Source organism: Collinsella aerofaciens (assembly GCF_001404695.1).
Lineage (GTDB): Bacteria > Actinomycetota > Coriobacteriia > Coriobacteriales > Coriobacteriaceae > Collinsella > Collinsella aerofaciens_E.
Genome location: NZ_CZAQ01000002.1, coordinates 1 through 57,671, shown reverse-complemented (window position 1 = coordinate 57,671; position 57,671 = coordinate 1). Strand labels below are relative to the sequence as shown.

Annotated in this window: 55 protein-coding genes and 1 pseudogene (1 of these 56 running past the window's edge); 44 read left to right on the top strand and 12 right to left on the bottom strand. The window is 60.8% G+C overall.

The features are described 5' to 3' along the window. The 8 genes from AQ996_RS01075 to AQ996_RS01040 form a co-directional block, all read right to left on the bottom strand. Positions 1-498, bottom strand: the beginning of a protein-coding gene (locus AQ996_RS01075) for a BMP family ABC transporter substrate-binding protein (RefSeq protein WP_055250282.1). The gene continues 1,419 nt to the left of window position 1, outside the view; 498 of the gene's 1,917 nt are visible here — the first part of the coding sequence; the start codon lies at positions 496-498; its stop codon lies off the left edge, out of view. Between the two features lie 91 nt (positions 499-589). Beyond that, positions 590-1,357, bottom strand: a complete 768-nt coding sequence (locus AQ996_RS01070; RefSeq protein WP_055250280.1) for a mechanosensitive ion channel family protein — start codon at positions 1,355-1,357, stop codon at positions 590-592. A gap of 336 nt (positions 1,358-1,693) precedes the next feature. Then, positions 1,694-2,488: an ABC transporter ATP-binding protein gene (locus AQ996_RS01065; RefSeq protein WP_055250279.1), complete on the bottom strand. Its 795-nt coding sequence runs from the start codon at positions 2,486-2,488 to the stop codon at positions 1,694-1,696. After that, positions 2,481-3,404, bottom strand: coding sequence for an ABC transporter permease (locus AQ996_RS01060; protein WP_055250277.1), 924 nt, complete (start codon positions 3,402-3,404; stop codon positions 2,481-2,483). The genes AQ996_RS01065 and AQ996_RS01060 overlap by 8 nt, the downstream gene beginning before the upstream one ends. Positions 3,405-3,608: 204 nt before the next feature. Further along, positions 3,609-4,589 (bottom strand): ABC transporter substrate-binding protein, encoded by a 981-nt coding sequence (locus AQ996_RS01055; RefSeq protein WP_055250275.1) that lies wholly within the window; start codon positions 4,587-4,589, stop codon positions 3,609-3,611. A gap of 160 nt (positions 4,590-4,749) precedes the next feature. Further along, positions 4,750-5,535 carry a hypothetical protein gene (locus AQ996_RS01050; protein ID WP_055250273.1) on the bottom strand — a complete coding sequence of 262 codons (786 nt, stop codon included), beginning with the start codon at positions 5,533-5,535 and terminating at the stop codon, positions 4,750-4,752. Between the two features lie 258 nt (positions 5,536-5,793). Then, positions 5,794-7,197 carry an asparagine--tRNA ligase gene (asnS, locus tag AQ996_RS01045; RefSeq protein WP_055250271.1) on the bottom strand — a complete coding sequence of 468 codons (1,404 nt, stop codon included), beginning with the start codon at positions 7,195-7,197 and terminating at the stop codon, positions 5,794-5,796. A 181-nt stretch (positions 7,198-7,378) separates the two neighbouring features. After that, a complete protein-coding gene (locus AQ996_RS01040) occupies positions 7,379-7,942 on the bottom strand; it encodes a PTS sugar transporter subunit IIA (RefSeq protein ID WP_040359007.1) in 564 nt (187 codons plus the stop codon). Between the two features lie 243 nt (positions 7,943-8,185). Between AQ996_RS01040 and AQ996_RS01035 the strand changes: the two genes are divergently transcribed. The 5 genes from AQ996_RS01035 (at position 8,186) to AQ996_RS01015 (ending at position 15,334) form a co-directional block, all read left to right on the top strand. Then, positions 8,186-9,085: an alpha/beta hydrolase gene (locus AQ996_RS01035; protein WP_055250270.1), complete on the top strand. Its 900-nt coding sequence runs from the start codon at positions 8,186-8,188 to the stop codon at positions 9,083-9,085. Between the two features lie 473 nt (positions 9,086-9,558). After that, positions 9,559-11,919 (top strand): ferrous iron transport protein B, encoded by a 2,361-nt coding sequence (gene feoB / locus AQ996_RS01030; RefSeq protein ID WP_055250268.1) that lies wholly within the window; start codon positions 9,559-9,561, stop codon positions 11,917-11,919. Between the two features lie 120 nt (positions 11,920-12,039). Further along, positions 12,040-13,236, top strand: coding sequence for an MFS transporter (locus AQ996_RS01025; protein ID WP_055250267.1), 1,197 nt, complete (start codon positions 12,040-12,042; stop codon positions 13,234-13,236). 154 nt (positions 13,237-13,390) lie between these two features. Continuing rightward, positions 13,391-14,767, top strand: coding sequence for an alpha-amylase family glycosyl hydrolase (locus AQ996_RS01020; RefSeq protein ID WP_055250265.1), 1,377 nt, complete (start codon positions 13,391-13,393; stop codon positions 14,765-14,767). 3 nt (positions 14,768-14,770) lie between these two features. Then, entirely contained in the window at positions 14,771-15,334 is a 564-nt protein-coding gene (locus AQ996_RS01015; RefSeq protein WP_055250263.1) for a DNA-deoxyinosine glycosylase, read from the top strand. 1 nt (position 15,335) lies between these two features. Here the strand turns inward: AQ996_RS01015 and AQ996_RS01010 are convergent, their stop codons facing one another. Beyond that, entirely contained in the window at positions 15,336-15,995 is a 660-nt protein-coding gene (locus AQ996_RS01010) for a hypothetical protein (RefSeq protein ID WP_055250261.1), read from the bottom strand. A gap of 92 nt (positions 15,996-16,087) precedes the next feature. Here AQ996_RS01010 and AQ996_RS01005 point away from each other — a divergent pair, with 92 nt between their 5' ends. The 12 genes from AQ996_RS01005 (at position 16,088) to rpsJ (ending at position 33,754) form a co-directional block, all read left to right on the top strand. Further along, entirely contained in the window at positions 16,088-17,224 is a 1,137-nt protein-coding gene (locus AQ996_RS01005; protein WP_055250259.1) for a pyridoxal phosphate-dependent aminotransferase, read from the top strand. 504 nt (positions 17,225-17,728) lie between these two features. Then, the gene (rplJ, locus tag AQ996_RS01000) at positions 17,729-18,250 is read left to right on the top strand and encodes a 50S ribosomal protein L10 (protein WP_055250258.1); all 522 of its coding nucleotides are present in this window, start codon (positions 17,729-17,731) and stop codon (positions 18,248-18,250) included. 102 nt (positions 18,251-18,352) lie between these two features. After that, positions 18,353-18,730 (top strand): 50S ribosomal protein L7/L12, encoded by a 378-nt coding sequence (rplL, locus tag AQ996_RS00995; protein ID WP_006235005.1) that lies wholly within the window; start codon positions 18,353-18,355, stop codon positions 18,728-18,730. A 314-nt stretch (positions 18,731-19,044) separates the two neighbouring features. Further along, the gene (locus AQ996_RS00990) at positions 19,045-19,953 is read left to right on the top strand and encodes a UTP--glucose-1-phosphate uridylyltransferase (protein ID WP_055250255.1); all 909 of its coding nucleotides are present in this window, start codon (positions 19,045-19,047) and stop codon (positions 19,951-19,953) included. Between the two features lie 287 nt (positions 19,954-20,240). Further along, entirely contained in the window at positions 20,241-23,732 is a 3,492-nt protein-coding gene (gene rpoB / locus AQ996_RS00985; protein WP_199408987.1) for a DNA-directed RNA polymerase subunit beta, read from the top strand. Between the two features lie 6 nt (positions 23,733-23,738). After that, positions 23,739-28,214 (top strand): DNA-directed RNA polymerase subunit beta', encoded by a 4,476-nt coding sequence (locus tag AQ996_RS00980; RefSeq protein ID WP_172674583.1) that lies wholly within the window; start codon positions 23,739-23,741, stop codon positions 28,212-28,214. Between the two features lie 310 nt (positions 28,215-28,524). Continuing rightward, entirely contained in the window at positions 28,525-29,043 is a 519-nt protein-coding gene (locus tag AQ996_RS00970) for an RNA polymerase sigma factor (RefSeq protein ID WP_055250249.1), read from the top strand. Next, positions 28,994-30,070, top strand: a complete 1,077-nt coding sequence (locus AQ996_RS00965) for a DUF4179 domain-containing protein (protein WP_055250248.1) — start codon at positions 28,994-28,996, stop codon at positions 30,068-30,070. The genes AQ996_RS00970 and AQ996_RS00965 overlap by 50 nt, the downstream gene beginning before the upstream one ends. Before the next feature lie 270 nt (positions 30,071-30,340). After that, positions 30,341-30,718 carry a 30S ribosomal protein S12 gene (gene rpsL, locus AQ996_RS00960; RefSeq protein ID WP_006235012.1) on the top strand — a complete coding sequence of 126 codons (378 nt, stop codon included), beginning with the start codon at positions 30,341-30,343 and terminating at the stop codon, positions 30,716-30,718. Between the two features lie 74 nt (positions 30,719-30,792). Then, the gene (rpsG, locus tag AQ996_RS00955) at positions 30,793-31,266 is read left to right on the top strand and encodes a 30S ribosomal protein S7 (RefSeq protein ID WP_006235013.1); all 474 of its coding nucleotides are present in this window, start codon (positions 30,793-30,795) and stop codon (positions 31,264-31,266) included. A 19-nt stretch (positions 31,267-31,285) separates the two neighbouring features. Further along, positions 31,286-33,385: an elongation factor G gene (fusA, locus tag AQ996_RS00950; RefSeq protein WP_022094183.1), complete on the top strand. Its 2,100-nt coding sequence runs from the start codon at positions 31,286-31,288 to the stop codon at positions 33,383-33,385. Between the two features lie 60 nt (positions 33,386-33,445). Then, on the top strand, positions 33,446-33,754 hold the full coding sequence (gene rpsJ, locus AQ996_RS00945) for a 30S ribosomal protein S10 (protein ID WP_022094184.1): 309 nt from the start codon (positions 33,446-33,448) through the stop codon (positions 33,752-33,754). A gap of 116 nt (positions 33,755-33,870) precedes the next feature. Here the strand turns inward: rpsJ and AQ996_RS00940 are convergent, their stop codons facing one another. Beyond that, a complete protein-coding gene (locus AQ996_RS00940) occupies positions 33,871-34,647 on the bottom strand; it encodes a biotin--[acetyl-CoA-carboxylase] ligase (protein WP_055250246.1) in 777 nt (258 codons plus the stop codon). Positions 34,648-34,823: 176 nt separating this feature from the next. On the opposite strand from AQ996_RS00940, the gene AQ996_RS00935 reads away from it, so the two are divergent. From AQ996_RS00935 to AQ996_RS00805, 27 genes and pseudogenes are all read left to right on the top strand, one after another. Then, positions 34,824-35,783 (top strand): 3-oxoacyl-ACP synthase III family protein, encoded by a 960-nt coding sequence (locus AQ996_RS00935; protein WP_055250243.1) that lies wholly within the window; start codon positions 34,824-34,826, stop codon positions 35,781-35,783. A gap of 52 nt (positions 35,784-35,835) precedes the next feature. Beyond that, positions 35,836-36,072: an acyl carrier protein gene (locus AQ996_RS00930; protein ID WP_055250241.1), complete on the top strand. Its 237-nt coding sequence runs from the start codon at positions 35,836-35,838 to the stop codon at positions 36,070-36,072. A gap of 2 nt (positions 36,073-36,074) precedes the next feature. Further along, positions 36,075-37,019 carry an enoyl-[acyl-carrier-protein] reductase FabK gene (gene fabK, locus AQ996_RS00925; protein ID WP_055250239.1) on the top strand — a complete coding sequence of 315 codons (945 nt, stop codon included), beginning with the start codon at positions 36,075-36,077 and terminating at the stop codon, positions 37,017-37,019. Further along, a complete protein-coding gene (locus AQ996_RS00920) occupies positions 37,007-37,933 on the top strand; it encodes an ACP S-malonyltransferase (protein ID WP_055250236.1) in 927 nt (308 codons plus the stop codon). The genes fabK and AQ996_RS00920 overlap by 13 nt, the downstream gene beginning before the upstream one ends. 30 nt (positions 37,934-37,963) lie before the next feature. Beyond that, positions 37,964-38,737: a 3-oxoacyl-[acyl-carrier-protein] reductase gene (gene fabG / locus AQ996_RS00915; RefSeq protein WP_055250234.1), complete on the top strand. Its 774-nt coding sequence runs from the start codon at positions 37,964-37,966 to the stop codon at positions 38,735-38,737. Between the two features lie 39 nt (positions 38,738-38,776). Next, on the top strand, positions 38,777-40,024 hold the full coding sequence (fabF, locus tag AQ996_RS00910) for a beta-ketoacyl-ACP synthase II (RefSeq protein ID WP_055250233.1): 1,248 nt from the start codon (positions 38,777-38,779) through the stop codon (positions 40,022-40,024). A gap of 3 nt (positions 40,025-40,027) precedes the next feature. After that, positions 40,028-40,501 (top strand): acetyl-CoA carboxylase biotin carboxyl carrier protein, encoded by a 474-nt coding sequence (gene accB / locus AQ996_RS00905; protein WP_055250232.1) that lies wholly within the window; start codon positions 40,028-40,030, stop codon positions 40,499-40,501. A 9-nt stretch (positions 40,502-40,510) separates the two neighbouring features. Then, a complete protein-coding gene (gene fabZ, locus AQ996_RS00900; protein ID WP_055250231.1) occupies positions 40,511-40,933 on the top strand; it encodes a 3-hydroxyacyl-ACP dehydratase FabZ in 423 nt (140 codons plus the stop codon). Between the two features lie 10 nt (positions 40,934-40,943). Further along, the gene (locus AQ996_RS00895; RefSeq protein WP_055250229.1) at positions 40,944-42,287 is read left to right on the top strand and encodes an acetyl-CoA carboxylase biotin carboxylase subunit; all 1,344 of its coding nucleotides are present in this window, start codon (positions 40,944-40,946) and stop codon (positions 42,285-42,287) included. Beyond that, positions 42,274-43,998 (top strand): acetyl-CoA carboxylase carboxyl transferase subunit, encoded by a 1,725-nt coding sequence (locus tag AQ996_RS00890; protein WP_055250227.1) that lies wholly within the window; start codon positions 42,274-42,276, stop codon positions 43,996-43,998. The genes AQ996_RS00895 and AQ996_RS00890 overlap by 14 nt, the downstream gene beginning before the upstream one ends. Positions 43,999-44,038: 40 nt before the next feature. Further along, complete coding sequence (locus tag AQ996_RS00885) at positions 44,039-45,253, top strand: PTS sugar transporter subunit IIC (protein WP_172674582.1); 1,215 nt, start codon at positions 44,039-44,041, stop codon at positions 45,251-45,253. Positions 45,254-45,403: 150 nt separating this feature from the next. Further along, positions 45,404-46,558: a cation diffusion facilitator family transporter gene (locus tag AQ996_RS00880; protein ID WP_055250223.1), complete on the top strand. Its 1,155-nt coding sequence runs from the start codon at positions 45,404-45,406 to the stop codon at positions 46,556-46,558. Positions 46,559-46,597: 39 nt separating this feature from the next. Further along, positions 46,598-47,224, top strand: coding sequence for a histidine phosphatase family protein (locus AQ996_RS00875; RefSeq protein ID WP_055250220.1), 627 nt, complete (start codon positions 46,598-46,600; stop codon positions 47,222-47,224). Between the two features lie 449 nt (positions 47,225-47,673). Continuing rightward, entirely contained in the window at positions 47,674-48,294 is a 621-nt protein-coding gene (gene rplC / locus AQ996_RS00870; protein WP_035137484.1) for a 50S ribosomal protein L3, read from the top strand. Positions 48,295-48,340: 46 nt separating this feature from the next. Continuing rightward, positions 48,341-48,967 (top strand): 50S ribosomal protein L4, encoded by a 627-nt coding sequence (rplD, locus tag AQ996_RS00865; RefSeq protein ID WP_006235032.1) that lies wholly within the window; start codon positions 48,341-48,343, stop codon positions 48,965-48,967. Further along, positions 48,968-49,255 (top strand): 50S ribosomal protein L23, encoded by a 288-nt coding sequence (gene rplW, locus AQ996_RS00860; protein WP_022094197.1) that lies wholly within the window; start codon positions 48,968-48,970, stop codon positions 49,253-49,255. Between the two features lie 179 nt (positions 49,256-49,434). Further along, positions 49,435-50,265 carry a 50S ribosomal protein L2 gene (rplB, locus tag AQ996_RS00855; RefSeq protein ID WP_055250219.1) on the top strand — a complete coding sequence of 277 codons (831 nt, stop codon included), beginning with the start codon at positions 49,435-49,437 and terminating at the stop codon, positions 50,263-50,265. Between the two features lie 32 nt (positions 50,266-50,297). Continuing rightward, positions 50,298-50,558, top strand: a complete 261-nt coding sequence (gene rpsS, locus AQ996_RS00850) for a 30S ribosomal protein S19 (protein ID WP_006235035.1) — start codon at positions 50,298-50,300, stop codon at positions 50,556-50,558. 14 nt (positions 50,559-50,572) lie between these two features. Beyond that, a complete protein-coding gene (rplV, locus tag AQ996_RS00845; protein ID WP_006235036.1) occupies positions 50,573-50,944 on the top strand; it encodes a 50S ribosomal protein L22 in 372 nt (123 codons plus the stop codon). Positions 50,945-50,950: 6 nt separating this feature from the next. Continuing rightward, entirely contained in the window at positions 50,951-51,661 is a 711-nt protein-coding gene (gene rpsC, locus AQ996_RS00840) for a 30S ribosomal protein S3 (RefSeq protein WP_006235037.1), read from the top strand. Then, positions 51,661-52,077 (top strand): annotated as a pseudogene (gene rplP / locus AQ996_RS00835) (50S ribosomal protein L16); the annotation flags it as partial. The gene rpsC and the pseudogene rplP, both read left to right, overlap by 1 nt. An 86-nt stretch (positions 52,078-52,163) precedes the next feature. After that, a complete protein-coding gene (rpmC, locus tag AQ996_RS00830) occupies positions 52,164-52,379 on the top strand; it encodes a 50S ribosomal protein L29 (protein ID WP_006235039.1) in 216 nt (71 codons plus the stop codon). Between the two features lie 16 nt (positions 52,380-52,395). Continuing rightward, positions 52,396-52,656: a 30S ribosomal protein S17 gene (rpsQ, locus tag AQ996_RS00825; RefSeq protein ID WP_055250215.1), complete on the top strand. Its 261-nt coding sequence runs from the start codon at positions 52,396-52,398 to the stop codon at positions 52,654-52,656. 118 nt (positions 52,657-52,774) lie between these two features. Next, the gene (gene rplN, locus AQ996_RS00820) at positions 52,775-53,143 is read left to right on the top strand and encodes a 50S ribosomal protein L14 (protein ID WP_006235041.1); all 369 of its coding nucleotides are present in this window, start codon (positions 52,775-52,777) and stop codon (positions 53,141-53,143) included. Positions 53,144-53,156: 13 nt separating this feature from the next. Continuing rightward, positions 53,157-53,462 carry a 50S ribosomal protein L24 gene (gene rplX / locus AQ996_RS00815; RefSeq protein ID WP_006235043.1) on the top strand — a complete coding sequence of 102 codons (306 nt, stop codon included), beginning with the start codon at positions 53,157-53,159 and terminating at the stop codon, positions 53,460-53,462. A gap of 498 nt (positions 53,463-53,960) precedes the next feature. Further along, positions 53,961-55,040 (top strand): Gfo/Idh/MocA family protein, encoded by a 1,080-nt coding sequence (locus AQ996_RS00810; protein WP_082435463.1) that lies wholly within the window; start codon positions 53,961-53,963, stop codon positions 55,038-55,040. A 3-nt stretch (positions 55,041-55,043) separates the two neighbouring features. Next, entirely contained in the window at positions 55,044-55,790 is a 747-nt protein-coding gene (locus AQ996_RS00805) for a DeoR/GlpR family DNA-binding transcription regulator (RefSeq protein ID WP_055250213.1), read from the top strand. A 444-nt stretch (positions 55,791-56,234) separates the two neighbouring features. Here the strand turns inward: AQ996_RS00805 and AQ996_RS00800 are convergent, their stop codons facing one another. Further along, a complete protein-coding gene (locus AQ996_RS00800) occupies positions 56,235-57,086 on the bottom strand; it encodes an IS3 family transposase (protein ID WP_055250211.1) in 852 nt (283 codons plus the stop codon). Positions 57,087-57,106: 20 nt separating this feature from the next. After that, positions 57,107-57,671, bottom strand: a 565-nt coding sequence (locus AQ996_RS00795; RefSeq protein WP_216594981.1) for a helix-turn-helix domain-containing protein, incomplete at its 5' end; no start/stop codon positions are given.

Below are 57,671 nucleotides of genomic sequence, written 5' to 3'. Positions count from 1 at the left end.
GATTTCGTATAGGGGGCAGACGCGCCAAAACGCGCAGAATTCACCGTACAGGCGGCTTTCGACGGAATCCCATGTGCCGGGGTAGAGACGGGTGACCCTGGCCGAAACCGTTGGAGCGTCCAGGAATTTGAGGACACTGACGCGTTTGTTGCCTTCCTGGACATAGAACCGATGCATGAACTCGGTGACGATGATGGGATCGCGATAGCCCTCGGTTACCTGGATGTCGTAGAGGTTGGACCACTTGCGGGCGAACTCAGTGTTAAACGGCAGCAGGGGCATAAAGTTGCATGAAAAGGCGGACTGACGGCCTTTGGTGACTGTGCCGACGACCATTTCGAGCGGAATATCCCTTAGGCCGACATTCTCTCGCTGACCTAAGGGGAGCTGGGCAACGAGGCTGTCGAGGTCCGTAAGGTACGGGTGCTCGCTTTGGCTGATGGCGCGACGGCGTCCCTGCTCGCCGCGCTTGCGTGCTTGACGATAGGCCTCTTCCATGATGTTGCTCCCTTAGTCGTTTAAACAACTATATGAACCATGGTACCACGAATGAAAACCACCACAAAGGTGCCTGTCCCTTTTTGGCGGGTTAGGCGATGATGGGGGCGATGGCACGGATGCAGGCGTCGGCTGCCGTGAAAGTAGTGCTGTCGTCGCTGACGATAAAGATGATCTTTCCTTTGATGCCAAAGTCGCCGATTTCGCTAAAGAGCACGTAGGGCTCCTTGTCAAAGCCCGAGATGGGCGAGACGGCCGTTTTGGTTGCGCTCGTGAGCTCGTCTGCCAGCGCGTCAAGGGAAGCCCACTTAGACGTGTCCTTTACGGCAACGGGCACGGCCACGCGTCCAAAGGGCATCAAATGCACGAGCGTGTTCTTGGAGATGTTGGAGTTGGGCACAATGATGGTCTGTCCACAGGCATCCTCAATCGTTGTATGGCGCCAAGTGATGTCTTGGACCACGCCCGACACACCGCCGACCTCGATATTGTCGCCGGGTTTGATGATGCCCATAAAGGTCACCTGCATGCCGCCGATAAGGTTTGATAGCGTGTCCTGAAAGCCGAGCGAGATGGCGATGCCGCCGACGCCAAGAGCGGCGACGAGCGCGTTTGCGTTAATGCCAAAGCAGTTGTCGAGGATAAAGCTGCCGCCGATCATCCAGATGACGGCGCGCGCGATGTTGATGAAGATACTCGATGCCGGAAGCGGGTTATCGTCTCGGTTAAGCAGATGGTTCAGGGTCTTGGATACGACCTTGGCGGCGACGGCGGTGCCTATCGCCAAGATGACGGCCCAGATGATGTTGTGGACCCACCGTTGCTCAAAGAAATGAAGAATCGGCTCAAACAATTCCATGTAGGGAAAACCTCCTTATGATCGTCCAACCATGATACCCACCAAGAAGCCCGTCCGATCACATCGGACGGGCCGATAACTTGAGATGGGGTGGCCGCGGTGGCGTAAGCTGGGGCGCCGGCGAGCACGCCGGCAAGGAGTGCGGCGGTCAAGGCGAGACGGGGAAGAGAGCTTCTCGTGGCAGTTTCCTTAGTCCTTAACCAGTAGTTCCTGCTGACGCTGGATTATCGACATAATATGCGAAAACCGCCGCAAGGGCGTCTGTCCCTTTGCGGCGGTTTTGACGTTTGCGCAGATAAAACCTACCAAAATAAACCTGTCCCTTTTTGGCAGGTTTTAGCTCAGCAGCATGCGGTCGTTGGCGAGCTCGCCGCCCGAGACCTCCTCGAACTTCTGCAGCAGGTCGGCTACGGTGAGCGACTTCTTCTCATCGCCCGCCACGTCGTAGATCACGTGGCCTTCGTGCATCATGATCAGACGGTTGCCCAGACGGATGGCGTCGTTCATGTTGTGCGTGACCATGAGCGTGGTCAGGTGGTTCTCGTCGACGATCTCCTCGGTCAGGTTGAGCACCTTAGAGGCCGTCTTGGGGTCGAGGGCCGCGGTGTGCTCGTCGAGCAGCAGCAGGCGCGGCCTGGTGAGCGTGGCCATCAGCAGGGTGAGTGCCTGGCGCTGGCCGCCCGAGAGCAGGCCGACCTTGGCGTTGAGACGCGTGTCCAGACCAAGGTCCAGGCGCTTGAGCAGCTCAACGTACTCGTCCTTCTCGGCCTTGGTGACGCCCCACGAAAGACCGCGACGCTGGCCACGGCGCTTGGCGAGGGCCAGGTTCTCGGCGATCTGCATGTCGGCTGCGGTGCCGCGCATGGGGTCCTGGAACACGCGGCCCAGGTACTTGGCACGCTGCGACTCGCTCAGGCGCGAGATATCGGTGCCGTCAAGCTCGATAACGCCCGAATCGAGCGGGTACACGCCGGCGATCATGTTGAGCAGCGTGGACTTGCCGGCGCCGTTGCCGCCGATCACGGTTACAAAGTCGCCGTCATTCAGGGTGAGGTCGACGCCGGTGAGCGCGCGCTTCTCGGTGACGGTGCCCTTGTTAAAGGTCTTCTTGACGTGCGAGAGCTTAAGCATCTGCCTCATCCCCCTTCGTGTAGGAGCTGCGGAGCTTATAGCGCTCCCAAACCACGGGCACGCACAGGGCCACGGCGACGATCACGGCGGAGAGCAGTTTCATGTCGTTGGCGTCCATGCCCATTTGCAGCACGATGGCGCGGATAAGGAAGTAGACCACGGAGCCAAAGACGGCAGAGGCTAGGCGGACGCTAAACTGCGTGAGTCCGCCGGGCAGCAGGCGGCCGAGCACCTCGCCGATAACAATGGCGGCAAGACCGATAACGATGGCACCGGTGCCCATGCCAATGTCGGCGTACTTCTGGCTCTGGCAGATGAGCGCGCCCGAAAGGCCGATGAGGGCGTTGGAGAGCACGAGGGCGATCATCTTGGTGGAGTTGGTGTTGACGCCCAGAGCGCGGATCATGTACTCGTTGTTGCCGGTGGCGCGCAGCGCCGAGCCTATCTCGGTGCCAAAGAACCAATACAGGATGGCAACGATAGCCACGGCGAGCAGGATGCCCAAGATGATGGCAACGGTGGACTGCGGCAGACCGGTCATATTGCTGACGGCCGAGAACACGGTGCCCTTGGCAAGAATGGGCGTATTGGACTTGCCCATGATGCGTAGGTTGATGGACCACAGGCTGATCTGGGTGAGGATTCCGGCGAGGATCGCGGGAATCTCAAAGACGGTGGTCAGAATGCCCGTGACGGCGCCCGCGATGGCGCCGGCGCACATGCCAGCCAGCACGGCGAGCAGCGGGTCGACGTTGTTATTGACGATGAGTACAGCGCAGACGCAGCCGCCGAGGGCAAAGCTGCCGTCGCAGGTCATATCGGGGATGTCGAGCAGGCGGAACGTGATAAACACGCCAAGCACCATAATGCCCCAGAGGACGCCCTGCGAAACGGCGCCCTGCAATGCAATGAGCATGCTTCATACCTCCTAGGATAGGGTGGACACGTGATTTTCCATAATAGCGGTACCAGTGCATAAAAGAGCTGCGGACGGATGTTTTGTCTCATCCGAAACAAGCAGGGCGAACGCCGGTCTTTAGCGTTCGCCCCAAGGACTCAGATATTGAATAACGCGGCTGTGGCGCGCGTGCGGGCCCTAGACGCGTTACCGCGCATGGCGCTACTCGTCCAGAGCGGAAAGGTCGATGCCTAGGGCCTCGGCCATCTCGTCGTTCTTGACGACGACCAGGTCCTTGCTCGAGAGGTGCTTGATCGGCATATCCTCGGGCTTGGCCTCGCCCTTCAGGATCTTAACGGCCATCTCGCCCGCGGCGTAGCCCAGGTCCTTATAGTTGATGGAGAGGGTGAACAGGCCGCCGGCCATGCACATACCCTCCTCGCCGGTCACGAAGGGGAGCTTATTCTCCTTGCAGATCTGGCCGACCTGCGAGGCACCCGCGGCGATGGTGTTGTCGGTGGGGGAGTACAGCGCGTCGACCTTGCCCACGGCAGACTCGACGACGGACTGAATCTCGTTGGAGCTCGAGACGGTGAAATCGGTGTACTCGAGGCCCAGCTTGTCGAGCTCCTTCTTGGCGGCCTTGATCTGGACGTCGGAGTTGGACTCGGCGGTGCAGTAGAGCAGGCCGACCTTTTTAACGTCGGGCAGGACCTTCTGCATCATCTCGAGCTGCTCGGCGACCGGGGTGAGGTCGGAAGCGCCCGTGACGTTGGTGCCGGGCTTGTCGTTGTCCTGGACCAGGCCGGAGGCGGCGTAGTCGGTGATGGCGCAGCCCACGATGGGGATATCGGCCGTGGCGCCGGCGGCAGCCTGCGCGGCGGGCGTGGCGATGGCATAAATCAGGTTGACGTTGTCGCCCACAAACTTGTCGGCAATGGACTTACACGTGGACTGGTCGTTCTGGGCGTTCTTCTGGTCGATCTTGACCTTAAGGCCGCTCTCCTTGATGGCCTTGACAAAGCCGTCGTTGGCGGCATCGAGTGCGGAGTGCTCGGTGAGCTGCAGAACGCCGATGGTGTAGTCGGAACCGGCGGCAGCAGAGCCGGAACCAGAGTTGCCGCCGCACCCGGCGAGCGGGGCGAGCGCGAGCAGGCCGGCGGAGACCAGAAGGCTCCTGCGACTGATGGTGATGTCCTTCATATCATTACCCCCAGTATAAAAATGGCTGGAAACACTGCACTGGGACAAAGTGCAAGTGGAACTATAGTAGCGCTGATGTCCATTTTTACAACAGCCTGGCGGGTTTTTTAATACAGAATCGGATGGGCGGTACGGGTAGTCGAATGGGCGGCGGAGGGTCTTATGCGGCGGAGGAGGCGTCGTCCTCGTCCAGGGCGGCGAAGAGCTTCTTGCCGTCGAGCAGGCGCGTGCTGACGTTTCTCATACGGGCGATCTCGACGGTGCGCAGCGTATCGTCGGTGCCTCGGGCGTCGTAGACCGTTCCCAGCAGATACGAGATGCCATCGCGCTGCCTGATGGCAAAGGGACGGAGTGTCATCCGTGCTGCTTCGGTTTCGCCGCGTGTCGTGACGCTCGAAATATCAAAACTCACCGTGGTTCCGTGGTCGATGGCCTGCTCGACGAGCTCGCACGTGTCGATGCGCTTGATGGGCGTGCGTGTTGCCTTGGTAGCCTTGCTGCCTGCGCTTGGAGCGGGTTCGGGTGTATCGAGGTAGCCGCGAACGTCGGCGCTCGCCATGGCAACTAAGTGCTGCGCCATGCTCTTGCGGATAGCGATAGGCGTGGAGCGGTTGCGCATGACCATACCGTGGAGCCGGATGATCTCTTCATCGGTGAGCGGGCGGGTAAGAAGTTTGTAGCCCACGCCGCGTTTGTACTCAATTTCGTATCCGGCATGGCGAAGCGCGGAGATGGCGGTGTAGATGCTGCGCCGCGCCGCCGAGATGGGCATGCGGGCGGGGTCGTCGGGATGGGCGAGGCGCCGGATCAGCTCATCGGAAAGCATGGCCATGTCTTCGCCGGTGTTTTCGCTCAAGAGCTGCAGGATACGAACGGCGCGATAGGCTGCCATCGAGGCGGCGCCTCTCGTCGTGGTGTCGTAGGTTTCAACAGCGGCTTCGGTCATGGTGCCCACGTCCTTTCCGTTTTGGGTGGCGACGGTATGGAGCCTAGGACGCGGGGCTTTCCCAGGGGCGCAGGGCGCTCTGGGCGGTCGGTAGCCGTCGGCAAACGGCGGGTTGAGTTTTCAACAGCCCTGCTCAACTGACCAAAAACTTGCCAAAAGCTTGACGGATGCTGTTGAAAAAAGCGCCTCTCGACCGATGTCGAGAGGCGCTTGTGCGATGAGCGTTGGCGTGTGGCGACGCGAGCTAGCGTCCGACGATTAGAAGTCGGCGTTGCCCACGGTGCGCGGGTGCGGCAGGACGTCGCGGATGTTGCCCACGCCGGTCAGATACATGACCAAGCGCTCGAAGCCCAGACCGTAGCCGGCGTGCTTGCAGGAACCGTAGCGGCGCAGGTCAAGGTAGTACTTGTACTGCTCGGGATTCATGCCCAGGTCCTTGATGCGGGCCTCGAGCAGATCCAGGCGCTCCTCGCGCTGGGAGCCACCGATGATCTCGCCGATGCCCGGCACCAGGCAGTCGGCGGCGGCGACGGTCTTGCCGTCGTTGTTCATGCGCATGTAGAAGGCCTTGATCTCGGCCGGGTAGTCGGTCACAAAAGTCGGTCGCTTAAAGTGTTCCTCGGTCAGGAAACGCTCGTGCTCGGTTTGCAGGTCGATGCCCCAGCTCACGGGATAGTCAAACTTGTGACCGGCGGCGACGGCCTGCTCCAGGATTTCGACGGCCTCGGTATAGGTGACGCGGGCGAAGTCGGAGTTGGCGACATGGTCCAGGCGCTCGAGCAGACCCTTGTCCACAAACTTGTTGAGCATATTGAGCTCGTCGGGGCAGGTTGCCATGACGTCCTTGAGGACATACTTGAGCATGGCCTCGGCGTTATCCATGTAGTCGTTAAGGTCGGCAAAGGCCATCTCGGGCTCGATCATCCAAAACTCGGCGGCGTGGCGCGTGGTGTTGGAGTTCTCGGCACGGAAGGTGGGGCCAAAGGTGTACACGTCGCCAAAGGCCATGGCAAAGTTCTCGGCATTGAGCTGGCCGGACACGGTGAGGCTTGCATGCTTGCCAAAGAAGTCCTGGCTCCAGTCGACCTCGCCGGACTCGGTGAGGGGCGGATTTTTGGGGTCGAGCGTGGTCACGCGGAACATCTCGCCGGCGCCCTCGCAGTCACTCGTGGTGATGATGGGGGTATTGACGTAGACAAAGCCCTGCTCCTGGAAGAAGCGGTGGATGGCGGCAGCCGCGACAGAGCGGATGCGGAACACGGCGCGGAACAGGTTGGTGCGCGGGCGCAGGTGCTGCTGGGTGCGCAGGAACTCGACGGTTGCGCGCTTCTTCTGCAGCGGGTAATCCGGGGCGCTCGTGCCCTCGACCTCGATGGAGGTGGCAGAAAGCTCGAAAGGCTGGGGCGCATCGGGGGTCAGCTTGACGGTGCCGGTGCAAATGAGTGCGGCCGAGACGTTTTGATGGGCGATCTCGTCGTAATTGTCGAGTGCCTCGCGGTTCATGACGACCTGCAGGTCGCGGAAGCAGCTGCCGTCGTTGAGCGTAACAAAGCCAAAGTTCTTCATGTCGCGGACGGACTTGACCCAGCCGGCGACGGTGACGGTCTGGCCGCCGAGCGACTCGGCATCAGCATAGAGCTGCGCGATTTTGGTGCGGTTCACGTATCCTCCCATAACGGTTGAATGATAGTTATCCATACAGTTCGATATTCTAGCAGCTCGGCTCATTTGGGCTATACAGATAAGGCATTGGCGGGATGGTTTTTCAAACGAAAAGTGCCCGCGGCCAAATGGTCGCGGGCACTTGACGAGGTGTCTTTTGGCTGTGTGGCGCGGGGCCTGGCTACTTGGTCTTGGCTACCAGCAGCGGGTCGCCAAGCTTGACGAGCGGGTTGCCGCCAATAAGCGTTCCAGACTCGCCGACATGGTCGATGCTCTTAAGACGATCGAGCTCGGAGACAATGACGGTCACGATGTCCTCGTGACCAGCGGCCTTAATGGCCTCGCGGTCGAAGCTGATGAGCGGCTGGCCTGCCTTGACCACATCGCCCATCTCGACAAAGCGGGCAAAACCCTTGCCGTTCATTTCCACGGTGCCCAGGCCAACATGGATGAACACGCGAAGACCGTCCTCGGTGATCATGCCAATGGAGTGGTTGGTGACAGTGGTGGCGCCGATGCGGCCGTTGGCGGGCGCATAGATGGTGCCGGTAATGGGCTCGATGCCATAGCCCTGGCCAAGCATGCCCGAGGCGATCGTCTCGTCGGGAACCTCGTTCAGGTTGACGAGCACGCCGTTGACGGGGGCATAGATGACGCCTTCGCGGGTAGCGAAGCTTGCTGCGGGCGGAACGGACGCCTCGCCGGTCGAGGTGAAGGTGGACTTAAGCGAATCGAGCAGACCCATAGTTGCCTCCAACTTAAATAGGCGCATATCGCGCGTTTGGTTTGCCGGAAACGTTTCACATGTGTTTCGCGGCTTGGTCAACGCCCCTATTCTACGCTGCTCAACGATACCTCTGAACTGGGATTATGTGATATATCAGTTGAAGGGAAACTTATTGCCGGAGTGTTTCTGCGCCACGGGTTCAAGTGGGGTACGCTTGAAGGCGAAAAACAAGGGCGCATAATTTGCGCGAAGGGAGCACATATGATTGTCGAGAACCATGCGCTGTGGGGCGAGGAGCCGACCGAGGAATATCCGGCGACGTTTACGTATTTGGGTGCCGAGCCGCTGCCCGATAAACCGAATGGCCGCCGCCCCGCGGTGATCATCTGCGGCGGAGGCGGGTTTACGCATATCGCTCCGCACGAGCAGGACCCGGTGGCGTTTGCATTTTTGGATCGCGGCTACCAGGCCTTTGTGCTCAACTATGTCACGAGTTCTACGGGTGACGTGAGCTTTCCGCACCCCCAGGCAGATCTTGCCAAGATGGTCGCCACGGTGCGCGCCAACGCCGACGAGTGGCATGTCGATCCTAAGCGCGTGTGCGTCGTGGGATTCTCGGCGGGCGGTATGATCTGCGCTTCGCTGGCAACGCAATGGAAGACTGGTCCCTTCGCGGGCTTGGCAGGGGCGCGTCCGGACGACATTCGTCCCGATGCCGTGGTGCTGGGCTATCCATTGCTCGACTTTGCCTATGTGCGCGACATGCAGACGCGCGATCCGCGCATTGACTTGCGCGTGCCCAAGACGGGCGGCAAGACGGGGCGCGATTTGCTCAACGACTATCTGTCGATGGTGACGGGTGGCGAGGCAACTGACGAGCATCTGGCCGACATCTGCCCCACCACGCATGTTTCGCGTCAGATGCCACCGACCTTTGTGTGGGGCGTGTCCGACGACAAGACGGCGCCGATCGCGCAGGTCTATCCGTTTGCCCAACGCATGGCGGAGGAGGGCGTCGCTTGCGAGATGCACGTCTTTGACCAGGGCGGTCACGGCCTTTCGCTCGGCAACGCCAACACCGCGGTCGACAACGAGGACAAGCAGGTGGCAGTCCGCCCTTGGATTCGCCTAGCCTTCCGCTTCCTGGAGCGCCATCTGTAAGAGTCTCGGCATCCCAGCCCTTCAATAACTTGCGGTGAAATAGTTCCTATCTGGGGCATCAACCAGTCCATCCAGGAACTATTCCACCGCAACTTTGTTTTTGATGCCCCGCCCGGAAACTGCGTCCCAGTTTTGCCTTTCAAGGTGGGACGCAGTTTCCCATAGGGCCTCGACTGGGAAAGTGCGTCCCGTTTCGAGTGGGGATTCCGGGATGCATTTTCCGTAAGAGGCCTGTTTGGGAAACCATATCCCGTTTCGAGCCAGAATTCTGGGATGTAGTTTCCCCGAGAGGCCTCATCGGGAAACTATGGCCCTGAACTCTCCTGCCTGTCCCCATTGCGCCAATCTGCTGATTGAACGTCGTTGTGTGTTCACGCTATCATGTAAGCTTAAAATTGGTTAGCCATGGCAAACGGTTAGCCATGGTGAACATAAATACAACGCCCTGTGGGCGCCGGGGGAGGAACGCGGACGTGAGGCTCGATACACTCGAGATTGGAAAGGACGCCGTTGTCGCATCGGTGGCATCGGACGATCAGGCACTCCGACAGCATATTTTGGACATGGGTCTAACGCCGGGCACCGAAGTCACCATGATGAAGTACGCCCCCATGGGCGATCCGCTCGAGATCCGCCTGCGTGGCTACGAGTTGACACTGCGCAAGGACGATGCCGCTCGCATCGAGCTCGTGGGTATTCACGACACCGATACGGGTCCGCGCGCTAACGCCGCAATCGGCACGACGGAGCATCCGGCCCTGGGCGAGGGGACGTATTCGCCCCGTGCGGCAAAGACGGCCGTGCCCGAGGGCGCGCCGCTGCACTTTGCCCTCGCCGGCAACCAAAACTGCGGCAAGACCACGTTATTCAACCAGCTGACGGGCTCCAACCAGCACGTCGGTAACTTTCCCGGCGTGACGGTCGACCGCAAAGATGGCACCATCCGCAACCACCCCGAGGCAAGCGTTACCGACCTGCCTGGCATCTATTCGCTGTCGCCGTACACGGGCGAAGAGATCGTGAGCCGTCAATTCATCCTTGACGAAAACCCCGACGCCATCATCGACATCATCGACGCCACCAATATCGAACGCAACCTGTACCTGACGCTACAGCTTATGGAGCTCGACCGCCCCATGGTCATCGCGCTCAACATGATGGACGAGGTGACCGCCAACGGCGGCGCCGTGGACGTCAACCTGCTCGAGAGCCTGTTGGGCGTGCCCGTTGTTCCCATTAGCGCTGCCCGCAACGAGGGTATCGGCGAGTTGGTGGACCACGCCCTGCACGTGGCGCGGTTCCGCGAGCGCCCTGGTCGCCTGGACTTTTGCGCGCCCGACGGTCCGGACGGCGGTGCGCTGCATCGCTGCATCCACGGCATTGCCAACCTGATCGAGGACCATGCCGTGACGGCGCACATCCCGGTGCGCTTTGCGGCGACCAAGCTGGTCGAGGGCGATGAGCTGGTAACCGAGGCGCTTCACCTGGATCGCAATGAGCTCGACGCTATCGAGCACATCATTACCCAGATGGAAGGCGAGGCCGGCACCGACCGCCTATCTGCGCTGGCCGATATGCGTTTTAGCTTTATCGGCGACGTGTGCGGGCGCTGCGTCGTCAAGCCGCACGAGAGCCGCGAGCACGTGCGCTCCGTCAAGATCGACCGCATCCTGACGGGTCGCTACACGGCCATTCCGGCGTTTCTGGTGATCATGGGCCTCGTCTTTTGGCTGACGTTTGGCGTGATCGGCGCGGCGTTGCAGGGACTTATGGAGGACGGTATCGCTGCCATCATCGCCTCGGCCGATGCGGGTCTCAAAGCGTTCGGCACCAACGACGTGGTGCGCTCGCTGGCTGTCGACGGCGTGCTTACGGGCGTGGGCAGCGTGCTGACCTTCCTGCCGATTATCGTCGTGCTCTTCTTGTTCCTCTCCATTCTGGAAGACTCCGGCTACATGGCGCGCGTGGCCTTTGTCATGGATAAAGTGCTGCGCCGCTTTGGCCTGTCGGGCCGCAGTTTTGTGCCCATGCTCGTCGGTTTTGGCTGCACCGTGCCGGCTATCATGTCGACCCGTACGCTCCCATCCGAGCACGACCGCAAGATGACGGTCATGCTCACGCCGTTTATGAGCTGCTCAGCCAAGCTGCCGGTTTACGGCTTGCTGTGCGGGGCGTTTTTCCCGCAGGCGACGGTTCCCGCCATGGTCTCGCTCTATCTGATCGGTATCGTGGTCGGCTGCGTCGCGGCTTTGGTGCTCAACCGCACGGCATTTAAGGGCGACCCGGTGCCGTTTATCATGGAGCTCCCCAATTACCGCCTGCCGAGCGTCAAGACGACGGTGATGCTGGCATGGGATAAGGCCAAGGACTTCATCACCAAGGCCTTTACCATTATCTTTGCCGCGACCGTGGTCATCTGGTTCCTTCAGACGTTCGACATCCGCTTTAACGTGGTCGCCGACCAGTCGCAAAGCCTGCTTGCCGGTCTGGGTAGCATCATCGCGCCGGTGTTGGCCCCGCTCGGCTTTGGCGACTGGCGCGCCTCGACGGCGCTCGTCACGGGGCTCATTGCCAAGGAGAGCGTCATCTCGACGCTCACGGTGCTTTTGGGCGCAACGTCGCCTGCGGCGCTGTCGACCATGTTTTCGCCGTTTACCGCCTACGTGTTCTTGGTCTTTACGTTGCTGTACCCGCCTTGTGTGGCGGCAATCGGCGCCGTCAAGAGCGAGTTGGGCGCGCGCTATGCCGTGGCCGTATTCGCGTTTCAGGTCGCCGTTGCCTGGATCGTGGCGTTTGTCGTGCATTCGGCGGGCATATTGCTGGGGTGGGCTTAGTTATGAATTGACGGCGCAACCTCTGTGTATCGAATTGTTTTCGGCCCCGCTTCTGTACTGACGGATGCGGGGCCGTTGCTATATAATCGCCTCCGCTCAAAACGATTGGAGACGTTATATATGACTCAGACAAGGCAAGACGGCATCACGCTCAGGCAGTGGCTCCCACTCGTCGGTCTCACCTGCTGTGCGTTCGTGTTCAACACGTCGGAGTTTATGCCCATCGGCCTTTTGACTGATATCGCCGCGTCGTTCTCGCTCACCGAGGCCCAGGCGGGCATCATGATCTCGGTCTATGCCTGGGGCGTCATGCTGCTGTCGTTGCCACTCATGGTGTTCGCTTCGCGTTTCGAGTTCAAGCGGATGCTGCTGGGCGTGCTTGCCGTGTTCTCGCTGGGCCAGTTCCTGTCCGCCTTGGCGCCGACCTATCCCATCTTAGTCTGCGCGCGCCTGGTGGTTGCCTGCGCGCACGCCGTGTTCTGGTCGGTCGCCTCGATCATGGCGTCGCGCCTGGTTGACACACGCCACGGGGCGCTCGCTATCAGCATGATCGCCACGGGCTCGTCCATCGCGCAGATCTTTGGCCTGCCTCTCGGTCGCGCCATTGGCTTGGCCGTGGGCTGGCGCATGACGTTTGCCGTGGTCGGGGGCCTCTCAGCCATCGCGGTCGTCTACCAGGCAGCGGTGTTCCCGGCCATGCCGGCGGGTGAGCGCTTTACCGTCAAACAGCTGCCCGAGCTGCTCAAGAACCCGCTCCTCATCGCGCTCTACGCAGTCACGGTCTTCATGGCGACCGGCTATTACGCAAGTTACAGCTATATCGAGCCCTTCCTGGCGCAGGTCGCGCACGTCGATGCGGGCGCCATTACCATGACGCTGACGGCGTTTGGCTGCTCTGGTTTGCTCGGAAGCTGGCTGTTTGGCCGCCTGTTCGATGGGCATCGCTTCCCGTTCTTGGCTATCACGCTCTCCGGCGTGCCGGTGGCCCTGCTGCTCATGGGGCCGGCCGCATCTTCGCTCGTGACAGTGCTTGCCGTCTGCGCACTGTGGGGTTGCTGCGCCACGGCCTTTAACGTGGCGTTTCAGGCCGAGCTCATCAAGTGCACGTCGGCAGATTCGTCGGCCGTCGCCATGTCGATCTTCTCGGGCCTGTTTAACCTCGGTATCGGCACGGGCACCGCAATCGGCGGCGCCGTGGTTTCGGGTCCCGGTATCGCTTGGATCGGCTTTGTGGGCGGGGCGATTGCCGTCGTGGGCGTTATCCTCGCCATCACGGTGATGTTCCCAGCCATCCGCCGCGCCAAGCCCGTCGCCTAGCCACGTCCCCTCATCAGTTGCGGTGGAATAGTTCCTGTTTAAGGCCTTTGAAGGCCCAAGCAGGAACTATTCCACCGCAACTTATTTTGGGGGAGGGGATGCGCGGCGGGCATACAATGGATGGCGTTGCGTGAAAGTTACCCGGGAGGCTGTTATGTGGGCATACGAGACGACGTTCTATCAGATCTATCCGCTGGGCTTTTGCGGGGCTCCGCGCGAAAACGCCGCGCCCGTTGCCGAGGATGAGCTCGCCCAGGCTGCCAACGCCGCGCCCAACCCCGATGCTCCTATCATGAAGGTCGCCCAATGGGCCGACTACATGCAGGAACTCGGCGTTGGCGCTGTGCTTATCAACCCACCGCTCGAATCTGATAGCCACGGCTACGATACACGCAGCCTGCGCCATATCGACCGTCGCCTGGGTGGGGACGCCGACTTTGCCGCCGTATGCGACACGCTGCATGCCCATGGCATCCGCGTGGTGCTCGATGCCGTCTTCAACCACGTCGGCCGCGGTTTTTGGGCCTTCCGCGATGTGCAGGAGCGCAAGTGGGACTCGCCGTACAAGGACTGGTTCCACATTAGCTTTGATGGCGATTCCTGCTATGGCGATGGCTTTTGGTACGAGGGCTGGGAAGGCCATTTTGAGCTTGTGAAGCTCAATCTGCAAAATCCCGCTGTGGTCGATTACCTGCTCGAGTCCGTGCGCCGCTGGGCCGAGGTCTTTGGCGTCGACGGCCTGCGCCTGGACGTTGCCTATATGCTCGACCGCGACTTTATGCGCCGCCTGCACGTCTTTACCCGTGAGCTCAAGCCCGACTTTGTGCTGATCGGCGAGACGCTCCACGGCGACTACAACCAAATCGTCAACGACGAGATACTCGACTCCTGCACCAACTACGAGTGCTACAAGGGCCTGTACTCCAGCTTTAACTCGGTCAACATGTTCGAGATCGCCCATTCGCTGCACCGCCAGTTTGGCGGCGATCCGTGGTGCATCTACCGCGGCAAACATCTGCTGTCGTTTGTCGACAACCACGATGTGCCGCGCCTGGCAAGTATCCTCACCGACAAGTCGTGTCTGCGTCCCGCCTACGGCATGCTCTTTGGCATGCCGGGCATCCCGTGCGTCTACTATGGCAGCGAGTGGGGAATTGCCGGCGAAAAGGGTGGCCCCGATGGCGACTGGGCGCTGCGACCTGCGCTCGATGAGCCTGCGCCCAACGAGCTGACGGCGTTCATCACGCAGCTTGCGCACCTTCGCTCGGCCGACGACGCGGCTGCCCGTGCTCTCAACTACGGTGCCTATCGCAACGTGGTGATCCAGAACAAGCAGCTGCTGTTCGAGCGCGCCTGTGACGGCGCGACGGTACTCGTGGCGGTGAATGCCGTGGGTGAGCCTTACACCTTTGGCGCCGGCGAGCTCAACGGGTCCTTCGTCGACCTGCTTGCCGACGATGCGCCCACGGTCGAGCTGACGGGTACCCTTGAGCTTGCACCCTACGAGGTGCGCTATCTGTTGAGAGCCTAGCCCATGGCCGTATCTGACGAGGGCTATCAACATATTGAGCATGGGTTTGAGCCCGTGTTTGACGAGCGCTCGCGCGTTTTGGTGCTCGGGTCGTTTCCCTCGGTGCTTTCGCGCGCCAATGCCTTTTATTACGGCAACCCTCAGAATCGCTTTTGGCGTGTGATGGCCACGTGCCTCGGTATACCTGTGCCGCCCAACGAGGGCGATCCTTTGGCAAACGGTGAGCCCGCGACGCTCGATGTCTCCATTGCCGCCAAGCGATCCATGCTGCTTAACGGCGGCGTAGCCCTGTGGGATGTGATCGAGAGTTGTGACATTAAGGGCTCGAGTGACGCGAGCATTCGCAACGTTGTACCGGCACATATCGGGCGCATTACCGATGCAGCTCCCATTGAGCAGGTGATATGCAACGGTGGTACGGCTGGCCGGCTCTACAAGCGCTATCTACAAGAACGCACCGGGCTGCCCGCCATCGTCCTGCCCTCGACAAGTCCTGCCAATGCGGCTTGGCGTCTTGAGCGCCTTGTTGAGCGTTGGCACGAAGCCATTGACTGGGGCGCCCTGTAATTTAGATATCTGATTGAGTATGGGCGCCGAGGCGTTTGATGATGGCGCGCCAGATTAGCGCGGGCACAGCAGGCCTAGCGCGCACCATGCCGTCGGTATCGACGCTACCGGCATTGCCACCGCCCAGCAGCTGCGCATGCTCAATGGAGCAGCCTATGCGCACGGCGCCCACAAGCTTATCCATCGCTTCCGAAAATGGTCGGCGCAAGAGGCCCATGCGTGGGGAATGGCGAAGCGCCGCGATGCCGCTGCCGGTGCAGGCGATAACGCCGCCGCACCACGTTAGCCTACGGAGTTCGCAAGCTTGGCGCAGGCGCTCGATGAGCATGCGCGCCCCCTCGGTACGCTCGTAGATGGCCTGAACGACGACATAGACGCGCGTCCCCGTATCGCCAAAGCGATTGAGTGCCTTCTCGATGTCTGTCACTGCCTCGTCATCGGGCATATCCTCAACGGCGAGCACGATGCCATCGGCGGTATCGGCGCTATTCGCCTTCAAGTCGACTGGATGGGGGAGTGCGGTGCCGGAAAGCTGCGCATAGGCTGCGATGGCATCCTGAAGGTCCCAGAGCAAAAACTCAAGATCGGCGCTATCGGGAATACTGATATACGCAATGGTGTGCAGTGTTTTTGGTACATCGCCGCGCGCGGTCGTCTCCATGCCATCTCCTTTCCGGCTCGTTTCCGTTTAGGTTACACCGTCTGGTGGCGCTGGGCGCGCTATCCTAGTGCAACCCTTACGAAAGGAACGCCATGCGTCTGCCCATGAATACCTCGCTTGCCACGCTCAAGCCCTCCGGCATCCGTCGGATTAACGCGCTCGCCGCCCAGCACCCGGGGTGCATTGCGCTTGCGCTTGGCGAGCCCGATTTTCCCACGCCCGATGTGATTAGCGCCGAGGTAACCGCCTCGCTGGACCGTGGCGACACGCACTATCCGCCCAACAACGGCCGCCCCGCCCTGCGCGAGGCGCTGTCCGAATATATGGGTGACGCGGGTCTGGAGCTTTCCGCCGATGAGGTCATCCTGACTGATGGCGCGACCGAGGCCCTGTCGGCAACATTCATGGCTATGCTCAACCCCGGCGACGAGGTCATTATTCCCACGCCGGCCTTTGGCCTGTACGAGAGCATCGTCGTAGCCAATCACGCCAAAGCGGTCTTTTTGGATACGGAGCCTGCGCAATTTCAGATTGACGAGGATGCGCTTCGCGCCTGTGTGACCCCGGCGACCAAGGCCATCGTTATCTGCTCGCCCAACAATCCTACGGGCTGCATCCTCAACACGGCGTCGCTCGACGCCGTGGCGCGCGTGGCAGAGCAGGCGGGCATCTACGTAGTCTGCGACGACGTATACAACCGTCTGGTCTATGTGGATGGCTACGAGCGCTTTGCCCAGCGCCATCCGGAGCTGCGCGACCAGACGGTGGTCATCGAGAGCTTCTCCAAGCCCTGGGCCATGACCGGCTGGCGCTTGGGTTGGCTCGCAGCCGCAGCCCCCGTCATCGCTGAGATCGCAAAGGCTCACCAATACTTAGTATCGAGTGCTGTCTCCTTCGAAATGGACGCCGCAGCCCGAGCCCTGACCGTCGACCCAACCCCCATGCTCAAAGTCTACCGAGCCCGCCGCGAACGCGTACTCGCAGCCTTAAACGCCATGGGCCTCGACGTAGTAGAGCCCGCAGGAGCCTTCTACACTTTCCCGAGCATCAAAAAGTTCGGCCTAACCAGCGAAGACTTCTGCATCAAAGCCATCGAAGAGGCAAACGTAGCCCTAGTCCCGGGCGACTGCTTCGGCACCGAAGGCCACATCCGCCTAAGCTACTGCGTCTCCGACAAAGACCTAGACGAAGGCCTCCGCCGCCTGTCCACCTTCCTTTCAACCCTGTAGCCCAACGGGACCCAACCCATCAGCCCACCGACCTAAGGGTTATGCGTGGGGCGCACCGGCCAACGGGCACGAGGATTCGCAACAAAGGCAACGTAGCTCCGGTCGGGAGGGGCAGGGCGAGTTTTCCGTAGATTCCGCACGAGCCGAAGGCCACTTAATGTGGCCTTCGTGCGAGCCCAGGACTTGACCGAGCGGAAAACTCGCCCTGCCCCTCCCGACCGGAGCGTATGCAGGGTTTGTGTGCGAATCCTCGTGCCCGTTGACCGACGCCGGGGTCCCCGCCATAATACTTTCGGTTCACGCACGAATCCGCTGCCAGAGACAGCCGGTGCAAACGGGCATCGCCCGCGAGCTTAATGGGACATCCCGCCAGCCGAGGTGGTCGAGTAGATATGTCTTCTCGCCCCCGTCGCTCATGCAGCGCGGGGGCTTTCTTTTTGGACATGCCCCCGTCACGTCCTTGTGGCGGACCGTGCCCGGAAAGAATTCGAGGAGGTGTAATTCATGCCCCAGCAGTACAAAATCGACAAGGTTGCAGAGATCGAGTCCCGTATCGCCGAGAACGCCGGTCTGTTCGTCGTCAACTACAACGGTCTGACGGTTAAGCAGGCTCAGGAGCTGCGTCATCAGCTTCGCGAGTGCGGCGCCGAGATGAAGGTCTACAAGAACAACCTGGTCAAGATCGCTCTCAAGAACCAGGAGCAGCCCGAGATCGACGAGATCCTCGCCGGCCCCGTCGCTTATGTGTTCTACGAGACCGAGCCGGTCGAGGCCGCTAAGGCCCTTAAGGACTTCTCCGCTAAGTCCAAGGGCGTCCTTGAGATCAAGGGCGGTATCTCCGACGGCAAGGCCGTTTCCGCTGATGATGTTAAGGCTATCGCCGAGCTGCCCACCAAGGATCAGCTTCTCGGCCAGATCGCCGGTCTCATCTCCGGTTTCGCTCGCGACATTGCTGTCTGCGTCAACGGCGTTTCCTCTGGTCTCGCTCGTTCGATCCAGCAGGTCTCCGAGCAGAAGGCAGCCTAGTCGCTGTTTTCACCCGCGGCGGCAACGCCGCACCCCTGGCGCATTCGCGCCGTGTTTTAACTGATCTCCGTGCACAGACACGGAAACCGAAAGGACTTAGAAATGGCTAAGCTTACCACCGATGAGATCATCGATGCTCTTAAGGAAATGACCCTTCTCGAGGCTTCCGAGCTCGTTAAGGCTATCGAGGACACCTTCGGCGTTTCCGCCGCTGCTCCTGCCGCTGTTGTCGCCGCTCCCGCTGCTGGCGCTGCTGAGGCCGAGGAGAAGACCGAGTTTGACGTCGTGCTCGAGGGCTTCGGCGACAACAAGATCCAGGTCATCAAGGCCGTCCGTGAGCTCACCAACCTTGGCCTGAAGGAGGCCAAGGAGGTCGTCGAGGGCGCTCCCAAGGCTGTTCTCGAGGGTGCCAAGAAGGAGGACGCCGAGGCTGCCAAGGAGAAGCTCGAGGCTGCTGGCGCTGCTGTCACCCTCAAGTAATCAGGCTTTCTCGCCAGATTTCTTTGCAGACGGGGTTCGCATTGCGAGCCCCGTCTTTTTTGTTTTTCGGTCCCTCGGCATCGGTTGCTCAAACTGCCATGTTCTGTGATTTGCGTCGTATCGGGTGCCCTGCCGTTGGGCAATAAAATTGCACCATTCGAGCAATAATTTGCGTTGACCTGCTGAAGAATTGTCTCTGCCTTGTAGCGACATATAGTTCCAGCGGTAAGATGCTTGGGTATCGCAATTTGGTCTGCGGCTGTGTGCCGCACGCATGGGGCGCTTTTGCGCCTGCGAAAGGATCTTTGAATAACATGAAGGCAATCATCCCCGCCGCCGGTCTTGGCACGCGTTTTCTGCCTGGCACCAAGTGCACGCCCAAAGAGATGCTGCCGGTGCTCGACAAGCCCGTCATTCAGTACGTCGTCGAGGAGGCACTCGACCCCGAGGAGGTCGACGACGCCATCATCGTTACTTCTCCCGGTAAGCCTGAGCTACTGAACTACTTCCAGCCCGATCGCTCGCTCGAGAACCTGCTGCGCGAGCGCGGCAAGAACGCCTATGCCGACGCCGTCGCCCACGCTGGCGGTATGCCGGTCGACTTCCGTTATCAGTACGAGCCCAAGGGCCTCGGCCATGCTATTCGCTCTGCCGCCGACGCCGTGGCAGGGGAGAACTTCCTGGTTCTTCTGGGCGACTACGTTGTGCCTAACCGCGACATCTGCGACAAGATGCTCGCCGTTTCCAAGGAGCACGGTGGCGCTTCGGTTATCGCCGTCGCTGCTTGCTCGCCCGAGGAAGTCAGCCGCTACGGCGTTATCGCCGGTGAGCGCGTCGGTTCGCTCGAGGGTGCCGAGGACGTTGCCGATGCAGAGCCGGGCGCTGTCTGGCGCATCGGCGGTCTGGTCGAGAAGCCCGCTCCCGAGGCGGCTCCGTCCAATCTGTACATCGTCGGTCGCTACCTGCTGAGCCCGCTGGTCATGGACCTGCTGGCAGATCAGCAGGCCGGCAAGGGCGGCGAGATCCAGCTCACCGACGCCATGGCCCGTTCGCTCGACCGCGAGGCCATGTATGCCGTCGTCATTGACCCGCTGTCGGGCTACGACACCGGCACTCCCTCTGGCTGGATGGCCACCAACGCCCTCATGGCCGCAAGCGACCCCCGCTTTGCCGATGCCTTCTGGGATGCCATCGACGAGCGCGGCGGATTGATGCGCAAGTAAGCCTTCGGGCATCGACATTTACGGGCGCGGACCTCGGTTCGCGCCCGTTTTTTATAAGAGCTGCGATTGCCGGCTCTCTGTTCACAGAAAATATATGAACAGATGTTCGATACACATACATCTACCTGCGTGTTTTCTGTCGAAAAACTTTGCTACTCCAAAAACTCAATCGCGTCAAGGCTTTTCTTGCCCAACGGTCGGTACCTGATAAACTATTAGGTTGCGATAACTGGCGAAGCTATGCCTCGCCAACCCACCGAGCATTTCCGTGAAGGAGGAAAAACCTGGTGACCTACGCATACACTGCCACTGAGCGCAAGCGCGTCAGCTTCGGGAAAATCCCGGAGGCCATGGAGCTCCCCAACCTTATCTCTGTTCAAAGGGAATCCTTTGAGCGTTTTAAGGACGAGGGCCTTCGTGAGGCGTTCAAGGAATCCAGCCCCATCCAGAGCCAGAACCATGTTCTCGAGGTTACCTTCGGCGAGCATCAGTTCGGCGACCCCGCGCACACCGTCGAGGAGTGCCGCGAGAAGGACATGACCTATCAGGCCCCGCTTCTGACCGACGTCCGTCTCACCAACAAGGAGACCGGCGAGATCAAGGAGCAGCTCGTCTTTATGGGCGACTTCCCCATGATGACCGATCAGGGCACCTTCATCATCAACGGTACCGAGCGTATCGTCGTCTCGCAGCTCGTCCGTTCCCCGGGTGTGTACTACAGCTCCGAGATGGATTCGGGCAAGCAGATCTACAAGGCCCAGATCATCCCGTCCCGCGGTGCCTGGCTCGAGTTTGAGGTCGACAAGCGCGACCAGCTCATGGTCTCCATCGACCGTAAGCGCAAGCAGAGCGCCACGATGTTCCTGCGCGCCCTTGGCATCGCCGTCACCAACGACGACATCATCGAGCTGCTCGGCAACTCCGATGTGATCAAGCGCACCCTGGAGCGCGACACCGCCCTCACTCGCGAGGACGCCCTCATCGAGATCTACCGTCGCCTGCGCCCGGGCGAGCCTCCCACCGTGGACGCTTCCCGCAGCCTGCTCGAGGGCCTGCTCTTTAACCCGCAGCGCTACGATCTGGCCCGCGTCGGTCGTTACAAGGTCAACAAGAAGCTCAACCTCACCACCGAGGAAGAGGTCACGGTGCTCACCGACGAGGATATCGTCGCGACGCTGCGCTACCTGCTGTCCCTCGCTGCCGGCGAGCAGGGCTTCAAGGTCGACGACATCGACCACTTCGGCAACCGCCGTATCCGCACCGTCGGCGAGCTCGTCGCCAACCAGTTCCGTATCGGCATGAGCCGTATGGAGCGCGTCGTCCGTGAGCGCATGAGCTCCCAGGACATCGACGAGATCACCCCGCAGTCGCTCATCAACATCCGTCCGATCGTGGCTTCCATCAAGGAGTTCTTCGGTTCCTCGCAGCTCTCGCAGTTCATGGACCAGGCGAACCCCCTGACCGGTCTGACCCACAAGCGCCGTCTGTCCGCACTCGGCCCTGGTGGTCTTGCCGGCCACAAGTCCGGCTCCAGCCGCCGCACCAACGTGCCGACGGCCGTCCGCGACGTTCACAATTCGCACTACAGCCGCATGTGCCCGATCGAGACCCCCGAAGGCCCCAACATCGGCCTGATCGGCTCGCTCGCCCTCTACGCCCGCGTCAACGAGTATGGCTTCATCGAGGCCCCGTTCCGTCGCGTCGAGAACGGCGTTGCCACCGATCAGATCGACTGGATGACCGCTGACGAGGAAGAGAAGCACGTCATCGCGCCGGCCAACACGCCGCTCGATCCCAAGACCAACGAGTTCATCACGACCGATGCCGAGGGTAAGATCGTCCGTCCGCACACCGTGATCGCCCGTACCCGCGACTTCGACGGCTCCTTCGGCGCTCCCGCCGACGTGCCCGTCGAGGACGTCGACTACATGGACGTCTCGCCGCGTCAGATGCTCTCCGTCGCAGCCACGCTGATCCCGTTCCTTGAGCACGATGACGCCAAGCGTACGCTGATGGGCGCCAACATGCAGCGTCAGGCCGTGCCGCTGGTTCACCCCGCCGCTCCCTATGTCGGTACCGGCATGGAGCGTCGCGCCGCTCTGGACTCCGGCGAGGTCACCCTGGCCAAGAACGCCGGCGAGGTCATCTTTGCCGACGCCGCCAAGATCATCGTCAAGCATGCCGGCGGCATGGACGAGTACCACCTGGCCAAGTACCAGCGCTCCAACCAGTCCACCTGCATCAACCACCGTCCGCTCGTTCGCGTTGGTGACACCGTTGAGCAGGGCGAGCCTCTGGCCGACGGTCCTTCGACCGATCACGGCGAGCTCGCACTGGGTCAGAACCTCACCGTGGCCTACATGCCGTGGGAAGGCTTTAACTACGAGGACGGTATCGTCGTGTCCGAGCGCCTGGTGGCCGAGGACCTGCTGACGACCATCAACATCACCCGTCACGAGATCGACGCCCGCGACACCAAGCTCGGCCCCGAGGAGATCACCCGCGAGATCCCGAACCTCTCCGAGGACATGCTTGCCAACCTCGACGAGGACGGCATCATCCGCATCGGCGCCGAGGTCGGCCCTGGCGACATCTTGGTCGGCAAGGTCACGCCTAAGGGCGAGAGCGCTCTGACCGCCGAGGAGCGCCTGCTGCGCGCCATCTTCGGTGCCAAGGCCCACGACGTCCGCGACACCTCCCTTAAGATGCCTCACGGCGCTTACGGCCGCGTCATCGACGTCGTCCGCTTTAGCCGCGAGAACGGCGACGACCTGGCCCCCGGCGTCAACGAGCAGGTGCGCGTCTACGTCGCCCAGCGTCGTAAGATCCAGCAGGGCGATAAGATCGCCGGCCGCCACGGCAACAAGGGTGTTATCTGCAACGTTCTGCCGGTCGAGGACATGCCCTACATGGCTGACGGTACCCCGATCGACGTTATCCTCAACCCGCTGGGCGTTCCTTCGCGTATGAACGTCGGCCAGCTGCTCGAGTGCCACCTTGGCTGGGCTGCTGCGTGCGGTTGGGATACCGAGCAGGCCGACTCCGACAAGTACGTCCCCGGTCCGTTCTTCACCGCCACGCCCGTCTTCGACGGCGCCAAGGAGGACGAGATCGCCGAGGTCATCCGTCGTGCCAACAAGAACATGCTCAACAAGGCTACCGCTGCCTTTGGCGATCACATGCGCCCCGAGTTCGTCACCCAGCTTGACGAGCGCGGCAAGACCCGCCTGTTCGACGGCCGCACCGGCGAGGAGTTCCGCGAGCCCATTACCGTGGGTACGTCCTACATCCTCAAGCTCGGCCACATGGTCGACGACAAGATCCACGCCCGTTCGACCGGCCCTTACAGCCTGGTTACCCAGCAGCCTCTGGGCGGCAAGGCTCAGTTCGGCGGCCAGCGCTTCGGCGAGATGGAAGTTTGGGCACTGTACGCTTACGGTGCTTCCAACGTCCTGCAGGAGATCCTGACCGTCAAGTCCGACGATACCGTGGGCCGTGTCAAGACCTACGAGTCCATCGTCAAGGGCGAGAACGTTCCTGTCCCGGGTATCCCCGAGTCCTTCAAGGTTCTCGTCAAGGAGATTCGCTCCCTCGCACTGGACATCGAGCCCATGCACGATGCCGACGAGGACGCCTCCGCCCCTGTGACCGCCGAGGAGACCTCTGCTCTCGACGACCTGGCTGCGCTCGCCGGCGTTGACGCCGACGTCGAGGCCGAGGATGCCGAGACCGCCGAGGCACCCGAGGCTGTCGCCGCCACGACCACTGATAAGGAGTAGTTGACTGTGGCAGATTTCGAAGCTACTGATTTTGACTCGGTAAAGATCTCCCTTGCCTCCGCCGACCAGATCCGTTCCTGGTCGCACGGTGAGGTCAAGAAGCCGGAGACCATCAATTACCGTACCCTCAAGCCCGAGAAGGACGGCCTGTTCTGCGAGAAGATCTTCGGTCCCGCCAAGGACTGGGAGTGCTCCTGCGGCAAGTACAAGGGCATCCGCTTTAAGGGCATCGTCTGCGAGCGCTGCGGCGTCGAGGTCACCTCGGCCAAGGTGCGTCGCGACCGCATGGGCCACATCGAGCTCGCCGCTCCCGTGTCCCACATCTGGTACTTCAAGAGCCCCACGAGCTTCCCGATGAGCCGTATGCTCGACATCAAGTCCAAGGACCTCGAGAAGGTTCTGTACTTTGCCAGCTACATCATCACCGAGGTTGACTACGAGGCTCGCGAGGCCGACGCCGACGACCTGCGCGAGGAGCTCGCCGCCGATCTGGAAGAGATCGATGCCGAGTGCGCCCGCCAGATCGAGTCCCTCAAGGAGCAGGGCAACCCCGAGAACTTTGACGAGTTCTCCGACGAGGAGCCGCTGACCCCCGAGGAGATCGCCTCTGGCATCGTCGACATCGAGGAAGAGTGCAAGGACGAGAAGCAGCTCCGCACGGACGCCTTCAACGCCTTCATGAAGCTCAGCGAGCGCGACCTCATTTCCGATGAGCCGCTGTTCCGCGAGATGACCCGCTACTACTCGATGTACTTCAAGGGCGGCATGGGTGCCGAGGCCGTCCGCGACCTGCTCGCTGCCATCGACCTCCCCTCCGAGGCCGAGAAGCTCAAGGCCATCATCGCCGACGAGGACTCCCAGAAGCAGAAGCGCGAGAAGGCCGTTAAGCGCCTCGAGGTCGTTGACGCCTTCCTGAAGGGCGGCAACAGCCCCGCGAACATGATCCTGGACGTCATTCCGGTCATTCCGCCCGATTTGCGCCCGATGGTCCAGCTTGACGGTGGCCGTTTCGCCGCGTCCGACCTCAACGACCTGTACCGTCGCGTGATCAACCGTAACAACCGACTCAAGCGCCTGCTCGACCTGGACGCCCCTGCGATCATCGTGAATAACGAGAAGCGCATGCTCCAGGAGTCCGTGGACGCCCTGTTCGACAACGGCCGTCGTGGTCGCCCGGTCTCTGGCCGTGGCGGTCGCCCGCTCAAGTCGCTCGCCGAGGCCCTCAAGGGCAAGCAGGGTCGTTTCCGTCAGAACCTGCTGGGCAAGCGTGTCGACTACTCCGGCCGTTCGGTAATCGTTACCGACCCCAAGCTGCTGCTGCACCAGTGCGGTCTGCCCAAGACCATGGCGCTGGAGCTCTTCAAGCCCTTCGTCATGAAGCGCCTGGTCGAGCTTGGCAAGGTCGAGAACATCAAGGGCGCCAAGCGCGCTATCGACCGCGGTGCCACCTTTGTGTGGGATATCCTCGAAGAGGTCATCGACGGCCGCGTCGTGCTGCTCAATCGTGCACCGACCCTGCACCGTCTGTCCATCCAGGCCTTTGAGCCGGTGCTGGTCGAGGGCAAGGCTATCCACCTGCACCCGCTGGTCTGCTCGCCCTTCAACGCCGACTTCGACGGCGACCAGATGTCTGTCCACGTGCCGCTGTCCAGCCAGGCTCAGGCCGAGGCCCGCGTGCTCATGCTCTCTGCGAACAACCTGCGCTCGCCGGCATCCGGCAAGCCGGTCAACATCCCTTCGCAGGACATGATCATCGGTGTGTACTACCTCACCCAGGTTCGCGAGGGTCTGCCGGGCGAGAACCACGTGTTCTCGAGCTTCGACGACGCGCTGCACGCCTATGACTGCCGCTCCGAGGTCGACATGCAGGCCAAGATCCAGGTCCGCGTGTCCGCTGCCGATGCCAACGTCATCAACGAGGACGGCACCCGTATCTTCCGCGTCAAGAACGGCAAGAACGAGTTTGTCGACTACGACGTCACCGGCAACAAGACCGCGCGCTTCGAGACCTCTATCGGCCGCATCATCTTCAACCGCCAGTGCCTGCCCGAAGATTACGAGTTCATGAACTACAAGATGGTCAAGGGCGACGTGGCCAAGCTGGTTGCGGACTGCTGCGATCGCTATCCCGAGGCCAAGGTCGGCCCGATCCTCGACGCCATCAAGTACTCCGGCTTCCACTACGCTACCCGCGCCGGCCTCACCATCTCGGTGTGGGACGCTCTCATCCCTGCCGAGAAGCAGGAGCTGCTCGATCGCGCCCAGGCCAACGTCGACCAGATCAACGAGTACTTCGAGGAGGGCTTCATCAACGAGACGGAGCGCCACATCGAAGTCGTTAACGAGTGGACCGCTTGTACCGATAAGGTTGCAGCGCTCATGCTCGACTTGTTCGACGAGGAGAACCCGCTCTACATGATGGCCGACTCCGGCGCCCGTGGTTCTAAGACCCAGCTGCGTCAGCTCGGCGGCATGCGTGGCCTGATGGCAGACATGTCCGGCGAGACGATCGACCTTCCCATTAAGGCGAACTTCCGCGAGGGCCTGCTGCCGCTCGAGTACTTCATTTCGACCTACGGCGCCCGTAAGGGCCTGGTCGATACCGCATCCCACACCTCGGACTCTGGTTACCTGACCCGTCGTCTGGTCGACGTGGCCCAGGACGTCATCGTCCGCGAGGAGGACTGCGGTACGCACGAGGGCGTCACCTACAACCTCATCATCCCCGGCACCACCGACCTCAACACCGACCTTGTTGGCCGTTGCTTCATTGAGGACGTCGTGGCTCCCGATGGCACCGTGCTCTTTGAGCAGGACGGCTACATCGAGAAGGTCGCCGACATCCAGAAGATGGTCGATGCGGGCCTCAAGAAGGTCAAGCTTCGCGCGCTGCTCACCTGCCGCTCCAAGTACGGCGTGTGCCAGAAGTGCTACGGCTGGGATCTTTCCACCCGTCGTCCGGTCGCCATCGGTACCGCGGTCGGCATTATTGCCGCCCAGTCCATCGGCGAGCCCGGTACGCAGCTTACGATGCGTACCATTCACTCCGGCGGCGTCGCTGGCGTCGACGATATTACGCAGGGTCTGCCTACGGTCAGCCGTATGTTCGATATCGTCGGCAACGTCAACGAGAAGATTCTGGGTCGCGAGGCCGAGCTGGCTCCGTACTCCGGCCACCTCTCGATTAAGCCCGAGAAGTCCGAGTACGTGCTGACGCTCACCGACTCCGAGGATCACACCCGTGTCCTCGACGAGCGTCGCGTCCCCGCATCGGTGCGCTTTATGCCCGAGATCGAGGACGGCTGCGAGGTTCGCGCCGGCGACCAGATCACCAAGGGCTTCGTCAACTTCCGCAACCTGCGCAAGCTGACCGACATCGAGTCGACGATGCACACCTTCGTCGAGAGCGTCAAGGACGTCTACACCAGCCAGGGCGTCGACCTGAACGACAAGCACATCGAGGTGCTCGCACGTCAGATGCTGCGTCGCGTTCAGATCACCAACCCCGGCGACTCCAAGTACCTGCTTGGTCAGTACGTCGACCGCTACGAGTTCGCCGACGAGGTTGAGCGCGTTGCCCGTCTGGGCGGTCAGGCTCCCGTGGCCGAGCCCGTCATCCTGGGTACGCTCAAGGTCGCGTCCAACATCGACTCCTGGCTGTCGAGCGCTTCGTTCATCCGCACCGCCGGCGTCCTTACCGAGGCTGCCATCGAGGGCAAGGTCGACCACCTGCTCGACCTTAAGTCCAACGTCATCGTCGGTAAGAAGATCCCGGCTGGTACCGGCCTCAAGCCGTATGCCAACGCCAAGCTGACGTATCGCACGGCCGACGGCTATGTCGACATCGACGGTCCGGCTTCGCCCAACGCCAAGTCGCTGCCCGAGTGGGCTCCGGTTGAACTCAAGGATCTGGACGAGCAGCTCCCGCAGCAGCTCGACTGGGCCGGCTACGACGAGTTCGGTGGTGCTGACGGTTCGTTCACCCGCAACGGCCATACCATCTCCGCCGAGAAGGCTCGCCTGTACCTGTTCGACGACCTGGGCGTGTCGCAGCGTTGGACCAACAAGTTCAGCGAGGTCGGCATCGAGACGGTCGGCGACCTGGTCGGCAAGTCCGAGGAGGATCTGCTGCGCATCGATGGTATCGGTGCTAAGGCGATCGAGGAGCTCCGTGACGGCCTTGAGGCCCACGATCTGCTCTACATCCTCGAGAACAACGACGACGTTGCCGACGAGGAAGACCTCTCGCAGCTGTTGCAGATGGTCTTTAGCCCCGACGGTCCGGACGATATCCTGCTGGGTACCTCCGCTCCGACGCATCACGCCGACGCCGACGAGGAGCTCCTGGGCGCCCCGATCGACGACAAGAAGGCTCCCGCCAACGGCGCGATCAACGAGGACATGGCGTCCCTCGACGAGCTGCTCAACCAGCTCGTGGACACCGACGACGCCGAAGAGGCCAAGGACAACGACGAGGAGTAATTAGTTCCGCCGTTCTAACGAACGGCGGCGACCTCCGTCGCTGCGCGGCCCCCAGAGCTACAATCTGTCATTCAAAAGGCAGGGCATGACCAAAAGGTCAATGCCCTGCCTTTTTCATGCCACCTTGTACGCTCTGGGGGCCGCTCGCTTGCGTATGCTCAACCTGTTGCGTTCCGTTGATCCCTTGCCAAAAAGGGACAGGTTTATTTTGGTCGGTTTTTCATGCTTGAGTTTGAAACATTTCGCCCGACAAGAGCGTATCTATGGTGAGGGCCTCATCGAGAACCATTAATGTCACCGGGAGGTGATTATGGAAGAACAAGCTTTTAGACAGGCGGTCGAAGACCACCGGGATGTCGTGTTTCGGATCGCATTGACGTATCTGCGTGATCGCGCTGACGCCGACGATGTCGCTCAAGACGTCTTTCTTAAGTTGCTCAAAAGCGACGCGCAATTTGAAAACTGGGAGCATCTTCGTCGATGGCTTATCCGGGTCACGATCAATGAATGTAAATCTCTCTTTCGAAAGCCGTGGAGGCGTGTGGAGGATATTGAGAACCTGGCCGATTCGCTTTCGACGGCGCAGGATGAGACCAAGGCCGTCCTATTAGACGTCATGCGGCTTCCGGAACGATTCCGTATCCCCATCGTGCTCTATTACTATCTGGGCTTTTCGACCTCAGAGATTGCCGAGTTACTGCATGTGCCAGCCGCGACCGTTCGAACGCGTTTAGCTCGCGGCAGATCGAAGCTCAAGTTCATCCTAGAGGAGGGCGACCGTGAAATCCAACCAGATCAAGCAGGCCTTCGAGTCCGTCCAAGCCGATAGCGATCTTGCTGACCGTGTTCTTTATGCCGCTGCTGGCGATCCGCTTCGCCGAAAGGGTCACGCGAAGCCTCTGTATGTTGCCGTAATCGGATGTCTTGCCGGAGTGCTGGCGACCGGAGGGGTCGCCTACGCTGTTGTCAATTCCAGTTATTTTGCCTCTGCCTGGGGAAACCATGGCAACGGAGAGTCCGTTACCTGGACAAATGGCGGCTCGTCGGGGACGAAATATACCTACACCAGAGAGGTTGGTGATGGTATCGCGCCCCAAAGCCTGGAGGGTGCAGTCCAGAAGGTCAATCTGTCCGTCGAGGGCAACGGCTATACACTCGACATTCATGATATGGCTATCGATAAAAACGGTTGCGGTGCTGTGACGTTTACATTGTCCAATCCGAATGGCGTTAACTACTACAAGCCGGCGGCAGAGCTTGGCGAACTTGTTCTCTATGGTGAAGAAGAAGGGGGCGTCAGTACACCCAGCATGAACTTTGGCGAGGAATGGGCTGATACACGCTGCACCATTGATAAAGACACATCAAGCGACACGGTCATTAACGGCACGATGTACTTTGCATCTTGGAATCGCGATCGAGATTTACGACATGCGGTCACCTGGAATATCAGTTGGACGGAGGGCAAAGGTGAGGATGCGAAGGTGATCGAGGTATCGACGCCAGAGTTTAACGTCGGAGCGCACGTCGATACAAAGGAGCTCCGCTCCGACGACTCGCCTCTCGAGATCAGCCCGTTTTCCATCCAGACGCACATCGATGATCTGGGCTATGAAGCAGTTGATCATAAACTGACCGTCAGCTACAAGGATGGATCGGAGCAGATTATCGAAGATGACGACGCAGGGGCGTACAATTTCTATGTTTCGATGGCGCGCAATAGCGGAGAGAACATCTGGGTTCCGACAAGGCTCATCAATGTCGATCAGGTTGTATCGGTAACCCTTGAGGGAACGAGGTGCACATCAACAGGAGAGACCGAAACAGAAGTACCCTTTACCATCGTCTATTCGTAAGGTCTGAGGCCGCTTCCTGCTAGAGGAAGCGGCCATTTTTGCGTTACATGGACGGCTGGAATGGGCACTTGCGCACAGGCGGGGATTCCTTTTATGGAGGCTTTGCGGAAATATAGCTATTTTGGGATACGCCCGGCGGCGTGGTCTGTTGACGGCACAGCTAACGCCACGTATCCTATCCAACTGCGTGTTTCGTAGGGGGATGCTGACCCCTCGATTCAAGCCGTTGCACTTTACAGAAAGCTGGAATCATTCGAGAAGGAGTACGCTTTGCCTACTATTAACCAGCTGGTTCGCCAGGGCCGTCGTTCCGTGCCCAAGAAGTCCAAGAACGCTGCTCTGCAGCACAACTCCCAGAAGCGCGGCGTGTGCACCCGCGTCTTCACCACGAGCCCCAAGAAGCCGAACTCGGCTCTTCGTAAGGTTGCCCGTGTTCGCCTTGTCAACGGCATCGAAGTTACTGCTTACATCCCGGGTGAGGGCCACAACCTGCAGGAGCACTCCATCGTGCTCGTCCGCGGCGGTCGTGTCCGTGACCTCCCTGGTGTCCGTTATCACGTCATTCGTGGCGCCTACGACGCTGCTCCGGTCCAGAACCGTATGCAGGCCCGTTCCAAGTACGGTGCTAAGCGCCCCAAGGCTAAATAAGCCAGATAACGTTTTGATACTTTCGCCGTGTGCCGTCTTGAGCGCCGCACGGTAGACACTTAAGGAGATTTCACATGCCGCGTCGTGCAGCAGCTAATCGTCGTGAGGTTCAGCCTGACGCCGTTTACAACAACCGCCTGGTGACTCAGCTCATCAACAAGGTCCTTCTTGACGGCAAGAAGGCCACCGCTGAGCGCATCGTTTACACCGCTTTCGAGATCGTTGCCGAGAAGTCCGAGGGCGGCGACGCTCTCGCTACCTTCAAGAAGGCTATGGACAACGTCAAGCCCACGCTCGAGGTTAAGCCCAAGCGTGTCGGTGGCGCTACCTATCAGGTCCCGATGGAGGTCAACTCCCGTCGTTCCACCGCTCTGGGTATCCGCTGGATCGTCAACTTCTCCCGCGCTCGCAAGGAGAAGACCATGGCCGAGCGTCTCGCCAACGAGATCCTCGACGCTTCCAACGGCCTGGGCGCTTCCGTCAAGAAGCGTGAGGACGTCTTCAAGATGGCCGAGGCCAACCGCGCGTTCTCTCACTATCGTTGGTAAGTTAAGGTAAGGAACTAACATGGCTAAGCCTAAGTACAAGCTTTCCGATACCCGTAACATCGGCATCATGGCTCACATCGATGCCGGTAAGACCACCACGACCGAGCGTATTCTTTACTACACCGGTAAGACCCACAAGATCGGTGAGGTCCATGAGGGCGCTGCCACCATGGACTGGATGGTTCAGGAGCAGGAGCGCGGCGTAACCATTACCTCCGCTGCTACCACGTGCTTCTGGAACAAGGACGGCAAGGACTACCGCATCCAGATCATCGACACCCCGGGCCACGTTGACTTCACCGCCGAGGTCGAGCGCTGCCTTCGCGTCCTCGATGGCGCTGTCGCCGTTTTCGACGCCGTTGCCGGCGTTCAGCCCCAGTCTGAGACCGTTTGGCGTCAGGCTTCTACCTTCAACGTCCCCCGCATCGCCTTCATCAACAAGTATGACCGCGTGGGCGCTGACTTCTTCAACGCTATCGAGACCATGAAGGATCGTCTCGACGCTAACGCCGTGGCCGCTCAGGTCCCGATGGGCGCCGAGGACAACTTCTGGGGTGTCATCGACCTGGTTACCATGACTGCATGGGACTTCAAGGCCGACGAGAAGGGCATGACCTACCCCGAGCCGATGGACGAGATCCCGGCTGAGTTTGCCGACATCGCTGCCACCAAGCGCGAGGAGCTCCTCGACGCTGCTGCCAGCTTTGACGACGAGCTCATGGAGAAGATCCTCATGGAGGAGGACTTCACCGTCGAGGAGCTCAAGGCTGCTCTGCGCAAGGGCGTTCTGGCCAACGAGCTCAACCTCGTTTTCGTGGGCTCCGCCTACAAGAACAAGGGCGTTCAGGAGCTGCTCGACGCTGTCGTCGACTACCTGCCCAGCCCGCTTGACGTCGAGGCCGTCACCGGTACCGATCCGGACACCGGCGAGGAGATCCAGCGTCATCCTTCCTTTGACGAGCCCTTCTCCGGCCTGGTCTTCAAGATCATGACCGACCCGTTCGTCGGTAAGCTCACCTACGTCCGCGTTTACTCCGGCCGCGCCGAGTCCGGCTCCTACGTTGTCAACGCTTCCAACGGTCAGCGCGAGCGTCTCGGCCGCATCCTCGAGATGAACGCCGCCGAGCGTATCGACCGTGACGACGCTGCCGCCGGCGACATCGTCGCTTGCGTCGGCTTCAAGAACTCCACCACCGGTGACACCCTGTGCGCCGAGGGCAAGGAGATCGTCCTCGAGAAGATCGAGTTCGCTAAGCCCGTTATTGACGTTGCCATCGAGCCCAAGACCAAGGCCGAGCAGGACAAGATGTCCCTGGCTCTGACCAAGCTCGCCGAGGAGGACCCGACCTTCCAGGTGTCCACCAACCACGAGACCGGCCAGACCATCATCGCCGGCATGGGCGAGCTGCACCTCGAGATCATCGTCGACCGTCTGCTCCGCGAGTTCAAGGTTGACGCTAACGTTGGTAAGCCCCAGGTTGCCTACCGCGAGACCGCTGGTCACGACGTCGAGAAGGCTGAGGGCAAGTTCGTCCGTCAGTCCGGTGGTCGCGGTCAGTACGGCCACGCCGTCATCAAGCTCGAGAAGATGGAGGAGGGCTTCGGCTACGAGTTCGTCAACGCTATCGTCGGCGGCGTCGTGCCCAAGGAGTACATCCCGTCCATCGACAAGGGCATCCAGGAGGCCCTGAACACCGGTGTTATCGCCGGCTTCCCGGTCCTCGACGTCAAGGTCACCCTGTTCGACGGTTCTTACCACGAGGTTGACTCCTCCGAGGCCGCCTTTAAGATCGCCGGTTCCATGGCTATCAAGGACGCCCTCAAGAAGTCCGATCCGCAGCTGCTCGAGCCGATTATGGCTGTCGAGGTCGAGACCCCCGAGCAGTACATGGGCGACGTTATGGGCAACCTCTCCGGTCGCCGCGGCAAGATCGAGGGCATGGAGGATCGCAAGAACAGCAAGCTCATCCGTGCCAAGGTGCCGCTGGGCGAGATGTTCGGTTACGCTACCGACCTTCGCTCCCAGACCCAGGGCCGTGCATCCTACACGATGCAGTTCGACTCTTATGAGCCCGCGCCCAAGTCCATCGTGGACGAGGTCATGAGCAAGAACGCCTAAGTTCGAGCTCCCTGTTACGTAATCCGCGAGAACATCTCTCGCACTCTTTGGAGGTTTAAGTTGGCTACCCAGAAGATCCGCATTCGCCTCAAGGGCTATGATCACGAGGTCGTCGATCAGTCCGCGAAGCTCATCGTCGAGACCGCTCAGAAGACTGGCGCTCGCGTTTCCGGTCCTGTCCCCCTGCCCACCGAGCGCAACCTGTACACGGTTATCCGCTCGCCGCACGTGAACAAGGACTCCCGTGAGCAGTTCGAGATGCGCACCCACAAGCGCCTCATCGACATCCTCGACCCCACCTCGGGCACTGTTGATTCGCTCATGCGTCTCGACCTCCCCGCTGGCGTCGACATCGACATCAAGCTCTAAGCGATATCGCTCATAGCTTACAGAGCCCCGCTGCCATTACGGTAGCGGGGCTCTTTTGTTTTGCATGATGGGTTTGAACCGCCGGGGAATGCAGCCGAGTGGGTGGCTATGGTGCCCTATTTACCCATGGGACGCAGCGATGCCTCTTCAAAATGGAAGGATCGCAAGTCGTCTTCCGTCTCGATGCACGCTCGACCAAAGGCATCGACGGTTTGAAAGATGCCACGCGCCAGCTCGTCACCGGCAGGGGAACGGGCGATTACGTGCTCCCCAATCCAATTGAGATGAGCGACATAATCATCGTGGACGGGCGCGATCGGACCAGCGTCTTCTTCCATGGCGTTGAGCAGATCTGTCCATGTGCCTACGGCATTCACGATCGCGTGATGGACTCCCTTGAGTAGCACATCGACGGTGGGAACATTCTCGTTGAGGTCTGAGAGGCCGATTGCCGGCAGGCCGCCATCGGGAACCTCCGAGGGCACATAGTTCACATTGACGCCAATGCCGCAGACGGCAAAGGGCTTGCCCTCGTTGTCACGAGCCGCCTCGACCAGGATGCCGCCGAGTTTGCGCCCTCGCGCGACGAGGTCGTTGGGCCATTTGAGGCCGATCTCGTTAGCAAGACCTTGCTTTTCGAGCGCTTCGAGCACCGCTAAGCCGCTGACGGCGGCAAGACCAGAGTACTTGGTGGGATCAACACGTGGACGCAGGACAATCGAAAGCAATAGGTTGCCGGCGGTTGAATCCCACTTGTGGCCGCGTCGGCCGCGTCCTGCTGTCTGAGCCCGGGCGGCAAGTCCTGTGCCGTGCGGCGCTCCCTGTTTTCCTGCTTCGAGCAGGTCATCGTTGGTCGATCCGGTTACGTCGACTATCGTTAATTTGGCATCCATAACGGCTGCTACCTCCTTAATGAATAAGTGAATAACGCAATGGTGTCGAGAGATAGACACAATGTGAAGCCTTTGTCGCATTTGGGCAATTTAATGTTAATACGTCAACAACGACTGAAATGCGCTATCCTCTCTTGGTCGATGTAAACACGTCAACAACTCAAAGGAGGTTAGTGATGGGTTTCACGATTCTTGGAACGGGCTCGGCGCTTCCTAAGCGCAGTGTTTCCAATGACGAGCTGTCCGAGTTTCTCGATACCTCGGATGAGTGGATTTTTACCCGCACAGGTATCAAGAGCCGCCATGTGTGCACCACCGAGTCACTCGACGACCTTGCCGTGACAGCGAGCGAGCAAGCGCTCCAGACGTCTGGAATCGATGCGAGCCAGCTGGATCTTATCGTCTGTTCGACGACGACGGGCGATCATCTCGTTCCTGCCGAAGCGTGCGCCGTCGCTGAGCGACTAGGCGCGACGTGCCCTGCCTTCGATGTTTCGGCGGCCTGTGCCGGCTTCGTATTTGCGCTCGATGTTGCCGAGGGCTATATCGCCCGGGGTCGTGCCAAGCGCGTGCTTATCGTTGCTGCCGAGCAGATGACGCGCGCGCTCGACTGGACCGACCGCGCCACCTGCGTGCTCTTTGGCGATGGGGCAGGCGCCGCGGTGATTGAGGCTGGGGGAGACAGCCCCCTTGCCGTTGAGCTTTCGACGGCGCCCGACGTCGAGACGTTGCGCGTTCCCGGTCTGGTTGGCACCTCGCCGTTTAAGGCCTCCGCAGATAGCGAGAGCGTGCTGTCCATGAATGGCCGCCGCGTGTTCAAGTTCGGCGTCAACGCCATCTGCGACACGGTCCATAAGCTTGCGAGCGATGCGGGCATTTCGGTCGAGGACATCGACCATTTTGTATTCCATCAGGCTAACGAACGAATCCTGAGTCAGGCGGTCAAGCGCCTCGGTGTGCCAGACGAGCGCGTGGTTCGAACGCTATGCGAGACCGGCAACATTTCGAGCGCCTGCATTCCCTTTGCGCTTGACCGGCTGGCACGCACCGACGCACTGAATGCGGGCGACACCATCGCCCTCGTTGGATTTGGCGCCGGCCTGGATATAGGTGGCTATCTGCTTCGTTGGAAGTAGTCGCACATAGGAAATAAAAACGCCCCTGGGGCACAAACAAAGGAGAACTACCATGTCAGATCAGAAGACCTTCGAGCGCGTTTGCGACGTTATCCGCGAGACCGCTGGCCTTGACGACGTCGAGATGAAGCCCGAGTCCACGCTCGAGGAGATTGGTCTCGACAGTCTGGGCACCGTCGAGATCCTCGTCGCCGTCGAGGACGAGTTTGGCATCCAGCTCGATACCGAGGAGAACCCCAAGACGGTCGGCGAGTTCGCCGATACGGTCGAGGCGGCATTGGAGAAGTAGAGATGCTCAAGACTCCTCTCTGCGATCTGCTCGGCATCGAAAAGCCCGTGTTCCAGGGCGGTATGGCCTGGATTGCCGACGCCTCGCTGGCGTCCGCAGTGTCCGAGGCGGGCGGCTTGGGGATTATCGCGGCCATGAACGCCGATGCCAACTGGCTGCGCGACCAGATTCACGAGCTGCGCGCCAGGACGGATAAGCCCTTTGGCGTCAACGTTATGCTCATGAGCCCGTTTGCCGACGAGGTCGCGCGGGTCGTTATTGACGAGCGAGTGCCGGTCGTCGTGACGGGCGCCGGAAATCCCACCAAGTACATGAAGGCGTGGAACGAGGCGGGCATCAAGGTCATCCCGGTTGTTGCATCTGTGGCGCTGGCGCGTCTCGTGGCGCGTCGCGGAGCCACTGCCGTGGTTGCCGAGGGCACCGAATCAGGCGGCCATATTGGCGAGACCTCGACGATGGCATTGGTGCCGCAGGTTGTCGATGCGGTCGATATCCCCGTCGTGGCCGCCGGCGGTATTGCCGACGGCCGCGGCGTAGCGGCCGCCTTTATGCTGGGCGCCGCCGGCGTGCAAGTGGGTACGCGCTTTCTGGTCGCAAACGAGTGCACCGTATCCGAACAGTACAAAGAGCTGGTGATCAAGGCGGGCGACACGTCGACGCGCGCGACCGGTCGCTCGACGGGACATCCGGTTCGCGCCCTCAAGAGTCCCTTCACCAACGCGTATGCCAAGAACGAGGCGGCGGGCGCAAGCCCCGAGGAGCTCGGGGCCATGGGTACGGGTGCGCTTCGCAAGGCGGCAAAGGACGGTAATTACGAAGAGGGCTCGTTTTTGTGTGGACAGATTGCCGGCATGGTCAACGAGCGCCAAAGCGCACGTGAAATCGTCGATGACCTGGTCGATGGCACCGAGCGCGTCCTGAGGGGAGCGTGCGCATGGGTAGCGTAGCGCTTTTGTTTGCCGGTCAGGGTGCCCAGCATCCCGCGATGGGCGTCGACCTGATCGAGACATCGCCGGCGGCTGCCGAGGTGTTCGCCATTGCCGACGAGGTGCGCCCGGGGACGAGCAAGCAGTGCCGGAGCGCCTCGAAAGAGGAGCTCTCGCAGACCGAGAACACGCAGCCTTGCGTGTTCGCGCACGACTTAGCTGTCGCCGTCGCCCTGCGCGAGCGCGGCGTGGTGCCTGCCGCCTGTGCGGGATTCTCGCTGGGCGAGGTCGCAGCACTCACCTTCGCGGGGGCATTCGATACGCGAGCGGGTTTTGAGCTCGTGTGTGAGCGCGCGGCATTGATGGCCACGGCGGCCGAGCGTCACCCCGGCGGCATGCGCGCCGTCATCAAACTCGATGCGGCGCAAGTCGAGGGCCTGGCAAAACAGGCCGGCGAGGACTGCTGGCCGGTCAACTACAACAGTCCGCAGCAGACGGTTGTGGCCGGAGCGTCCGAGGCACTGCAGGAGCTCGACGTCCTAGTAAAAGAGGCTGGCGGCCGCGCTATGAAAGTCGCGGTGTCGGGTGCATTTCATAGCCCCTATATGGCCGAGGCGACTGAGGGGCTGGCGACGTATATCCAAGACGGCCACGCGCCGTCTCCGCTGCTGATTCCGGTCATGGCAAACATGACGGCGGCGCCCTATCCGGCGGACCCGCGAGCGGCATCGGATGTCTTGGCCGACCAGGTGAGCCATGCCGTGCGCTGGGTCGACACGCTGCATACTCTGCAGGATCAGGGCATCGACACGTTTATTGAGGTCGGCCCTGGCAAAACGCTGTCGGGCCTGGTCAAGCGTACGCTGAGCGACGTTCGCGTGTATTCGTGCGAAACGGCCGAGCAGGTCGCAGCTATTGCCGACGAGCTCGCATAGTCCACAGGGCTGTAACCCGAAAGGAATGACATGGGCAACTTGAACAACGGCACGCTCGAGCGCAACGACTCACGTCTCGTGGCACTGGTCACGGGCGGATCGCGTGGTATCGGCCGCGCCTGCGCTGTCGGTCTGGCGGAGGACGGCTTTGATATCGCTGTCGTCTATGCCGGCAGCGTCGATGCGGCGCGCGAGACGTGCGAAGCCTGCGAGGCGGCTGGTGCCGCGGCGCGCGCATATCAATGCGACGTGGCCGACCCCGCCGCCGTCAACGCGTGCGTGGAAGCGGTCCTCAACGACTTTGGCTCCATTTGGGTGCTCGTCAACAACGCCGGCATCACGCGCGACGGCCTGCTCATGCGTATGGGCGACGATGCTTTCGATCGCGTGCTCGATGTCAATCTCAAGGGAACATTCAATATGACGCGCGCGCTCACCAAGACCTTTATGCGCCAGCGCGGCGGTTGCGTCGTCAACATGAGCTCGGTCGTGGGCCTGATGGGCAATGCCGGCCAAGTCAACTACGCCGCCTCCAAGGCGGGCGTGATAGGGCTTACCAAGGCGGTGGCGCGCGAGCTTGCGCCCCGCGGCGTACGAGTGAACGCGGTCGCCCCCGGGTTTGTCGAGACGGATATGACGGCAAAGCTCTCGGAGAAGGTTCGCGCGGCAACCGAGGAGCAGATTCCCCTAAAGCGCATGGCGCGCCCCGAGGAAGTGGCCGGTGTGGTGCGTTTTTTGGCGAGCGATGCGGCTGCCTACATTACGGGCGAGGTCGTACGCGTTGACGGCGGAATGGCGATGTAGAAACCAGGGCCGAAGAACGGCTTGGATGAGGAGACCATGATGGAACAGAGAGTTGCAATCACTGGCATAGGTGCCGTATCGCCGCTCGGCAACACCGCACTTGCCACCTGGGCGGCCATGTGCGCCGGGACGTGCGGCATCGGCCCGATCACGCACTTCGATACCGATGCGTTTGCCGTCAAGGTGGCGGCCGAGGTCAAGGGCTTTGACGGCAACGAGTACTTTGGCAAGCGTGATGCCAAGCATCTGGACCCCTGCGTTCAGTTTGCGATGGCGGCTTCGGACGAGGCAATGCACGATGCGGGCTTTGATGTCGAAGGCGCCATCGATCGTGAGCGTCTGGGCGTCTACGTGGGCTCGGGCGTGGGCGGCATGACGACGCTCGTCGACAACGTCCACACGATCGCCGATCGTGGACCTCGCCGCGCATCGCCCTATATGATTGCGATGATGATCCCCAACATGGCTTCGGGCAATATCGCGATCCGCCACAAGGCAAAGGGACCGACCCTGCCAGTCGTGACTGCTTGCGCGACCTCGGCCCATGCGGTGGGCGAGGCGTTCCGCGCCATCAAGCACGGCTATGCCGACGCGATCCTCGCGGGCGGCGCCGAGGCGGCCATTATCCCCGATGCCGTTGCAGGCTTTACGTCCTGCCGCGCATTGACCACCAACCCCGATCCTGCGACGGCTTGCCGCCCGTTCGATGCAGACCGCGACGGCTTTGTGATGGGCGAGGGCGCTTGCGTGCTGGTACTCGAGAGCATGGAACATGCGCAGGCACGCGGTGCGCACATTTATGCCGAGGTCGTGGGCTACGGCAACACCGATGATGCTTATCACATCACGAGTCCCGATCCCGAGGCTGCCGGCATTGCCCGCGCGATATCGCTGGCGGTGGCCGAGGGCGACGTCAAGCCTTCCGAGGGCCTCTACATCAATGCCCACGGCACCTCGACCAAGCTTAATGATTCGTCCGAGACGGCGGGCATTAAGCGAGCGCTCGGCGAGGACGCGGCGCGCGCCGCACATGTCTCGTCGACCAAGTCGATGACCGGCCACATGATCGGTGCTACGGGTGCCATCGAGGTCATGGCCTGTGCCATGGCGCTCGAGCAGGGCGTGGTGCCCCCGACCATTAACTACCACACGCCCGATCCCGCCTGCGATCTTGATTACACGCCTAATCGAGCGGTTCGCGCCGACCTTACCTGGGCGCTTTCGACCAACCTGGGCTTTGGCGGGCACAACGCCGCCATCGCGCTGCGTAGATATACGAGGAGCTAGAGCATGGATTCCAAAAGACTTGCCGAGATAGCCGATGTTATGGAGGACCGCGGCCTCACGCGCGTACGTGTTGAGGAGCCCGATGGCACCGCGGTCGAGCTCGAGCGCGCGAGCGCCGCGCAGCCGGTTGCCGTGCCCATGCCCATGCCGAGCGCCATGGCCGCTCAAGTTGCAGCTCCCGCAGTCGCGCCTGCCGCACCGGAGCCCGCCGCGCAGGCACCTGCCGCCTCACCGGAGCCCAAGGGCACCGAGGTGACCGCTCCCATGGTCGGCGTTTTCTATGCTGCCCCGGCGCCGGGCGACGAGCCGTTTGTGCGCGTGGGCTCCAAGGTCAAGGCCGGCGAGACCCTCTGCATCATCGAGGCCATGAAGGTTCTCAACGAGGTGACGGCCGAGGCAGACGGCGAGGTGCTCGAGATCTGCGTGGCCGATGGCGACCTCGTGGAGTTTGGCAGCTGCCTCATGAGGATCGGATAGGTGATATCCATGAACAAAGAAGAGCTCAAGAAGCTGTTGCCGCATCGCGAGCCGATGCTTTTGCTCGACGAAGCCGAGCTGGTGGGCGACGAGGCCCACGGCAAGATCACGATTACGGGCGACGAGTACTTTTTGCAGGGGCATTTTCCGGGAAACCCGGTCGTCCCCGGCGTGATTCAGTGCGAGATGCTCGCCCAGAACTGCTGTGTGCTGCTGATGGGCGATGAGGAGGCGCGCGGCGCGACGCCGTTCTACACGAGTCTGGACAAGGTGCGCTTTAAGCGTCCGGTGCGCCCGGGCGACACGGTGGATCTGGTGTGCTCCATCACGCGTGCGCGCGGGCCGTTCCGCTTTGCGACGGGTACCGCGAGCGTCAACGGTGAGGTTTGCTGCCGCGCCGATATGTCTTTTGCACTCGTGCACGAAAGTTAAGGAAGGCTTCATGTTCGACAAAGTGCTCATCGCCAACCGCGGCGAAGTCGCGGTCCGTGTTATCCGCGCGTGCCGCGATATGGGCATCAAGACCGTCGCCGTTTATTCCACGGCCGATGCGGACGCGCTGCACGTGCAGCTTGCCGACGAGGCGTATTGCATCGGCGGCCCGCGTCTTGCCGAGAGCTACCTCAACGACGATGCCGTGCTCACCTGTGCCGTGAAGTCGGGAGCTAAGGCAATTCATCCCGGCTATGGCTTTTTCTCCGAGAAGGCGAGCTTCGTGCGCGACTGCGACAAGTACGGTCTGGCGTTTGTCGGTCCTTCGGCCGAGGTGATCGACAGCATGGGCGACAAGGACGCCGCACGCCGAACGGCCGCCGCCGCGGGCGTGCCCATCGTGCCGGGCTGCGATTTGCTCAAAAGCCCCGAGGAGGCGACGGCCGAGGCCGAGCGCATCGGCTGTCCCGTGCTCATCAAGGCGCGTGCCGGCGGTGGCGGTCGCGGTATTCGCAAGGTCGAGCGCGTGGAAGACGCGGCAAAGGCGTTCATCGAGGCGCGTGCCGAGGGCGAGGCCGTTTTTGGCGACGGCGAGTGCTACATGGAGAAGTTCGTCGCGCCGGCGCATCACGTTGAGGTACAGATTATGGCCGATAAGCAGGGCCATGTGTTTTCGCTCGGTGAGCGCGAGTGCTCGGTGCAGCGCCGCAACCAAAAGCTGATCGAGGAGAGCCCCGCGCCGTGCCTCGACGGACGCGACGATATTCGTGCCCGTATGCACAAGGCGGCGCGCGACTTGGCTCGTGCCGTCGGCTATGAGGGCGCTGGCACCATCGAGTTCCTGTATTCGGACGACGGCAATTTCTACTTTATGGAAATGAACACGCGCTTGCAGGTGGAGCATCCGGTTACAGAGTTTGTAACCGATACCGACTTGGTCAAGTGGCAGCTGCGCGTGGCAGCCGGCCAGCCTCTGCCCTTTGAGCAGGAGGACATGCCGGTGCGCAACCACGCCATGGAGTGTCGCATCAATGCCGAAACGCCGGACTTTCTGCCGTCGTGCGGAACGGTCACCGCGTTACGTGTGCCGGGTGGCCCGCGCGTGCGTTGGGATTCCGCCATGTTTACCGGTGCGAACGTTCCGCCGTACTACGACTCCATGCTCGGCAAGCTCATCGTGTGTGCGCCCACGCGTGACGGCGCCATTCGCAAGATGCGCTCGGCCCTGGGCGAGCTCGTGATTGAGGGCGTAAGCGAAAACAGCGAGCTTCAGCTCGACGTGCTGGCAAACGACGAGTTTTTGTCGGGCATGTATCACACCGATCTGATGGGGCATCTCTATGCTGATGAATAGAAAAGCGAAGACGGTCAACGTCCTTGAGGGGCCGATAACCGAGTCGTGCGCCGAGTTTCCCGCGCGCCACGTGTTTATCAAGTGCCCGGAGTGCCGCCGTGTGACCGATGAGACACGTCTGCACGACAACCTCGAGGTCTGCCCTCGTTGCGGCAAACACTTTCGCGTGAGCGGTCGCGCGCGCATGCGCATGACGGTCGACGAGGGCACGTTTGAGGAATGGGATGCCAGCCTGGCGTCGGAGGACTTCCTCTCGTTTCCCGGCTATGCCGACAAGCTCAAGAGCGCGGGCGAGCGTTCGGGCGAGCGAGATGCCGTTGTGTGCGGCAGGGGCAAAATCCGCGGCTGCGATACGGCACTCTTCTTTATGGATGCCAGCTTTATGATGGGCTCGATGGGCTCCGTGGTGGGCGAGAAGATCTGTCGCACATTTGAGCGTGCGACCGAGCTGGGATTGACAGTTGTCGGCTTTACCGTTTCGGGCGGTGCGCGCATGCAAGAGGGCGTGACATCGCTTATGCAGATGGCCAAGATTTCTGCGGCGGTTAGGCGCCACAGCGAGGCGGGCGGTCTGTATATCACGGTGCTCACCGATCCTACGACCGGAGGCGTAACCGCGAGCTTCGCCATGGAGGGCGACATTATCCTGGCCGAGCCCGATGCCCTGACGGCATTTGCCGGCCCGCGCGTGATCGAGCAGAACATGCACAAGCGTCTGCCCAAGGGATTCCAGCGTTCCGAGTTTTTGCTGGAGCACGGCTTTTGCGATGCCGTTGTTCCGCGTGGTGAGATTGCGCTCACGGTAGGCGAGCTGCTGGCGCTGCACGAAGGGCACGCGCCCGGCCTGGGGGCGCCACATGAGATCGTGCATGCGGGTCGCCGCGGCAAAAAGCTGGGACACTTGTTTAAGCGCTCGGCCGCACCAAAAAGCGCGCTCGAAATCGTCAAACAGACTCGCTCGGCGAACCGCGCCACGGCGGGTGAGATGATCTCGCTGGGCCTGGATGGATTTGTGGAGCTGCACGGCGACCGCTACTTTGGCGACGATGCTGCCGTGGTGGGCGGTATCGGCTGGAAAGACGGGCGGCCCGTGACGGTTATCGCCATCGAGCGCGGTACCACGACCAAAGAGCGCATGCGTCGCAACTTTGGTATGGCACATCCCGAGGGCTACCGCAAGGCACGTCGCCTGATGCACCAAGCCGAGAAATTTGGCCGGCCGGTTCTGTGCCTGGTTGATACTTCGGGCGCGTTTTGCGGCATCGGTGCCGAGGAGCGCGGCCAGGGCGAGGCGATTGCCCAGAATCTCATGGAGATGAGCGGCCTTAAGACGCCGATTGTCTCGGTGGTGACAGGCGAGGGCGGCTCTGGTGGCGCGCTGGCGCTGTCCGTGGCCGACCGCATCCTGATGCTCTCGAGCTCGGCCTATTCGGTCGTGAGCCCCGAGGCCTGTGCATCGATCCTGTGGAAGGATACCGAGCGCGCGAATGAGGCCGCCGAGGCGCTTAAACTCACGGCCCCCGATCTGCTGGCGCTCGGCATCATCGACGGCATCGTTGACGATAGGGGCCTGTCGCATGAGGAGATCGCCGGCGCCGTCATATCCTCGGCATTTGATGCCTTCGATACGCTTGAGCAGCTCGACGACGCGACCCTCACAAACCTCCGCTACGAAAAGTACCGCGCAATCGGTCAGTACCGCACGGTGTGACAAAGGGACAGTCCGCATGTCACATTGGGAAAGGCGTTCCATGCCACAAGTTTCTAACACCTCGTTTACAACGACGGCTTCATCAAACGCCATGGCCGTGGTGGACTATCTGTCCAAAAGCATGATGTCGGCGCTGCCCTTTATTGTCTGCGCGGCATTGTTCCGCACCGTCGCCGTCATTATGGGCGAAGGCATGCTGGGCCTGTGGTCTGCCGATTCCGAAATCTATCGTCTGTTCTACAGTTGGCTCTATAACGCCGGCTACTACTTTTTGCCCATTTATCTTGGGTGGGCCGCCGCCCGCCAGCTCGGTTGCTCGGAGCAGTTGGGCATGATGTTGGGCGGCGTATTGATTGCGCCCGACCTGCTTAAGCTCGTCGATGCCGCATCGACGACGGGGGCATCGATGACTTCCGTGTATGGTCTGCTTCCCGCGCCGGTCAACGATTACACGACGACTGTTATTCCGGTTCTCATTTCGGTGCCCGTGTTATGGCGAGTGGAGCGTTTCTTTCAGCGCGTTATCCCTAAGGCCGTGACGTTTTCGTTCGTTCCGTTTGCAACCATGCTTGTCATGGTTCCGGTTTCGCTGTGTATTACGGCGCCGGCGGGCAGCTATCTAGGCATGCTGTTGGGCCAGCTTATGTTTATGCTTGGCAATTCCGGTGGTATCGTGTCGCTGCTCACGCTCATGGGGCTTGCCGCCAGCTGGGAGTTCCTTAAGATCGCGGGCGTCAGCAACGTTGTCCTATCGCTCGCCTATGCGCAGTTTATGAGTGTGGGAACGGATTCGTGCATTCTGATCGCCGCGACGATGGCAACGTTCGCCGTTTGGGGCATGCCCTTTGGCGCGTCGCTTCGCGTTGCGGATAAGGACGAGAAGGCGCTCATGCTGGGCTATTCAATCTCGGGTGTTCTTGGCGGCGTAAGCGAGCCGGCGCTGTACGGTTGCGGCTTTAAATATGGCAGGTGCCTGACGTGCATGGCCATTGGCGGCGCCGTCGGAGGCCTTGTTGCGGCCGTGGGCCACGTTACGGCCTATACCATCGGCATGACGAATGCCCTCATGGTCATTGGCTTTGCCACGGGCGGCATCTCGAACCTGCTGTGGTGCTGTGCTGCCGGTGGCACGGCATTTGCGGTGTCTGCGGCGCTGAGCTACTGCTTTGGCGTGGTGCCGGCGAAGGGGCAGGCGGCAGAAGACGAAGCCGATTTGCCCGAAACCTCGAAGAGCACGGCCGAGGCAAGCGCATAAATCGATCGACAAAGGGGCAGTCCCGCATGGCACATTCCAAGGTCGTGGCCCGTGTGGGTTGCGGCCTTTTTGTATCTGGGGGACAAAGTGGCTACACTACAATCCGTTTGAGCAATAGATATATAGGTAGTACCGTGGGGGCGGATGTAGATGGTCGAGTGGATTGTTAAGCGTGCGCAGGGCGACCGTGCGCGCGTGGGCACGTTGACGGGCGTGGTGTGTATTCTCGCCAATGTGGCACTATGCGCTGCGAAGGGCGTAATTGGCGTGCTGTCGGGATCGGTTTCGATTGTGGCGGACGCCATGAATAATCTGTCCGATGCTAGCTCGAACATCGTGAGCGTGCTTGGCTTTAAGCTGGCGGGCAAGCCAGCAGACCCCGAGCATCCTTACGGTCATGGCCGCTACGAGTATCTCTCGGGTCTGGTTGTGGCGGCGCTCGTGCTGCTTATTGGCATCGAACTGGTGAAGTCCTCGGTGGAGCGTATCGTCAACCCGGAGCCTGTCGAGTTCTCGCTTGCCCTGGTGGCAGTCCTGGCACTTTCGATGGTTGTAAAGCTGTGGATGGCGGCCCTCAACCAAAAGCTCGGTGACCGCATTGAGTCCGAGACGTTGCATGCGACCGCTCAGGATTCCAAAAACGATGTCCTAGCCACGGGCGCCGTGCTGGCGTGCGCGATTGTTTCCCAGGTGACGCATATCAATCTTGACGCATGGGTCGGCCTTGCCGTTGGCGCCTATATCGGCTGGAGCGGTTTTGAGCTCATCCAGGATACGGTGAGCCCGCTTTTGGGCCAGGCGCCCGATCCCAAGCTGGTCAAACATATCCGAGACAAGATCATGAGCTACCCCGGCGTTTTGGGTGTCCACGACCTTATGGTTCACGATTACGGTCCGGGCAGGAAGTTTGCAAGTGCGCACGCCGAGATGGCGGCCGAGGCCAGCCCGCTGGAAAGTCACGACACGCTCGATAACATCGAGCAGTCGTTTAGGAACGAAGACGGTATGATCGTCACGCTCCATTACGACCCCATCGTGACCGACGATCCAAAGGTGGCGAGCATGCGTCTGCGCATCAACGCTATGGCTCAAGAGGTCGATAGCCGCCTCTCGATCCACGACCTACGCTGTGTTCCGGGCCCCACGCATACCAACGTGATCTTTGACTGCGTACGTCCCTCGGATTTGGCGATGAGCGCCGAGGACCTGAAGCGCGCGCTGGCGAAACGGGTCGAATCGGAATATCCCAAGTCGGTCGCCAAGATCACGATCGACGAAGACTACGTAGGCCATACCCACGAGTAGGGCTGTGCCAGCAAAGCAAGTTATACAGAAGGGGAGAGCATGAAGCGTCTATATCTACTCCGCCACGGTCAGACAGAATTCAACGTTAAAAAGTTCGTCCAGGGCCGCTGCGATTCTCCGTTGACCGATCTGGGCCGCAAGCAAGCGGGAATGGCAGCCGCATGGCTCAAAGCCCACGGCGTCGTCCCCGACAAAGTGGTCTCTTCGCCCTTGGGCCGAGCCATGGACACGGCAAGTCTCGTCGCAACCGAGCTTCTCGGCGCAGACGCTGACGTTGAGCCCTGCGAAGGCATCATCGAGCGCAGCTACGGCACCTTCGAAGAAGGCCCACACGACGCCCTGCCCACCGACGTCTGGGATCCGGGCGAGGACCTGATCCCATTTGGCGGAGAAGGAAGCCATGCCCTGCAGGAGCGCATGGTAGCCACCCTCACCAATCTCATGGGCGCTAAGGACACCGAAACCCTCCTAGCAGTAAGCCACGGCAGCGCCAGCCGCCAATTCATCAAGGCTGCAGCCCCAGTGGACTTCGAGCTCCCAACAAAACTCCCCAACTGCGCCATCATGGTCTTCGATTTTGATGAGGCAAAGTCGGGAGAAGAAAGCGACGCACCCCAATCCAAGTTCATCTTGCAGCAAATCATCGATCCTCAACAAAGTAATTAGCTGAGCGAGCAGAGTTAAGCAGACATCAACGTGTCGTCTCCCGAGCACGGCGGAGGGCCGGAGAAATATATTAAGGTCATCGCGAGTTCCGCACGCAAAGGAGAGCACTTAATGTGCTCTCCGTCTTGCGCAGGACTGTAGAGCAGGGACCTTAATATATTTCTCCGGCCCTCCGCCGTGCCCAGGAGCCATCCACGCACTTTACCTGCGTAAACAATGTGAGTGAAATATGAATCTCGATGGATACGCCCGCAGCCGTGTATACTAAACAGCTGTGTGTAACCAGGGGAGTATTCTGGCTGGACAAAATGCCTGCTTAATAGGGTTGTCAGGTAGTCCGGGCGAAATACAAGGCTGGGGAGCACGTCGTGTAAGTAGTGGTCCTCTAGGGGCGTACGCTCGGTGGTGTACGCATTGTCCCAAGACCACGCGAGAGTTGGGATCATATCTTGATCAGCATGATTCTCGGCCGCAAGATTGGCATGACCCAGGTTTGGGACGAGGACGATAACGTCGTTCCCGTCACGGTCATCCAGGCTGGCCCCTGCGCTGTCTCGCAGGTTAAAACTCAGGCAACCGACGGCTATGACGCCGTCCAGATCGGTTTCGGCGACATCAAGGCCAAGAACGTGAACAAGCCCATGGCTGGTCACTTCGCCAAGGCTGGCGTCGAGCCTGTCCGCTTCCTTCGTGAGGTCCGCGTCGAGAACGGCGAGGAGCACAAGGTCGGCGAGGTCGTCACCGTCGCTGATTTCGCTGATGTCGAGAAGGTCGACGTCATCGGTACCTCCAAGGGTAAGGGCTTCCAGGGTCGCATCAAGCGCTGGGGTCAGCGCCGCGGTCCTATGACGCATGGTTCTCACTTCCAGCGTCACCCCGGTTCTATCGGTCAGTGCGCCTATCCTGCGCGCGTCCTTAAGGGCGTCAAGATGGCCGGTCACATGGGTAACGAGCGCGTTACCGTCAAGAACCTTTCCGTTGTCCGCATCGATGCCGAGCAGAACCTTATCTTGGTCAAGGGCGCTGTCCCGGGTGCCAAGAATGGTCTCGTCGCCATCCGTATGGCCTAAGGGCCCAGCCCATTTAGCCCAGCGTCATACCAAGGAGAACACTTAAATGGCAAAGTTTGAAGTAAAGAACAGCGAGGGCAAGAAGGTCGCCGAGGCCGAGCTCGCCGCTGAGGTGTACGGCATCGAGCCGAACATCCACGTTATGCACCACATCGTCAAGTGCCAGATGGCCTCTTGGCGTCAGGGCACCCAGTCTGCTAAGGGTCGCTCTGAGGTTTCCGGTGGCGGCAAGAAGCCTTGGCGTCAGAAGGGCACCGGCCGTGCCCGCCAGGGTTCCATCCGTGCTGCCCAGTGGCGTCACGGTGGCGTTGTCTTCGCCCCCAAGCCCCGTTCCTACGCTAAGCGTATGAACAACAAGGAGGTCAAGCTGGCTATGCGCTCCGCGCTGTCCGCCAAGCTGGCCGATGGCGAGCTCGTGCTCGTCGACGACTACGGCTTCGAGAAGCCTTCCACCAAGGCTGCCGTCGCCATGCTCAAGGCTCTCGGCCTTGAGGGTAAGCGTCTGACCATCATCGTTCGCGATGAGGACGTCAACGCCTACCTGTCGTTCCGCAACATTCCCAAGACGTTCATCATCACTGCCGACGAGGCCAACACCTACGATCTCGTCAACAACAACGCTGTGCTGATGCCCGCCGACATCGCCGCTCACTTCGGGGAGGTGCTTGCATAAATGACCGCCCACGAGATCATCATCCGTCCGATCGTGTCCGAGCGTTCCTTCTCCGGCATGGAGCTGAACAAGTACACGTTCGAGGTCGCCAAGGATGCTAACAAGTATCAGATCAAGGACGCTGTCGAGGAGATCTTCGGCGTCAAGGTCGTTCGCGTGAACACCCTGACGGTCAAGCCCAAGACCAAGCGCGTGCGCTATGTCGCCGGCAAGACCCGTTCTTGGAAGAAGGCCATCGTTACGCTGGCCGAGGGCGACACCATCGAGGTCTTTGGCAACCAGGCCTAAGACTCGCTGCTGTTGAGTGAGCTCATGCCTCCCAAATAGGGGAGGCGAGAGCTCAAGGTTTCGGGCGTATAAAATGGACACGCCCGGAACCGTGTATACGTCCGGTGTCATCGCACCCGAGGCAGAACCTCGAATCCCTGTCTGCGATGGCTAACGGATTCCTATTGAAAGGGATTGTAATGGCTGTAAAGCACCTTAAGCCGACCTCCGCTGGTAGGCGTTGGCAGACGATCTCCGATTTCTCCGAGATCACCTGCACCAAGCCCGAGAAGTCTCTTCTCGAGCCCCTGCCCAAGAAGGCCGGTCGTAACAACAACGGCCGCATCACCACCCGCCACCAGGGCGGCGGCGTGAAGCGTCGTTACCGCGTGATCGACTTCAAGCGCAACAAGGACGGCGTGCCCGCCAAGGTTGCCACGATCGAGTACGATCCGAACCGTTCCGCTCGCATCGCTCTGCTGCACTACGCTGACGGTGAGAAGCGCTACATCCTGGCCCCCAAGGGCCTCGAGGTCGGTCAGACCATCATGTCCGGTTCTGACGCCGACATCAAGCCGGGCAACGCTCTGCCCCTCGCCGACATCCCCGTCGGTACGCTCATCCACGCTGTCGAGTTCCAGCCGGGTAAGGGCGCCGCTATCGCCCGTTCCGCCGGTAACTCCTGCCAGCTGATGGGTAAGGAGGGTAAGTACGCTATCGTCCGTATGCCTTCCTCCGAGATGCGCCGCATCCTCGTTACCTGCCGCGCCACCGTCGGTGAGGTCGGCAACGCCGATCACGCCAACATCGTCATCGGCAAGGCCGGCCGTAAGCGTCACATGAACGTGCGCCCGACCGTCCGCGGTACCGTCATGAACCCTGTCGACCACCCGCACGGCGGTGGCGAGGGCAAGAACCATACCTCTGGTCGTCCCTCTGTTACCCCCTGGGGTAAGCCGACGAAGGGCCTTCGTACGCGCAAGAAGAAGAAGGTCTCGAACCAGCACATCATTCGTCGTCGTAAGAAGTAATTTCGGATACCGAGTTTTAGGAGAAAGCACTTATGAGCAGAAGTCTCAAAAAGGGCCCGTTCGTGGAGACTCGCCTTCTCTCGCGTATCACCGCGATGAACGAGGCTGGCAAGAAGGACGTCGTGAAGACCTGGTCCCGCGCGTCCACCATCTTCCCCGAGATGGTTGGTCACACCATCGCCGTCCACGACGGCCGCAAGCATGTGCCCGTGTATGTTACCGAGTCCATGGTTGGTCACAAGCTCGGCGAGTTCGCGCCGACTCGTACGTTCCGTGGCCACAAGGCCAAATAGGGGGTTAACCGTAAATGGCAACTAAGTCTATTGAAACTGAGGCCACCGAGGTTCGCGCCGTCGCTAAGTACGTGCGTGTTTCCCCCAGCAAGGCCCGCCTGGTGGTCGATCTGATCCGCCGCAAGCCTGTCGCTCAGGCCTTCGACATCCTCCACTTCTGCGACCGCGCCGTCGCCGTGGATGTCGAGAAGGTTCTCCGTTCCGCTGTTGCGAACGCCGAGAACAACAACGGTCTGCGTGCCGACAACCTGGTTGTCGCCGCTGCCTATGTTGACGAGGGTCCGACGCTTAAGCGCATCCGTCCCCGCGCCAAGGGTTCCGCTTCTCGCATTCTGAAGCGTACTTCCCACATCACCGTCGTCGTTGCTCCTCGAAAGGAGGCGTAAAGCTGTATGGGTCAGAAAGTCTACCCCACCGGCTTCCGTCTTGGCATCACCGAGAATTGGCGCTCCCGCTGGTTCGCAGAGAAGGATTACGCTAAGACCCTCGGTAACGATCTCGAGATCCGCAAGTACCTCGAGAAGCGTCTTTCCCGCGCAGCTGTCTCCCGCGTCGAGATCGAGCGCGCTGGCGACAAGGTGAAGGTCATCATCCTCACCGCTCGCCCCGGCGTTGTCATCGGTAAGAAGGGTGCCGAGATCGATACCCTCCGCACCGAGCTCGAGAAGGTCGCTGGCGTCTCCAAGGGCCAGCTCTCCGTCGACGTTGTCGAGATCAAGCGCCCCGAGCTCGACGCCAACCTCGTTGCTCAGTCTATCGCCGAGCAGCTCGAGGGCCGCGTTGCCTTCCGTCGCGCTATGCGCAAGGCTGTCCAGTCTGCCCGCAAGGCCGGCGCTAAGGGCATCCGTATCCAGTGCTCCGGTCGTCTTGGCGGTGCCGAGATGGGCCGTCGTGAGTGGTACCGCGAGGGTCGCGTGCCTCTGCACACCCTCCGTGCCAAGATCGACTACGGCACGGCTGTCGCCAGCACCACCATGGGCGCTTGCGGCGTGAAGGTCTGGATCTACCTGGGCGAGAAGCTCCCGGGCCAGCCTGTTCCCAACCCTGCACTCGAGGGCTCTTCCCGTCCTCGTCGTCGTAACTCCGAGAGGAGGGGTCAGTAGTGCTTGCCCCTAAGCGTATTCTTCACCGCAAGGTGCAGCGTGGCTCCATGAAGGGCCAGGCCAAGGGTAATACCGAGCTGCATTTCGGCGAGTTTGGTATCCAGGCTCTCGAGGCCCATTGGATCACCAACCGTCAGATCGAGGCCGCTCGTATTGCCATGACCCGCTACATGAAGCGTGGCGGTCGTGTCTACATCACGATCTTCCCCGATAAGCCCATCACCAAGAAGCCTGCCGAGACTCGCATGGGTTCTGGTAAGGGTAACCCCGAGGAGTGGGTGGCCGTCGTCAAGCCCGGCCGCATCATGTTCGAGGTCAAGGGCGTGCCCGAGGAGGTCGCTCGCGAGGCTCTGCGTCTTGCACAGCACAAGCTTCCCATCAAGACCAAGATTGTTGCTGCCAAGAACGCTGAGCAGCGCATCGAGAAGGAGATGGCTGAGGAGGCCGCTCTCGAGGCCAAGTGGGCTGCTGAGGACGCCGCCGCCGCCAAGGAGGAGAACTAATGAAGCCCGCAGAGATTCGTGAGCTCTCGGACGCTCAGCTCGTTGAGAAGCTGAAGGAAATGCGCGCCGAGCTCTTTAACCTTCGTTTCCAGATGGCTACCAGCCAGCTGGACAACACCGCTCGCGTCAACACCGTGAAGAAGGACATCGCTCGCGTCCTCACGGAGCAGCGCGCCCGCGAGATCGCAGCGGAGAAGTCCGCTGTCGCCGAGTAGGACCTAAGGAGAGAACATGACTGATTCGCGTAACTCGCGTAAGGTCCGTACGGGTGTCGTTACCTCCGTCTCCGGTGCCAAGACCATTGTTGTCACCATCACCGAGCGCAAGCGTCACCCCAAGTACGGCAAGATGATGACCAGCTCCAAGAAGCTGCACGCTCACGACGAGGAGTGCACGGCTGGCGTGGGCGACACCGTCCGCGTTATGGAGACCCGTCCTATGTCCAAGATGAAGCGTTGGCGCCTCATCGAGCTCGTCGAGCGCGCTAAATAAGCAGTCGCTCTTACGACTTGTACGTTTCCGAAGATGTGCGTATGCCTGGCTTGCATACCACGGGCCGTATAAAGGCTGCGCACCTCTCTTCGGTTCTTAGTTCGGAGGAACATCTACCATGATTCAGATGCAAACCATGCTGAACGTCGCCGACAACTCCGGCGCTCGCAAGATTCGCTGCATCAAGGTGCTTGGCGGTTCCAAGCGTCGTTATGCAGGCATCGGCGATGTGTTCATCGGTGCTGTCCAGGAGGCTACCCCTGGCGCCAACGTCAAGAAGAAGGACGTTGTCCGTTGCGTCGTCGTTCGCACCGTTAAGGAGATCCGCCGCAAGGATGGCTCCTACATTCGCTTTGATGAGAACGCCTGCGTTGTCATCAACAACGATGGTTCGCCCGTCGGCACCCGTATCTTCGGGCCCGTCGCTCGCGAGCTTCGTGACAAGAAGTACATGAAGATCGTCTCGCTCGCTCCCGAGACCCTGTAGTTAGGGGAGATATATGTATATCAAGAAGGGCGATAAGGTCCAGGTTCTCTCTGGTAAGGATCGCGGCAAGCAGGGCGTTGTCCTGCGTGCTCTCCCCGCCGAGAACAAGGTCGTTGTCGAGGGCGTTTCGGTCGTCAAGAAGGCCGTCAAGCCCAACGCTGCCAACCAGCAGGGCGGCATCGTTTCGCAGGAGGCTCCCATCGACGCCTCCAACGTCAATCTCGTCTGCCCCGAGTGCGGTAAGGTTACCCGCGTCGGTCACGAGAAGGACGGCAAGAACAAGCTGCGCGTCTGCAAGAAGTGCGGCCACAAGTTCTAAGCTGCCCGCAACATCAAGTTGCTAGCAAAGGCCCGGATGCCCCAAGGCACCCGGGCCTTTTTCTATCCCTACTCATTGGGGACAGACTTAAATGAGGGGACATACTCATTGGGGATAGACTTAAATGAGTGCCGTTGAAACGCTGGTAGCTGGGGACGTTCCCTTTGTGCCGGCAGTTAGGGAAGTCCCTATATGCCGGCAGTTTGGGACAGTCCTTTGATGGCTGCGCCCCCCCCCAGAGGGGTGGAGTAATACAGCCTAATCTGTCTTTTATGGCTATGGTGTTCCGTTCCTTTATGTTTCACAAGGATTGTCGCATGCGCATTATCGCGCATAGACTTGCGCGATAATGCGCATAGCCGCGCAAATATCTGCCAACTATGGCTAAATAATGACCGATAAGCAAATAGACACGCAAACACGAGCAAATACGCGCGCGATTGTGCGAATATAGGGTTGTTTGAAATGAAGGACTTCCGATGACTTAGGAGGCACATCATGGCAGATTCCAAACAGGCTCCGCTCGACGCCGAAGCAGCCGCTAAGGTGGCATTTGCCTCGGTCCAGGACAAGCCATTCCCCAACGATATTTTTACTGCCCCCGAGCTCCGCTGGGCAGTGATCGGTTGCGGTGTTATCGCCAACCAGATGGCCCAGTCTCTCGCTCTTGCCGGCCGCAAGCTTGCGGGCGTTGCCAACCGCACACTGTCCAAGGCTCAGGCTTTTGCAGAGCAGTATGGCATTGAGAAGGTCTATGAAACGGTCGAGGACCTCTACACCGATCAGAACATCGACGCCGTCTACATCACCACCCCGCACAACACTCATATCACCTATCTGCGCGCTGCGCTGGCAGCTGGTAAGCACGTGCTCTGCGAGAAGGCCATTACCCTCAATTCCGCTGAACTCGATGAGGCCCGTGCCATTGCCGCCGAGCACAACGTGGTCCTTATGGACGCCACCACGGTGCTCCACATGCCTTTGTATCAGGAGCTGCGTCGTCGCATGGATGTCGGTGAGTTCGGCCGCATGAATCTCGCTCAGCTCAACTTTGGCAGCTACAAGGAGTACGGCGATCTGACCAATCGCTTCTACAACCGCAACCTTGCTGGCGGTGCCATGCTCGATATTGGCGTGTATGCCCTGTCCGTCATGCGTCTCTTTATGGCCAGCCAGCCCGCCGAGGTCGTGTCTCTAGGCAACACCTGCGAGACTGGCGTCGATGTTGCGGGCGGCATCGTCTGCCGTAATGCCGAACAGCAGCTGGGCGTGGTGAGCCTTACGCTCCACTCCAAGCAGCCCAAGCGCTCGATCATTAGCTTCGACAAGTGTTATATCGAGGTCAACGAGTATCCGCGTGCCGATCACGCGACCATCGTGTGGACTGCCGACGGCCACCGCGAGGAGGTCCACGCTGGCACCGAGGCCTACGCACTGTGCTACGAGATGGCCGATCTTGAGAAGGCCGTTGCCGGCGACGACTCCAAGCGCGAGCTGCTGGATTATGCTTCTGATGTTATGGAGCTTATGACCAAGCTTCGCGCCGACTGGGGAGTCGTGTACCCCGAGGAGGAGTAAGCGATGCTTGCGGAAGATAGGCTCAACGCGATTGTATCGATGGTGCAGCAGGCCGGCTCGGTTACCGTTCCGGAGCTTGCTGAGGCCCTGGGCGTGACGGCGTCTACCATTCGGCGCGATCTGCAGACGCTCGACCGAGCGCATCGCATCGCCAAGGTCCACGGTGGGGCGACGAGTCTTGAGCGCGCGCACGTGACGCGCGACCTAACGCTTAATGAGCGCAGCGACCTCCATAACGATGACAAGGAGCGTATCTGCGCCCGTGCGGCGGCGCTTGTGGAGCCTGAGAGCTTTGTATACATCGACTCGGGCTCGACGACGCTCAGGCTCATCGAGCATCTTCCCCACCTTGAAGATGTCACCTACGTGACCGATTCCGTGCTCCATGCTCAGCGCCTTGCTTTGCGGGGTATGCGTACCGTGGTGCTGGGCGGCGAGCTCAAACCCGAGACCGAGGCGCTCGTTGGCCCCGATGCCTTGGCAACCTTAGATCGCTACAACTTCAACTGTGGCTTTTGGGGCTCTAACGGCATTGCCGCCGAGCAGGGCTTCACGGCGCCCGATATCGAGGAGGCCCAAGTAAAGCGCATCTCGATGCGTCATACGGCCAAACGCTTCGTAATCTCGGACGCCAGCAAATTTGGCATGGTGGCGCCCGTCAAGTTCGCGGACTTTCGCGATGCAACGATCATCACCGCGGGCGAGGTGCCCGCCAAGTACCGGGCAATGGACAACGTCGTCACGGTCTAGCGGCGGGGCAAGGCCAAAACCACCACAAAGGTGCTTGTCCCCATTGTGGTGGTTAGTAACGAAAACCGAGTAGTTTTCTCAATAGAAAAGCGGCAACGTCCATCACGGGCGTCGCCGCTTTCGTTGTCTGCCGGTTTGTCTAAGTCTGTAACAACTGGACCGTTAAAAGTGGGCTAGGTGTTACAGATCGAGATACTTACGAACCGCGCCGTCCCTTTGTCTCAATCTGTAACATCTGGGACTGATTTTGCCGAGTTACTGTTACAGATTGAGATTATTCCCTTGAGGGGATTCGAATGTCTCGATCTGTAACAGATAGACCGCAAAATGGGCTTTAGCTGTTACAGATCGAGATGTTTGGGAATCCGGCAGAGCCATCGCGGCAAAACCACCACAAAGGTGCCTGTGAACTGCGCCCCGAAACTTGGACTGAATAAATAGCGACTACGCCGCAAGGGCCCGGCTCCGGAACTCCTCCGGCGTCAGGCCCTTCAATCTTACCTGCCTGCGCCGCGTGTTCCAATGGACTATGTACCCCTCCAGGTCGCGCTTGAAGTCCTCGAAGCTGCCCCACTCCCTGCCGCGGTAGAACTCGTCCTTCACGTGGCCGAAGAGCTGCTCGGTGGCGGCGTTGTCGATGCAGTTCCCCTTGCGCGACATGCTCTGGGTGATGCCCGCCCCCTCCAGCCTGGAGGTGTAGGACTCGTGCTGGTACTGCCAGCCCATGTCCGAATGCATGGTCGGCGCCGCCCCGTCGGGCAGGGCCTCGAGGAGCCGGTCGAGCATCCTGTGCTGCTGGGCGAGGTCCGGCGAGGTCGATATGTCGCTCGCCACGATCTCCTTCGTGCAGAAGTCGAGCACCGGGGCCCAGTAGGCCTTGGCGCCGGCCACCTTGAACTCGGTGACGTCGGTGCCGAGCTTCTGCCACGGCCCCTCGGCGCCGAAGTCCCTCGCGATGACGTTCTCGAACGTGCTCCCCACGAGCCCCCTGTAGGAGCTGTACCGGCGGCGGGAGCCCCGGCGGCGTATCCCGCACCGGATGCCCATCTCGCGCATCATCTTGAGCACGGTCTTGTCGGCCACGACCGCGCCCAGCTCGGCGCGCAGGCACATGGCTATCTGCCGGTGCCCGCAGCCGTTGGCGGTGCGCGAGAATATCTCGGCCGCGGCGTCGCGCAGCTCGGGCCGGGTCGGCCTCCGCGGGTGCGCCAGCGCGTAGTAGTAGGTCGACCTCCTGAGCCCCGAGCACTCCAGCAGGTGGCGCAGGGAGTGCCCCTCCGCGCGCAGCGCCCTCACCGCCTCGGCCGCCGCCCTGGTCAGAGCCCGTCCCGCTCGACCAGGGCGCGCAATTTTTTTAGGTAGGCGACCTCGGCCTCGAGCCTGCGGCAGCGCTCCTCGAGCTCCTGCTCGCGGGTGCGGGCCCGGGGTTTCGACCTCGACCCCCTCGGTCTGCCCTTCGGGCGGGGCCGCAGCGCCTCGGCGCCGCCCTCGCGGTAGAGCCTGCACCAGCGCTCCAGCGGGGATTTCGACCTGATCCCGAACTCGGCCATGGCGTCGGTCTTCGCCATCCCGCCGTCGACCACGGCCGACGCCGCGGCGACCCTCTGCTCGAATGTGTACCTGGATTGTTTCCCGCCCATGGACAGCAGCGCCTCGCTTCCGAACGCCCGGTATACCCACTGCCATTCTCTCACGGTCTCGCGGGGGACGGACAGGGCCTCGGCCGCCGGCTTGCAGCCGACGCCGGCGTCGAAGAGCTCGACGGCCTGCCTCCTGGACTCCAGGTCGTGCTTCACCCTGAGGTCTATACTCATGGAAAACCTCCCATTTCCCGATGTCCAAGAAATGGGAGGCAGTTCACTGTCCCCTTTGTGGTGGTTT

Coding starts and splice junctions, on each gene's coding strand:
- AQ996_RS01070 (WP_055250280.1), bottom strand. CDS start 1,357: ATGGAATTGTTTGAGCCGATTCTTCATTTCTTTGAGCAACGGTGGGTC.
- AQ996_RS01065 (WP_055250279.1), bottom strand. CDS start 2,488: ATGCTTAAGCTCTCGCACGTCAAGAAGACCTTTAACAAGGGCACCGTC.
- AQ996_RS01060 (WP_055250277.1), bottom strand. CDS start 3,404: ATGCTCATTGCATTGCAGGGCGCCGTTTCGCAGGGCGTCCTCTGGGGC.
- AQ996_RS01055 (WP_055250275.1), bottom strand. CDS start 4,589: ATGAAGGACATCACCATCAGTCGCAGGAGCCTTCTGGTCTCCGCCGGC.
- AQ996_RS01050 (WP_055250273.1), bottom strand. CDS start 5,535: ATGACCGAAGCCGCTGTTGAAACCTACGACACCACGACGAGAGGCGCC.
- AQ996_RS01040 (WP_040359007.1), bottom strand. CDS start 7,942: ATGGGTCTGCTCGATTCGCTTAAGTCCACCTTCACCTCGACCGGCGAG.
- AQ996_RS01035 (WP_055250270.1), top strand. CDS start 8,186: ATGATTGTCGAGAACCATGCGCTGTGGGGCGAGGAGCCGACCGAGGAA.
- AQ996_RS01025 (WP_055250267.1), top strand. CDS start 12,040: ATGACTCAGACAAGGCAAGACGGCATCACGCTCAGGCAGTGGCTCCCA.
- AQ996_RS01020 (WP_055250265.1), top strand. CDS start 13,391: ATGTGGGCATACGAGACGACGTTCTATCAGATCTATCCGCTGGGCTTT.
- AQ996_RS01015 (WP_055250263.1), top strand. CDS start 14,771: ATGGCCGTATCTGACGAGGGCTATCAACATATTGAGCATGGGTTTGAG.
- AQ996_RS01010 (WP_055250261.1), bottom strand. CDS start 15,995: ATGGAGACGACCGCGCGCGGCGATGTACCAAAAACACTGCACACCATT.
- AQ996_RS01005 (WP_055250259.1), top strand. CDS start 16,088: ATGCGTCTGCCCATGAATACCTCGCTTGCCACGCTCAAGCCCTCCGGC.
- rplJ (WP_055250258.1), top strand. CDS start 17,729: ATGCCCCAGCAGTACAAAATCGACAAGGTTGCAGAGATCGAGTCCCGT.
- rplL (WP_006235005.1), top strand. CDS start 18,353: ATGGCTAAGCTTACCACCGATGAGATCATCGATGCTCTTAAGGAAATG.
- AQ996_RS00990 (WP_055250255.1), top strand. CDS start 19,045: ATGAAGGCAATCATCCCCGCCGCCGGTCTTGGCACGCGTTTTCTGCCT.
- AQ996_RS00970 (WP_055250249.1), top strand. CDS start 28,525: ATGGAAGAACAAGCTTTTAGACAGGCGGTCGAAGACCACCGGGATGTC.
- rpsG (WP_006235013.1), top strand. CDS start 30,793: ATGCCGCGTCGTGCAGCAGCTAATCGTCGTGAGGTTCAGCCTGACGCC.
- fusA (WP_022094183.1), top strand. CDS start 31,286: ATGGCTAAGCCTAAGTACAAGCTTTCCGATACCCGTAACATCGGCATC.
- AQ996_RS00940 (WP_055250246.1), bottom strand. CDS start 34,647: ATGGATGCCAAATTAACGATAGTCGACGTAACCGGATCGACCAACGAT.
- AQ996_RS00935 (WP_055250243.1), top strand. CDS start 34,824: ATGGGTTTCACGATTCTTGGAACGGGCTCGGCGCTTCCTAAGCGCAGT.
- AQ996_RS00930 (WP_055250241.1), top strand. CDS start 35,836: ATGTCAGATCAGAAGACCTTCGAGCGCGTTTGCGACGTTATCCGCGAG.
- fabK (WP_055250239.1), top strand. CDS start 36,075: ATGCTCAAGACTCCTCTCTGCGATCTGCTCGGCATCGAAAAGCCCGTG.
- AQ996_RS00920 (WP_055250236.1), top strand. CDS start 37,007: ATGGGTAGCGTAGCGCTTTTGTTTGCCGGTCAGGGTGCCCAGCATCCC.
- fabG (WP_055250234.1), top strand. CDS start 37,964: ATGGGCAACTTGAACAACGGCACGCTCGAGCGCAACGACTCACGTCTC.
- fabF (WP_055250233.1), top strand. CDS start 38,777: ATGGAACAGAGAGTTGCAATCACTGGCATAGGTGCCGTATCGCCGCTC.
- accB (WP_055250232.1), top strand. CDS start 40,028: ATGGATTCCAAAAGACTTGCCGAGATAGCCGATGTTATGGAGGACCGC.
- fabZ (WP_055250231.1), top strand. CDS start 40,511: ATGAACAAAGAAGAGCTCAAGAAGCTGTTGCCGCATCGCGAGCCGATG.
- AQ996_RS00895 (WP_055250229.1), top strand. CDS start 40,944: ATGTTCGACAAAGTGCTCATCGCCAACCGCGGCGAAGTCGCGGTCCGT.
- AQ996_RS00890 (WP_055250227.1), top strand. CDS start 42,274: ATGCTGATGAATAGAAAAGCGAAGACGGTCAACGTCCTTGAGGGGCCG.
- AQ996_RS00885 (WP_172674582.1), top strand. CDS start 44,039: ATGCCACAAGTTTCTAACACCTCGTTTACAACGACGGCTTCATCAAAC.
- AQ996_RS00880 (WP_055250223.1), top strand. CDS start 45,404: ATGGTCGAGTGGATTGTTAAGCGTGCGCAGGGCGACCGTGCGCGCGTG.
- AQ996_RS00875 (WP_055250220.1), top strand. CDS start 46,598: ATGAAGCGTCTATATCTACTCCGCCACGGTCAGACAGAATTCAACGTT.
- rplD (WP_006235032.1), top strand. CDS start 48,341: ATGGCAAAGTTTGAAGTAAAGAACAGCGAGGGCAAGAAGGTCGCCGAG.
- rplW (WP_022094197.1), top strand. CDS start 48,968: ATGACCGCCCACGAGATCATCATCCGTCCGATCGTGTCCGAGCGTTCC.
- rplB (WP_055250219.1), top strand. CDS start 49,435: ATGGCTGTAAAGCACCTTAAGCCGACCTCCGCTGGTAGGCGTTGGCAG.
- rpsS (WP_006235035.1), top strand. CDS start 50,298: ATGAGCAGAAGTCTCAAAAAGGGCCCGTTCGTGGAGACTCGCCTTCTC.
- rplV (WP_006235036.1), top strand. CDS start 50,573: ATGGCAACTAAGTCTATTGAAACTGAGGCCACCGAGGTTCGCGCCGTC.
- rpsC (WP_006235037.1), top strand. CDS start 50,951: ATGGGTCAGAAAGTCTACCCCACCGGCTTCCGTCTTGGCATCACCGAG.
- rpmC (WP_006235039.1), top strand. CDS start 52,164: ATGAAGCCCGCAGAGATTCGTGAGCTCTCGGACGCTCAGCTCGTTGAG.
- rpsQ (WP_055250215.1), top strand. CDS start 52,396: ATGACTGATTCGCGTAACTCGCGTAAGGTCCGTACGGGTGTCGTTACC.
- rplN (WP_006235041.1), top strand. CDS start 52,775: ATGATTCAGATGCAAACCATGCTGAACGTCGCCGACAACTCCGGCGCT.
- rplX (WP_006235043.1), top strand. CDS start 53,157: ATGTATATCAAGAAGGGCGATAAGGTCCAGGTTCTCTCTGGTAAGGAT.
- AQ996_RS00810 (WP_082435463.1), top strand. CDS start 53,961: ATGGCAGATTCCAAACAGGCTCCGCTCGACGCCGAAGCAGCCGCTAAG.
- AQ996_RS00805 (WP_055250213.1), top strand. CDS start 55,044: ATGCTTGCGGAAGATAGGCTCAACGCGATTGTATCGATGGTGCAGCAG.